General features: G+C 38.8%; 49 protein-coding genes. 37 read left to right on the top strand and 12 right to left on the bottom strand.

The genetic code is table 11. The features are described 5' to 3' along the window. Positions 1–159: 159 nt before the first annotated feature. The 4 genes from AC1M84_RS13185 to AC1M84_RS13170 form a co-directional block, all read right to left on the bottom strand. Positions 160–903 carry an amino acid ABC transporter ATP-binding protein gene (locus tag AC1M84_RS13185; RefSeq protein WP_035270823.1) on the bottom strand — a complete coding sequence of 248 codons (744 nt, stop codon included), beginning with the start codon at positions 901–903 and terminating at the stop codon, positions 160–162. 11 nt (positions 904–914) lie between these two features. After that, positions 915–1,592 (bottom strand): amino acid ABC transporter permease, encoded by a 678-nt coding sequence (locus tag AC1M84_RS13180; RefSeq protein ID WP_180028741.1) that lies wholly within the window; start codon positions 1,590–1,592, stop codon positions 915–917. 1 nt (position 1,593) lies between these two features. Beyond that, positions 1,594–2,436, bottom strand: coding sequence for an amino acid ABC transporter permease (locus AC1M84_RS13175; RefSeq protein ID WP_035270829.1), 843 nt, complete (start codon positions 2,434–2,436; stop codon positions 1,594–1,596). A 69-nt stretch (positions 2,437–2,505) separates the two neighbouring features. Further along, positions 2,506–3,405, bottom strand: a complete 900-nt coding sequence (locus AC1M84_RS13170) for an amino acid ABC transporter substrate-binding protein (RefSeq protein WP_180028739.1) — start codon at positions 3,403–3,405, stop codon at positions 2,506–2,508. A 459-nt stretch (positions 3,406–3,864) separates the two neighbouring features. On the opposite strand from AC1M84_RS13170, the gene AC1M84_RS13165 reads away from it, so the two are divergent. From AC1M84_RS13165 to hisG, 5 genes are all read left to right on the top strand, one after another. After that, positions 3,865–5,316, top strand: coding sequence for an RNA polymerase factor sigma-54 (locus tag AC1M84_RS13165; protein ID WP_481594030.1), 1,452 nt, complete (start codon positions 3,865–3,867; stop codon positions 5,314–5,316). 188 nt (positions 5,317–5,504) lie between these two features. Further along, positions 5,505–5,837, top strand: coding sequence for a ribosome hibernation-promoting factor, HPF/YfiA family (gene hpf / locus AC1M84_RS13160; RefSeq protein ID WP_035268921.1), 333 nt, complete (start codon positions 5,505–5,507; stop codon positions 5,835–5,837). 142 nt (positions 5,838–5,979) lie between these two features. Further along, positions 5,980–6,231 carry a BolA family iron metabolism protein IbaG gene (gene ibaG / locus AC1M84_RS13155; RefSeq protein ID WP_180000146.1) on the top strand — a complete coding sequence of 84 codons (252 nt, stop codon included), beginning with the start codon at positions 5,980–5,982 and terminating at the stop codon, positions 6,229–6,231. Positions 6,232–6,238: 7 nt separating this feature from the next. Then, a complete protein-coding gene (gene murA / locus AC1M84_RS13150; RefSeq protein ID WP_180000148.1) occupies positions 6,239–7,498 on the top strand; it encodes a UDP-N-acetylglucosamine 1-carboxyvinyltransferase in 1,260 nt (419 codons plus the stop codon). A 4-nt stretch (positions 7,499–7,502) separates the two neighbouring features. Beyond that, positions 7,503–8,204, top strand: a complete 702-nt coding sequence (hisG, locus tag AC1M84_RS13145) for an ATP phosphoribosyltransferase (protein ID WP_035268927.1) — start codon at positions 7,503–7,505, stop codon at positions 8,202–8,204. Between the two features lie 41 nt (positions 8,205–8,245). On the opposite strand, the gene AC1M84_RS13140 is transcribed toward hisG, so the two are convergent. Next, positions 8,246–8,875 (bottom strand): hypothetical protein, encoded by a 630-nt coding sequence (locus AC1M84_RS13140; protein ID WP_481595148.1) that lies wholly within the window; start codon positions 8,873–8,875, stop codon positions 8,246–8,248. A 165-nt stretch (positions 8,876–9,040) separates the two neighbouring features. On the opposite strand from AC1M84_RS13140, the gene hisD reads away from it, so the two are divergent. Continuing rightward, entirely contained in the window at positions 9,041–10,342 is a 1,302-nt protein-coding gene (hisD, locus tag AC1M84_RS13135) for a histidinol dehydrogenase (protein ID WP_481595150.1), read from the top strand. A 150-nt stretch (positions 10,343–10,492) separates the two neighbouring features. Beyond that, positions 10,493–11,584: a histidinol-phosphate transaminase gene (hisC, locus tag AC1M84_RS13130; protein WP_481595147.1), complete on the top strand. Its 1,092-nt coding sequence runs from the start codon at positions 10,493–10,495 to the stop codon at positions 11,582–11,584. Positions 11,585–11,633: 49 nt separating this feature from the next. On the opposite strand, the gene pabB is transcribed toward hisC, so the two are convergent. Then, complete coding sequence (gene pabB / locus AC1M84_RS13125) at positions 11,634–12,980, bottom strand: aminodeoxychorismate synthase component I (protein WP_481595146.1); 1,347 nt, start codon at positions 12,978–12,980, stop codon at positions 11,634–11,636. Positions 12,981–13,226: 246 nt separating this feature from the next. On the opposite strand from pabB, the gene filA reads away from it, so the two are divergent. The 6 genes from filA to filF all read left to right on the top strand — a co-directional run bounded on the left by filA (position 13,227) and on the right by filF (position 21,243). After that, a complete protein-coding gene (filA, locus tag AC1M84_RS13120) occupies positions 13,227–14,096 on the top strand; it encodes a putative pilus system protein FilA (protein ID WP_092768589.1) in 870 nt (289 codons plus the stop codon). A 183-nt stretch (positions 14,097–14,279) separates the two neighbouring features. Next, the gene (gene filB / locus AC1M84_RS13115) at positions 14,280–15,113 is read left to right on the top strand and encodes a putative pilus system C39 family peptidase FilB (RefSeq protein WP_481588027.1); all 834 of its coding nucleotides are present in this window, start codon (positions 14,280–14,282) and stop codon (positions 15,111–15,113) included. A gap of 65 nt (positions 15,114–15,178) precedes the next feature. Continuing rightward, the gene (gene filC / locus AC1M84_RS13110) at positions 15,179–16,387 is read left to right on the top strand and encodes a putative pilus system protein FilC (protein WP_481594033.1); all 1,209 of its coding nucleotides are present in this window, start codon (positions 15,179–15,181) and stop codon (positions 16,385–16,387) included. Positions 16,388–16,399: 12 nt separating this feature from the next. Next, entirely contained in the window at positions 16,400–18,067 is a 1,668-nt protein-coding gene (gene filD / locus AC1M84_RS13105) for a putative pilus system OmpP1/FadL family transporter FilD (protein WP_180028732.1), read from the top strand. Next, positions 18,067–19,323 carry a putative pilus assembly protein FilE gene (filE, locus tag AC1M84_RS13100; RefSeq protein WP_481595145.1) on the top strand — a complete coding sequence of 419 codons (1,257 nt, stop codon included), beginning with the start codon at positions 18,067–18,069 and terminating at the stop codon, positions 19,321–19,323. The genes filD and filE overlap by 1 nt, the downstream gene beginning before the upstream one ends. Before the next feature lie 12 nt (positions 19,324–19,335). Beyond that, positions 19,336–21,243: a putative pilus system protein FilF gene (gene filF / locus AC1M84_RS13095; RefSeq protein ID WP_481595144.1), complete on the top strand. Its 1,908-nt coding sequence runs from the start codon at positions 19,336–19,338 to the stop codon at positions 21,241–21,243. A gap of 35 nt (positions 21,244–21,278) precedes the next feature. Here the strand turns inward: filF and AC1M84_RS13090 are convergent, their stop codons facing one another. Next, positions 21,279–21,827 (bottom strand): NUDIX hydrolase, encoded by a 549-nt coding sequence (locus tag AC1M84_RS13090; protein ID WP_035268253.1) that lies wholly within the window; start codon positions 21,825–21,827, stop codon positions 21,279–21,281. A gap of 130 nt (positions 21,828–21,957) precedes the next feature. Between AC1M84_RS13090 and AC1M84_RS13085 the strand changes: the two genes are divergently transcribed. From AC1M84_RS13085 to AC1M84_RS13045, 9 genes are all read left to right on the top strand, one after another. Next, positions 21,958–22,572 carry a CoA pyrophosphatase gene (locus AC1M84_RS13085; protein WP_035268255.1) on the top strand — a complete coding sequence of 205 codons (615 nt, stop codon included), beginning with the start codon at positions 21,958–21,960 and terminating at the stop codon, positions 22,570–22,572. A gap of 27 nt (positions 22,573–22,599) precedes the next feature. After that, positions 22,600–23,130, top strand: coding sequence for a gamma carbonic anhydrase family protein (locus AC1M84_RS13080; protein WP_035268256.1), 531 nt, complete (start codon positions 22,600–22,602; stop codon positions 23,128–23,130). A 122-nt stretch (positions 23,131–23,252) separates the two neighbouring features. Continuing rightward, positions 23,253–23,918, top strand: coding sequence for a tRNA (adenosine(37)-N6)-threonylcarbamoyltransferase complex dimerization subunit type 1 TsaB (gene tsaB / locus AC1M84_RS13075; protein ID WP_092768604.1), 666 nt, complete (start codon positions 23,253–23,255; stop codon positions 23,916–23,918). A gap of 12 nt (positions 23,919–23,930) precedes the next feature. Further along, positions 23,931–24,755 (top strand): undecaprenyl-diphosphate phosphatase, encoded by an 825-nt coding sequence (locus AC1M84_RS13070; protein WP_035268259.1) that lies wholly within the window; start codon positions 23,931–23,933, stop codon positions 24,753–24,755. Next, on the top strand, positions 24,749–25,567 hold the full coding sequence (locus AC1M84_RS13065; protein ID WP_481595143.1) for a class I SAM-dependent methyltransferase: 819 nt from the start codon (positions 24,749–24,751) through the stop codon (positions 25,565–25,567). The genes AC1M84_RS13070 and AC1M84_RS13065 overlap by 7 nt, the downstream gene beginning before the upstream one ends. Positions 25,568–25,685: 118 nt before the next feature. Beyond that, positions 25,686–27,110: a C13 family peptidase gene (locus AC1M84_RS13060; protein WP_035268271.1), complete on the top strand. Its 1,425-nt coding sequence runs from the start codon at positions 25,686–25,688 to the stop codon at positions 27,108–27,110. A 32-nt stretch (positions 27,111–27,142) separates the two neighbouring features. After that, positions 27,143–27,979, top strand: a complete 837-nt coding sequence (gene fghA, locus AC1M84_RS13055) for an S-formylglutathione hydrolase (protein ID WP_481595142.1) — start codon at positions 27,143–27,145, stop codon at positions 27,977–27,979. Between the two features lie 219 nt (positions 27,980–28,198). Then, positions 28,199–29,209 (top strand): YjgN family protein, encoded by a 1,011-nt coding sequence (locus tag AC1M84_RS13050; RefSeq protein ID WP_481595149.1) that lies wholly within the window; start codon positions 28,199–28,201, stop codon positions 29,207–29,209. Between the two features lie 11 nt (positions 29,210–29,220). Further along, on the top strand, positions 29,221–30,246 hold the full coding sequence (locus tag AC1M84_RS13045; protein WP_481588035.1) for a M48 family metallopeptidase: 1,026 nt from the start codon (positions 29,221–29,223) through the stop codon (positions 30,244–30,246). Positions 30,247–30,275: 29 nt separating this feature from the next. On the opposite strand, the gene AC1M84_RS13040 is transcribed toward AC1M84_RS13045, so the two are convergent. Beyond that, positions 30,276–30,566, bottom strand: coding sequence for a DUF2218 domain-containing protein (locus tag AC1M84_RS13040; RefSeq protein ID WP_481594038.1), 291 nt, complete (start codon positions 30,564–30,566; stop codon positions 30,276–30,278). Between the two features lie 229 nt (positions 30,567–30,795). Here AC1M84_RS13040 and rpe point away from each other — a divergent pair, with 229 nt between their 5' ends. The 5 genes from rpe to AC1M84_RS13015 all read left to right on the top strand — a co-directional run bounded on the left by rpe (position 30,796) and on the right by AC1M84_RS13015 (position 34,011). Continuing rightward, a complete protein-coding gene (gene rpe / locus AC1M84_RS13035) occupies positions 30,796–31,482 on the top strand; it encodes a ribulose-phosphate 3-epimerase (protein WP_481594039.1) in 687 nt (228 codons plus the stop codon). Positions 31,483–32,096: 614 nt separating this feature from the next. Beyond that, positions 32,097–32,414 carry a DMT family transporter gene (locus AC1M84_RS13030; RefSeq protein WP_092768625.1) on the top strand — a complete coding sequence of 106 codons (318 nt, stop codon included), beginning with the start codon at positions 32,097–32,099 and terminating at the stop codon, positions 32,412–32,414. A 53-nt stretch (positions 32,415–32,467) separates the two neighbouring features. Continuing rightward, positions 32,468–32,785: a quaternary ammonium compound efflux SMR transporter SugE gene (sugE, locus tag AC1M84_RS13025; RefSeq protein ID WP_180000188.1), complete on the top strand. Its 318-nt coding sequence runs from the start codon at positions 32,468–32,470 to the stop codon at positions 32,783–32,785. A gap of 32 nt (positions 32,786–32,817) precedes the next feature. Next, positions 32,818–33,306, top strand: a complete 489-nt coding sequence (locus tag AC1M84_RS13020; RefSeq protein WP_481594040.1) for a methylated-DNA--[protein]-cysteine S-methyltransferase — start codon at positions 32,818–32,820, stop codon at positions 33,304–33,306. Between the two features lie 36 nt (positions 33,307–33,342). Further along, complete coding sequence (locus AC1M84_RS13015; protein WP_481594041.1) at positions 33,343–34,011, top strand: nuclease-related domain-containing protein; 669 nt, start codon at positions 33,343–33,345, stop codon at positions 34,009–34,011. A 33-nt stretch (positions 34,012–34,044) separates the two neighbouring features. On the opposite strand, the gene AC1M84_RS13010 is transcribed toward AC1M84_RS13015, so the two are convergent. Then, entirely contained in the window at positions 34,045–34,812 is a 768-nt protein-coding gene (locus AC1M84_RS13010; protein WP_035268321.1) for a hydroxymethylpyrimidine/phosphomethylpyrimidine kinase, read from the bottom strand. Between the two features lie 83 nt (positions 34,813–34,895). On the opposite strand from AC1M84_RS13010, the gene AC1M84_RS13005 reads away from it, so the two are divergent. Next, entirely contained in the window at positions 34,896–35,543 is a 648-nt protein-coding gene (locus tag AC1M84_RS13005) for an HAD-IA family hydrolase (RefSeq protein ID WP_092768637.1), read from the top strand. A gap of 54 nt (positions 35,544–35,597) precedes the next feature. On the opposite strand, the gene AC1M84_RS13000 is transcribed toward AC1M84_RS13005, so the two are convergent. Continuing rightward, complete coding sequence (locus AC1M84_RS13000) at positions 35,598–36,062, bottom strand: winged helix-turn-helix transcriptional regulator (RefSeq protein ID WP_092768640.1); 465 nt, start codon at positions 36,060–36,062, stop codon at positions 35,598–35,600. A gap of 138 nt (positions 36,063–36,200) precedes the next feature. Between AC1M84_RS13000 and AC1M84_RS12995 the strand changes: the two genes are divergently transcribed. The 4 genes from AC1M84_RS12995 (at position 36,201) to AC1M84_RS12980 (ending at position 40,583) form a co-directional block, all read left to right on the top strand. Further along, a complete protein-coding gene (locus AC1M84_RS12995; protein WP_481595141.1) occupies positions 36,201–37,460 on the top strand; it encodes a D-amino acid dehydrogenase in 1,260 nt (419 codons plus the stop codon). 44 nt (positions 37,461–37,504) lie between these two features. Further along, entirely contained in the window at positions 37,505–38,611 is a 1,107-nt protein-coding gene (alr, locus tag AC1M84_RS12990; RefSeq protein ID WP_481595140.1) for an alanine racemase, read from the top strand. 56 nt (positions 38,612–38,667) lie between these two features. After that, positions 38,668–39,027 (top strand): RidA family protein, encoded by a 360-nt coding sequence (locus tag AC1M84_RS12985; protein WP_481595139.1) that lies wholly within the window; start codon positions 38,668–38,670, stop codon positions 39,025–39,027. Positions 39,028–39,161: 134 nt separating this feature from the next. Then, on the top strand, positions 39,162–40,583 hold the full coding sequence (locus AC1M84_RS12980; RefSeq protein ID WP_481595138.1) for an amino acid permease: 1,422 nt from the start codon (positions 39,162–39,164) through the stop codon (positions 40,581–40,583). A gap of 51 nt (positions 40,584–40,634) precedes the next feature. Here AC1M84_RS12980 and AC1M84_RS12975 read toward each other — a convergent pair whose 3' ends face one another. Together AC1M84_RS12975 and AC1M84_RS12970 are read right to left on the bottom strand one after the other, a co-directional pair. Beyond that, the gene (locus tag AC1M84_RS12975) at positions 40,635–41,087 is read right to left on the bottom strand and encodes a CopD family protein (RefSeq protein ID WP_481588043.1); all 453 of its coding nucleotides are present in this window, start codon (positions 41,085–41,087) and stop codon (positions 40,635–40,637) included. 28 nt (positions 41,088–41,115) lie between these two features. After that, entirely contained in the window at positions 41,116–42,345 is a 1,230-nt protein-coding gene (locus AC1M84_RS12970; protein ID WP_035268310.1) for a beta-ketoacyl synthase N-terminal-like domain-containing protein, read from the bottom strand. A gap of 272 nt (positions 42,346–42,617) precedes the next feature. On the opposite strand from AC1M84_RS12970, the gene AC1M84_RS12965 reads away from it, so the two are divergent. The 5 genes from AC1M84_RS12965 to AC1M84_RS12945 form a co-directional block, all read left to right on the top strand. Continuing rightward, on the top strand, positions 42,618–44,045 hold the full coding sequence (locus AC1M84_RS12965) for an EcsC family protein (RefSeq protein WP_481595137.1): 1,428 nt from the start codon (positions 42,618–42,620) through the stop codon (positions 44,043–44,045). Positions 44,046–44,216: 171 nt separating this feature from the next. Continuing rightward, the gene (rpsL, locus tag AC1M84_RS12960; protein WP_004648013.1) at positions 44,217–44,591 is read left to right on the top strand and encodes a 30S ribosomal protein S12; all 375 of its coding nucleotides are present in this window, start codon (positions 44,217–44,219) and stop codon (positions 44,589–44,591) included. A 180-nt stretch (positions 44,592–44,771) separates the two neighbouring features. Further along, the gene (rpsG, locus tag AC1M84_RS12955; protein WP_004648014.1) at positions 44,772–45,242 is read left to right on the top strand and encodes a 30S ribosomal protein S7; all 471 of its coding nucleotides are present in this window, start codon (positions 44,772–44,774) and stop codon (positions 45,240–45,242) included. A 131-nt stretch (positions 45,243–45,373) separates the two neighbouring features. Next, entirely contained in the window at positions 45,374–47,509 is a 2,136-nt protein-coding gene (gene fusA / locus AC1M84_RS12950) for an elongation factor G (RefSeq protein WP_092768658.1), read from the top strand. Between the two features lie 92 nt (positions 47,510–47,601). Next, on the top strand, positions 47,602–47,687 hold an 86-nt coding region (locus AC1M84_RS12945; protein ID WP_001029592.1), incomplete at its 3' end, for a GTP-binding protein.

The following is a 47,687-nucleotide window of genomic DNA, read 5'->3' as shown; positions in this document are numbered from 1 at the left end:
GATGGTAGTGTGGGGTTACCCATGTGAGAGTAAGTCATCGCCAGCTCATTATTCTAAACACCCCCTTCAATAGAAGGGGGTGTTTTTTTATATATATAAAAATCGAATTTGAAAATAATTTGAGTAGATATCGCGAAATTTTTGGATTCATTCTGATGTTTAGTGTACTGCTGAAATTTTCTCTAAAAAATATTTTGTCCTTTCATGTCGCTCTAGTGGCTTATTAAAGAAGTCATCAGTCGGGCAATCCTCTAGAATTTTGCCTTGATCCATAAATATCACTCGATCTGAAACTTTTTTTGCAAATCCCATTTCATGGGTAACACACATCATCGTCATGCCTTCTTTTGCAAGTTGGCTCATGACTTCAAGCACTTCACCCACCATTTCAGGATCTAATGCAGAAGTGGGTTCATCAAAAAGCATACAGACTGGGTCCATACAAAGACCACGTGCAATCGCGACACGTTGTTGTTGACCACCTGATAATTGTCCTGGAAATTTATCTTTGTGTGCTGTCAAACCTACTCGATCCAAATATTGTAAGGCCTTTATTTTAGCGTCTTCAGTTGAGCGATTAAGTACTTTGATTTGTCCTATTGTTAGGTTATCTAACACAGTCATATGAGGAAAAAGTTCAAAATGTTGAAATACCATACCTACTCTAGATCTGAATTTTGCTAGATTCGTTTTAGAGTCTTTTAAAGCGGTACCATCAACGATAATATTTCCTTGTTGAAAAGGTTCTAAAGCATTTACTGTCTTAATAAGTGTAGATTTACCTGAGCCAGATGGACCGCATACAACGACAACTTCACCTTTGTTGATAGTGGTTGAGCATTCGCTAAGTACCTGAAAATCTCCATACCATTTGGATACATCTTGAATTTCAATCATTGGCATTTTGATTCTCCTTATCGAATAATGGCTATTTTTTGATGTAAGCGTTTAACTAGTCGTGAAAGTGCAAATGAAATGACAAAATAGACGACAGCAACAACTAGATAGAAAACGGCTTTGGTTTCCGAACCATAGGTATTAGCTAAAGTATTTGCATTGCCTAAGAAATCTGGTGCACTGATGACATAAACCAAAGACACATCTTGAAAAAGAACAATGGATTGCGTCAATATCACGGGTAACATATTTCTAAAAGCTTGGGGTAAAACTACGTATGACATCGTCTGGCGATAATTAAACCCCAAGGCGTAACCTGCATTCACTTGTCCTTTAGAAACTGATTGAATGCCAGAACGGACAATTTCTGAAAAAAAGGCAGCCTCAAAAATGGCGAAGGTTACTACACTTGAAAATAAAGGTCCCCAATAGGTGTGATATTGGAAATCGAAAAACTTAGGAAGTAAAAAGTAAAAGATAAAAATAACTTGAATGAGGGGAACACCTCGAAAAAAGTCGACATAAAATTTTGCAAATCCACTGGCAATTTTATTATTTGATAGACGCATCATCGCGATTGGTGTACCAAGAAGAATCCCACCAATAATCGAAAGAATGGTTACTGTAACTGTAAATTTAAAACCAGCGATCAAACTTGCAACGACATCGGGATGAGTTAGAACACTAAAGTCCATTTTATTTACCTCCCGAACCTAGACCTGGTACAGCCATCCGTTTCTCAATCCATGCCATCAGGTATTTAATTGAATAAGTGATGATGAGATAAACAGGTGTTGAAAGAATTAAAATGACCACGTCTTGAGAGGTTTCTTCTCGCATTGTTTTGGTATATGCAAAAAAATTCAAAACACTTAAGGCAAAAAGTACGGCTGAATTTTTAAATACATTCATTGCTTCTGATGTCAGTGTTGGCCAAACGATTCGATAAGCCACTGGCAGAATGACATAACGATAACTTTGGTTTAAATTTAAACCAATCGCATAAGCTGCATTTTTTTGACCTTGTGAAACGGTATTAATACCTGCTCGAACCTGCTCAGCAATCCTTGCAGCGGTATATAGACCCAGTGCAAATACACCAATAATTGCTGGATTATTATTTAAAATATTTTGCCACCATCCGCCAGGAACCATTTCACCACTTCCAGTACTCATACTTAATGGCAGGAGTTGAGGAAAAACGAATGCCCAGAAAAATAATTGAACGATTAAGGGTATATTTCTGAATAACTCTACATAACAAGTCCCAATGAATGAAAGTAACTTATTGGGTAATGTACGCATAATGCCAATAAGTGAACCAAGTAAAAATGCGATGAAAAAGGCAATGACAGCAGTCCAGATCATGGTCCAAATACCTGATCCAAGTATTTGTAACCAGGTCGGTGCATCAGCAACAGCTGAATAACTTGAACCTCCAATCGCACTACAGATAGATTCAGCCCAATCTTTTTTATCAACGCCATATTCGTTGGATGCCAAGCAAAATGACGTCCAATTTAAAGAACCAACAGCCATTGAAATTTCCTGCAATGGTTACGAGAAAAAAGGGCTTAAGTGTTTTTATTTAAGCCCTCATAATTTTTGTTATTTAATCCCTGCATCATTCGGAGATGCTTTTAATTTTTTAAATGAGCTACTCATAGGCATGTTTAGATTGATATTGCGTGGTGGAATAGGTGATAAGAACCATTTTTTATAAAGGGTATCCATTTGACCATTTTTCCACATTCCAGTTACCACACGATCTGCAATCGCTTTAAACTTGGCATCCCCTTTAGGCAGCATAATTCCGTAAGGTTCTGACGAAAGGACTGGACCTACAATTTTAAAATCTTGAGGTTTTGATGATTTGGCAATGAGCCCTGCAAGAATATTGTCATCCATAACAAATGCAGCTGCACGTCCCGAAGCGACCATTGCAAAAGAATCAGCATGATCTTTACCATAGACATTGGTAACTTTTATTTTTTCTCCTCGTGCACCCATTTTAATATATTTATCCGAGGTTGTACCTTGCGTTGTGGCAACGGCTTTACCATTTAAATCACCTAAATCTTTGAAAGGCGCTGAAGCTTTGACTGCCATACGTACTTCAGTGGCAAAGTAATTTGTAGAGAAGTTGACTTGCTGTTGTCGCTGGACAGAGTTGGTTGTCGTCCCGCATTCCATATCAATGTTTCCAGCGAGCATTTCAGGAATTCGCGTGGAAGAAGTAACCGCTTTATATTCAACTTTTAAGTTGGGGAGTTTTAAGTCTTTTTTTAATTCGTTAGCTACGTTATTACAGATATCGATGGCATAACCCATAGGTTTACCACCCACGATATATGAGATTGGATCAGAAGATTCACGATACCCGATGATCACTTTTCCATTTTTTTTGATTTTCGCAATGGTGTCAGTGGCATTGGCTTGACTCATTGTTCCGCCAGCGATGATGAAGCCTAATGCGCTGAGAAGGACTTTACCAGATAGACTTTTCATCAAGAAATCTCCATGTCTTGTAGTGCATCGTTCTTATAATTTTGACAGTTCTCAAATTTGGTTGAAATCTATTCAAAATAAACTATTAATTATTTTTATACTTTCTATGAGAATAAGTAAAGAATAAAAAATACTCGAAATTCAAATGAATTTAGATTTTTTGATCAACGCGAAATAAATCATGAGCTTATAAAACCTTGATCATGAGTAAGTGGTTTATTTTTAATCAACCATAACTGCAGATAACGCTAAAAAATTATTTTTTTTAATTTAAACTTGAGTGTTCATATTTTTTTTGAATATTAATTAAAAAAAAGTGATTGAATTATAATATATTTTATACTTGTTTTTTATTAACAATTAAGACTAATTGATTAACCTAGCACTTGAAACTTATGTTATAAGAATTGTAGGCATGATTATTGCTTGAATAATAACGATGTTAGGGGGTAATGATTTATGAAATTAGCGTTAGGACTAAAAGTATCCAATTCTTTGTCTTTGACACCCCAGCTCCAACAAGCGATCCGACTTTTACAATTATCCAGCTTAGAGTTGGAGCAAGAAGTTCAATTGCAGTTGGATAGTAACCCCTTACTTGAAAAGGTGGATGATGATTCTCCAATGCAAAGTTTGGAGGACTTGAATCAGGAAAACTCTGCTAGTGATCTTACTCGAGAATTAAATGCAGATCATTTGCCAAATGATTTACCTGTAGATACGGAATGGGATGATGTATATACCCATCAATCATCATCAATGGAATTACCAGAATATGAAGAACGTGAGGATAATCGATCAATTCAAAATACACTGAAAGATCATATTTTAGAGCAAGTTAATCTTCTAAATTTCTCCCAAACTGATCTTTTGATCGCTTATTGCATCGTAGATGGTTTGGATGAAAAAGGCTTTTTAGATGAGAGCGTTGAAGAAATTCACCACGCAGTGCTGACTTTACTCGCACAGATGGATATTGAAGAAGATGTTGAGATTGATGAAATTTTAGTGGTGTTGAAACATATTCAAAGACTAGAGCCGATTGGCGTTGGTTCACGCAATCTTGTGGAATGCTTATATGTTCAGCTTCAAGTTTTGCCTAATACCTTACCATGCCGTAATGACGCGTTATTGTTATTGCAGCATTATGAATTATTGATTGCCAATGACCTAAATAAATTACTGAAGCAAACAGGTTTTAAACTTGAACAGTTAAAAGCAGCGATACAACTTTTAAAATCATTACAACCCTATCCAGGGTTAATGTTTGAAAATAAAGAATCTGAATATCAAGTGCCTGATGTTGTGGTGGCAAAGAAAAATGACAGTTGGCATGTGCATTTAAATCCGGATATTTTGCCAAAATTACGCATCAATCCTTATTATGCAAATATGATTCGTCGAGCTGATCAAAGTGCAGATAATCAATATTTACGTAATCAAATGCTTGATGCTAAAAATTTTATTAAAAGTGTAGATGAGCGCCACAAAACGCTTTTAAAAGTAGCGACATGTATTGTTCAGCATCAACGAGATTTTTTGGAGTTGGGTGCTGAAGGAATGAAACCTTTGGTGTTGAGAGATGTGGCGGAGGAGGTTGAGTTACATGAATCAACAGTATCTCGTGTAACGACCAATAAATATTTGCTTACTCCGAGAGGGTTGTTTGAACTTAAATATTTTTTCTCAAGCCATGTTGGAACAACGTCAGGTGGTGAAGCTTCTTCAACTGCGATCCGAGCAAAAATTAAAAAGTTGATTGCTGAAGAGAACCCAAGAAAACCATTATCTGATAACAGTTTAGCTAAGTTGTTAAATGAGGATGGTATCGATGTTGCACGTCGTACAGTCGCAAAATATCGCGAATCGTTACATATTCCTGCATCATCCGATCGAAAAGTCTTGATCTGAAATTTGAAGTGTGATTATTCTAGAGGTTCATTATGACGAAATAATGAATCTCTTTTTTTTAGTTACACGAGGTTTAGCCAGCATGATTTCATGACTTAAATTTGCAGAATAATTCTATGTTGAATGTTCTGTCATGCAATCACATGGCTTAACTCAATCAAATCCTTTAGAAGGAGAGGGATAGGATTATGCAAATAACAATTCGTGGACATCATTTAAGTATTACTCCTGCAATAGAAGAGAATATTCGTTGTAAATTCGCCGAAATGACCAAGCACCTTGATCAGGTCAATAGTATGCAGGTGAAACTCACAAAGGATCACCAAGTCGATAAGCGTTCGAAAAAAGGAAGTTCGAATCATATCGCTGAAGCAATCGTGCGTTTACCAGGCGTCGAACTATTTGCTCAGGCATCTGGCGATGATATGTATGCATCAATTAAAAAATTGACTGAGAAAATAAAAAGACAGTTAATGCGATATCGTAAAATGCAAATGGCTTTTCAGCCGCTGCCTATATGACGGTATATAGCTGAAAATAAAAAAAGAGGTATATTGCCTCTTTTTTTTATAGATAAATTGTATAGCTGATGAATTCATTGAATGAGTTATAGTAAAATAATCCGTTTTTACACAATCGATCGTCCCATGAGAGGTCTTTGCAATGAATAGTGAACAGCTCACTGAAATCTTAAAAGCTGCTTTCCCTTCTGCTGATGTTGCTGTAAGTGGACAAGGTGGGAAATTTGACCTCCGTATTGTAGATGATCTGTTTGAAGGTAAAAGAACAGTTGCTCGTCAACAAGCAGTTTATGCTCCTCTTAACGAATATATTAAAAGTGGTGCAGTTCACGCTGTAACCATACGCGCAATGACAAAAGAAGAATGGCGCAAAGCTAGTCTTTTCGGAGCTTAAGGAATAAATGGATAAATTTCTAATCACTGGTGGTAAAAGACTAGAAGGCGAAGTTCGCATCTCTGGTGCAAAAAATGCTGCATTGCCACTTTTAGCAGCAATGATTCTTGCTGAAACACCAATTACGCTCAGAAATGTACCCAAGCTTAAAGATGTTCATACGCTTGTAAAATTAATTGCAGGTCTTGGGATTACCATGAAGTATGAAGGTGATACTGTTGTCGCTGATACTTCAACCCTTGATAATCAATTTGCACCATATGAACTCGTCAAGACTATGCGAGCGTCTATTTTGGTGCTTGGCCCATTGCTGGCGCGCTACGGTAGTGCAAAAGTATCTTTACCTGGTGGTTGTGCTATTGGCTCACGTCCTGTTGATCAGCATTTAAAAGCATTAGAAGCTTTAGGTGCGGAAATTGAAGTCGAAGCCGGCTATGTCAATGCAAAAGTTGATGGTCGCTTAAAAGGCGGTGAAGTTGTTTTCGATATGGTCACTGTAGGTGGGACAGAAAACATCCTCATGGCTGCTGTTTTAGCAGAAGGTGTTACTACCATCCGTAATGCGGCTCGTGAACCTGAAATTACTGATCTTGCACAAATGCTCATTAAGATGGGTGCGAAGATTGAAGGTTTAGATACGGATACATTAATCGTCACTGGTGTAGAAAGTTTGCATGGTTGTGAATATTCAGTTGTTGCTGACCGTATTGAAACAGGATCTTATTTAGCTGCTGCTGCTATTACGGGTGGACGAGTTAAAACGACACATACAGATCCATTGCTGATGGAATCAGTGTTGGATAAATTTGAAGAAATGGGTGCAGAAGTTACGCGCGGTGATGACTGGATCGAACTCGACATGATGGGTAAGCGTCCTAAAGCCGTTAGTTTCCGTACATTGCCTCATCCAGATTTTCCAACAGATATGCAAGCACAATTGATGGCGGTCAATGCAATTGGTCGTGGGTTTGCAACAATTTCAGAAACGATTTTTGAAAACCGTTTTATGCATGTACCTGAATTGTCACGTATGGGCGCTAATATTCAGGTTGAAGGTAATGATGCAGTTGTAACAGGAGTTGAAAAACTTTCAGCTGCACCTGTTATGGCAACAGATTTGCGTGCTTCATTTTCTTTAGTTTTGGCTGCTTTAGCTGCTGAAGGAGAGACTTTAATTGACCGTATTTATCACATTGATCGCGGTTATGAAGATGTTGAAGCAAAATTACAAGGTTTAGGTGCCCAAATTAAGCGAGTGAGCGAGTAAGTTAATGAGCGATATGAGAAACGATGATCCTAATTTTGACGTAATGGGCAATTTTGATCATGGTTTAACCTTAGCATTAAGTAAAGGTCGTATTTTAAAAGAGACATTGCCATTGCTAGAAACAGCAGGGATTAATCTTTTAGAAGACCCAGATAAATCGCGTAAATTAATTTTTCCTACGACGCATAAACATGTTCGAATTTTAATTTTACGTGCATCTGATGTACCAACGTATGTAGAAAATGGTGCGGCTGATATTGGTGTTGCAGGTAAAGATGTACTGATGGAACATGGTGCACAAAATGTCTATGAACCATTAGATCTTAAAATTGCAAACTGTAAGTTAATGACAGCGGGCAAAGTGGGTATGGAGCGTCCGAAAGGTCGTTTGAAGATCGCGACCAAGTACGTGAATTTGACGCGTCAATACTATGCGAGCTTAGGTGAGCAAGTTGATGTGATTAAACTTTACGGTTCGATGGAGCTTGCACCATTGGTTGGTTTGGGTGATTACATCGTCGACGTCGTGGACACAGGTAATACACTTCGCGCGAATGGCTTAGAGCCTCTTGAAGAAATTTGCAAAGTGTCTTCTCGTTTAATCGTGAACAAAGCGAGCTTTAAGCGTAAGCAAGCCTTACTTAATCCGATTCTTGCACAGCTTGAAAAAGCGGTGGATGAACGTGAAGCAGCTAAAAAAGCATAATTTAATTTATGTTTGATAGACCGTCCGAAAGGGCGGTTTTTTTATTCTGCTAGAATATATTTTCTAACTTGCCGTTTATAGATCTTATTATTTTTCATAAATAAATTTCTATAAGAATCAAGGATATCTAATATTTCACCTGCTGATAAATTGTGATTTAAGCAGTTAAATATTGTTCTTTCAAGTTGGTTTAAGAAAAAGGAATAATCATTTCTTATTTTAAAGAAATTAGGATCATCATTTAATTCATAGAGTATCATTGATTTGGAAAGTATTTTCGATGAGTTAGTGGATAAGTCTCTTAAAAAATGTGAAATATCTTCGTTATATATTTCCTGAATTTTTAAATCAGGATTAATAGTTCTAAAAAAGGATGAGATATCTGTAAATATTCTAATATCATCATTAATTGCAATGAGTAATTCTTTAGCTTCATCTGCAAGAATTAGTGAGTTATGCTGCATTTTCCAATTTAAGAATCCGATAATTGCAACTATTGGCGTCAGTACATAAGCGGTTACAGTTACTATATCCACGATTCCAGTTTTAGTAACGGCACACATCAATGATTGACCTTGACAGTAATAAAAGTATTGAAAGAATCCACAAATAGCTAAAACAACGACATAAACACCTAAATAGTATCCAACATATTTTTCTATTTCTTTCATCTAAAATTCCCTCGAATAAAAACGAATAATTTTAAGAATATAGCTGAAAAGAAAATTCAATTTAATCAAAAGTTATTTTCAATGATCTCTATACGAGTTGGTTGAATGAAGATGCCCACAAATCAACAGAAAACAGGTAAACTAAAGCTTCCCTTTTATTTCATTGTGGATAAATTGATGCGACGTTTATCGACTCAAGATCAAAATTTTAAGCAAGACTTTGCTGACTTGCTCGCTTTTGAAACCGTGAGTGACCCAGAACTTTTAAAAACAGTAGACCAAATCATTGCCGATGTTCGTCAACATGGTGATGCTCATGTTCTCAAACTCACACAACAGTTCGATCGACATCCAGCGCATCAATTTTCAGATTTAGAACTGACACAAGAGCAACTTAAAGCTGCATTTGATCACTTAACGACTGAAGTTCGAGAAGCTTTAGAGTTGGCTGCAAATCGTGTCCGTGAATTCCATCAGGCACAAAAACAAGATGGTTGGACCTATGTTGATGCTTTGGGTAACACCTTAGGCCAAAAAGTGACGCCGCTTGACCGTGTTGGAATTTATGTGCCAGGTGGTTTAGCTTCATACCCATCATCAGTACTCATGAATGCAGTTCCTGCACACGTCGCAGGAGTGCCTGAAATTATTATGGTTGTGCCTGCACCAAATGGTGATTTAAATCCATTGGTGTTGGCAGCTGCGTATTTGGCAGGTGTCACTCGTGTATTTACGATTGGTGGTGCGCAAGCGGTTGCAGCATTGGCCTATGGTACTGAAACTATTCCAGCAGTAGACAAAATCACTGGACCTGGCAATCGTTTTGTTGCAGCAGCAAAACGCGCCGTATTTGGTCAGGTAGGTATTGATATGATTGCAGGTCCTTCAGAAATTTTAGTGTATGCTGAAGGGGACAATAATGCAGAATGGCTTGCAATGGATCTTCTGTCTCAAGCGGAGCATGATACTGTTGCTCAAGCTGTATTTATTACGCCAGACGAGCAACTGCTTCATGATGTCGCGATTGCAATTGAAGAGCACTTAAAAGCACTTCCTAAAGCAGAAATCGCACGAACTTCTATTGCTAATCGTGGTGCACTCGTTTTAGTTAAAGACCGTGCCGAAGGTGTGGAATTGATCAACCAAGTTGCCCCTGAACACTTGATGCTATGTTTAGATGAAGCACAAGAAATGGCTGAAGGTATTCGCCATGCAGGTGCTATCTTCATGGGGCGTTATACGCCTGAAGCAATTGGTGATTACTGTGCAGGTCCGAACCATGTATTGCCAACCTCGGGTACGGCACGTTTTTCATCACCACTCGGGGTGTATGATTTCCAAAAGCGTTCAAGCTTAATCATGTGTTCAGAAGATGGCGTGAAAACTTTAGCGAAAACAGCAGATATTCTTGCACAGCAAGAAAACTTAGATGCTCACGCTCGTTCAGCGCGATATCGTTATCAGTAATTTAAACCATAAATTTGGTATGAATATTCCTCTCTAAATCTGTTTTTAAGCATTGCTTGAAATAGAAATGCAAGTGAGGTTAGGTGAGGGTAATTAAAAAATCTCTCCCTAACCTCCTTAGTCAGTGAGGGGAATTTAGAGAATTTAAAAATGAATATTACAGTAGAACAAATGCGTTTTTGGAGTCCAGAAGTACGTGAACTAGAGCCATATGTGCCTGGTGAACAACCCAAAATCCAAAATCTTTTAAAATTAAATACCAACGAGAACCCGTATCCACCATCTCCAAAAGTTGTAGAAGCGGTACAACAAGTTTTAGCAAATGGCGCGGATGTTTTACGTTTGTATCCTGACCCTGATGCATCTGAATTAAAGCAAGCAATTGCGAAACAGCAACATGTTCCAGTGGGACATGTATTTGTTGGTAATGGTTCTGATGAAGTTTTAGCACATATTTTTAAGGCATTTTTTGTTCAAGATTTGCCAATTCTTTATCCAGATATTACCTACAGTTTCTATCCTGTTTATAGCCAATTTTTTGGAGTGAAAACTCAAATTTTGCCTTTAAACGAAAAGTTTGAAATTGTTGTGGATGACTATAAGCAACCAAATGGCGGCATCATTATCACCAATCCAAATGCTCCTACCAGCATTGCACTTGGTTTGTCTGCAATTGAGGAAGTACTTCAATCGAATCCAAATTCAGTGGTTGTGATTGATGAAGCGTATGTGGACTTTGGTGCTGAGTCTGCGGTGGCTCTCGTAGAAAAATATGACAACTTGGTGGTCTGTCAAACGACCTCGAAATCACGTTCGCTTGCAGGATTACGGGTCGGGTTTGCGATTGCACAGCCGCATTTAATTGCAGCGTTAGAAGCAGTAAAAAATAGCTTCAATTCATATCCAATGGATCGTTTTGCGATTGCCGCTGCAGTGGCGTCTTTCGAGGATCAAGCCTATTTCGAAGCGCAAAATGCCAAAGTGATTGCCAGTCGTATAAAGTTAGTTGAGCAACTGCAATCTTTAGGATTTGATGTGTTGCCTTCTGCCGCAAATTTTATATTTGCAACTTTACCATGCAAAGATGCAGGTCAGCTTGCAAATGAATTGCGAGAGCGTGGCATTATCGTAAGATATTTTAATAAACCACGCATTAATCAGTATTTGCGTATCACCATTGGTACCGATGAGCAAAATCAACGTTTAGTAGACACCTTGAAGAATGACATTTTAAAAGTGTGAGTGCTGCAAATTTTTGTTGTGGAAAAAGCGACCAGATAGGTCGCTTTTTTTATGATTCGTACCATTGATTCATCAGTTTTAGCATGGCATCAACCTTATCAAAACATTCTTGATATTCTGCATCGCAATCTGAACTGATTGTGACACCACCACCAGCCCAAATAGACACATCTTGCTGATATTTTTGAATTGTTCGAATCAAAATATTCCAAGAACCAGTACCGTCAAAATTGAAATAACCAATAGAGCCACAGTATGCACCGCGTGGGGACTCTTCAAGTTCTTCAATAATTTCCATCGCTCGAATTTTGGGTGCCCCCGTTATTGAACCGCCGGGGAGCGCTGCGTGTAAAACATCTAATTGATGAACATCGGATTTTAACATGGCTTCAATTTCACTGACCATGTGGTGGACTTGATTAAAGCTTTCAATGTTAAATAATTTTGGTGTCTTGACAGTGCCAGTTTCTGCATAAATGCTTAAATCATTCCTGAGAAGGTCAACAATCATCAGATTTTCGGCCTTATCTTTCTCAGAGTTGATGAGTGTTTGTTTGGATTCTTGATCTTTTTGAGGATCTTTAAAGCGTGGCGTGGTGCCTTTGATCGGTTTAGTGATCATTTTTTTATTGGGTCTAAATTCGATAAACAACTCAGGTGAACAGCTCAAAAGTTCAAGGTTATCAATTTTAAGATAAGCAGCATAAGGAGCATTTGTGAGTGCCCAAAAAGGTTTAGCTACACTCAGTAGCTCACCTTCAGCTTGTGCTACAAACTCTTGAGTTAGGTTAATTTGGTAACAATCCCCAGCAACAATGTAATCTTGTACTCGTTGAAATGCAGTTCGATATTGTTGTTTAGTCCAACGTGCTTGCATGGGTGAACTGAGTTGAAATGATGATGGACTAGATTGCTGAATGCAGTTTAATAATTGCGTATAAAGGCAATCGGCATTATGTTCAGTGCTATAGAAAATCCAATCATTATTTTCATAAATCAAATAGCTTTCATACAAGCCAAAAAACAATTGTGGTTGTTTTTTTACCTTGGTGTTGATTTGAAAATTTGCTGCAAAATTATAATCATAGTATCCAATGTAACCACCTCTGAAATAATGGCGTGCAGAGTCAGAAAGTGGATTTTCACTACATTGAACAAAATCTTTGAGTGAAGAAAATTGACTTTCATACTGATAATTAAAATCAGAGCAACGCACAAATTGACTGAATCCGCCGTTTATATAAACGCAATATTTTTTTGGCAAAAATCCGATAATCGGTAAATCCTGATTTTCAAGATATACCAATCCTGTCAATGAACCAATTTTTTGCAAAAAATCAGCTTTACATAGTCCTGAAATTTTTAAGTTTTGTTTAAAAAATGAAGCACTTACCATTTGTGACTTGTTACACTCTTTTCAGAAAATTTGCATCACCCATTTAATACTAGTTCGCACTTATGCCATTTATCGGGAATAGGTCGAATTTTCTTAACAGATATTGATCATAAGATAACATAAGGTTAACTTAATACTGCAAAGCGAACTGCTCAAGGATGAAGTTTCAGTCGTTAAATTATAAAAACTTCAGAAACACGGAGAGCAGTCAAAAAAATGAAAAAAATGCTCTTGGGAGAGTACATAATGAAATTATTCACAAAATTGGCTTTAGTTTCTTCAATGGCGGTGAGCGTGAATGCTATGGCGATGCAGGCAATGGATGATGCATCACTCAGCGCAACGACTGGTCAAGATGGTATTACTATTGCCATTGATACAACTGCTGGTATCGAAATCGATAAGTTATATATTCATGATAATGATGGTTTTACAAATAGCGCTTTGACATTCGGTGATACGACCATTAATACAGCTGGCACTGCTGATCCAACAATTGGTGCTGGTGCAATCACGGTTAACGGTTTAACGATTTCAAAGGGTACTGGAAATACTCAAAACTTAGCAACGTTGAAAGTTGATGCCGCAGATGTTGGTGGTCAAGCGGTACTTAATGTTCTTGCTGAAACTGGTGCTTTAGACATCAATGTTGGTTCTATTGGGGTTGCAAGCTCTGGCACTTACAGTTCTGATGACAATGTTCGTGGTGTTGTTGAAGGTTCTGAAAAACAAATTATTACAGGTTTAACATTATCATTGGGTGCAACCAAAGCAAACGTTCAATTAGGTAATGCACCTCAAGGCGCTATGATTGTTGTTGATTCTGAAATCACTGGTGGTTTATCTACAAGCTTAACTATTAATGATACATCTACATCGGGCGGTGGTAGCATTGGAATCGAGGGCTTGAAAGTTACAAGTTCAGGCAGTAAAAACCTGAATGCTGACGCCAAAATTGGTGTAACAAAAGATGGATTATATATCAGCCCAGCTCAATCACCATTGAATGCTTACATCCAAAAAGTTTCTTTAGGTGAAGCTAATAAGAGTATCGGTTCAATCGAAGTTCAAGGTTTGAATTTGGGTAGCACTTCAATCAAAATTTCTGGTCACTAAGTTTTTATACAAAAAACGCGTGTTGATCACGCGTTTTTTAAATTTTGCGAATTTGAAATTAAAAAGTAAAAGTACTGTATTTTTAGGATGAAAAAGGTATTCTGAATATAAGAATAAATGTGAGTGCAAACTCCAACTACAGAATCATAAAGGCAAGTACGCCGAACTAGAACAGTTAACATTATGATAGAAATTACTTTAGGCTCTGCAATTATGTATTTTTTTGCGAGTCATGCTCTCGAAATTAAAGAAAAACCACGCGAAGCAGTTTATTACAGTGAGATTGCAGACTCACGACATCTATCTTATACAAAAAATCACCGTGAACCTGTAGCTATCAAGCCGGCTATCGAAAATCAGTTTAGAGGAATAGTTCGTCAAGCGTATGACTATAGTTGTGGTTCTGCGGCGTTGACGACAGTTCTTAATGGTCACGCTGGTCTAAATTTGACAGAACAACAAACCATGGAGGGATTGTTGCGATTTGGCGAGTATGATCGAATCATTGAGCGTAGAAGCTTTTCATTATTGGATATGAAGCGCTTCGTCACTGCTTTAGGTTATGAAAGTGGGGGGTACCGTGGTGAATTCAAAGACCTGATTAAACAGACACAACCTGCTATTGTTCCAATTCACTATGCAGGTTTTAAGCACTTTGTTGTATACAAAGCATATAAAGATGGAAGGGTTTATGTTGCTGACCCTGCATTAGGAAATATCAGTTTTGATGAAGCACGATTTAAAGAAATTTGGGAAAACAATACCTTATTTTTAGTGAACGTTCCTGAATCTCAACAGAAAGATCTATTGGCATTACAAGAAACAGATTTAAGACATGTCGATGATGCAACAATTAACCGTTACGCCTTAGTTGATGCACAATTTTCGTCAGATTATATGAATAAAATCGCAGATAAAGCCTCAACTATGCGTAAAGTATTAGATCTTGATCCCAAATCTCCAACGTATAATCAACCCATTACAACATATATGCGGCTTTACTATAAACGTAAGTAATTTAAATGCAATTAAATTGAATTGAAACAAAATCCAAATAATGAAGAATTGTGGTAGGAAGTAAAATGAATAATCAATGGACGAAAAGAACGCTACTCGCAATCAGTATTCAAATGATTGTCACAGGCGTCTATGCAGCACCCGAAACAGTTGAAGCTCCATCAGAAGAGAATATTTCTCAAGATACTCAAAATAATACTGAAAATAGTTCGGCGACCGAGCTTGAACAAGCACAATCAAGTTATACGGCAGAATCTACTGAAAATGTTGATGCAACACCTTCTCTTAAGCCAGGTGTTGAAGGGCAGGCTGCAAATGCGCTCCAACAAAAAGAAGGTGATGCGACGCAAGAGACTAACTTGCAGGAAGTTTTTTCCTCTAATGAGCGACAATATTCACTGATTAAGCGTGGTGAGTTTTCAACGTTCTATGATCTTGATTATTCGTACTATCGGGATTCACAAATAAATGCTTCGATCGATGAAGGACAATTGTATCAACTTCGTATTGATGAAGATGCAAATCATACGATTACCAATACCATCACAGCGCAATATGGTTTAAGAGATAACATCACGCTAAACGCTTCAATTCCATTGGTTGCAAAGTCTGATAGTGTCAAAGATACGACCACTGCTGGTTTGGGTGATATTAGTTTAGGGGCGCGTTGGGAGCCATTTCCACTGAAAGAAGGTCGTTTGCCACTTATTTTGTTTGGTAATCTATCGACAAAAACAGGTGATAGCCCCTATGAAATTAATCCTTTGACGGATCTCTCAACAGGTAAGGGGTATTATTCAGTTGGTGTTGGTGCAAGTACAACAAAATATATTGATCCAGTTGTATTATTTGCGTCAGTATCAACAAATTATGGTTTTAAAGAATCTGGCTTAAATCAAATCCGAGGGGGAGGAAATACTCAAGGTGAAGGTTTAACCGGGCGTAACCGTGTTTTAGATACTTTTGAACCCGGTGTTACGGCTGGATTCTCGTTCGGGTTTGCATATTCATTTAACTATGATGTCTCCTTGACCATGTCTTATCAGCAATCGATGAACATGGGTACCAAATTTACATATGATACAGGTGAATATTACGAGCCTGCGACTCAGACCAGCTCTATGTTTGCGGTGGCACTCGGTGTACGTGTTAGTCCGAAGACGATTGTCAATGGAACGATAGGTATCGGTTTAACTGAAGACTCTCCAGATGTGTCTCTCGGCCTATCGTTCCCATTAGATATACTTGGCTTCGGTAAGAAAAAAGCAAGCTAAAGGAGTTCGGAAATGAGTCAATTCCGTTTGCATCCTTTAGTTACAGCAATTGTTCTGAGTGGATGTAGTACGCAAGTCTTTGCACACCTTGGGCAGAATTTATCTGTAGATGTACGCTCATTATCAATGGGTAATGCTGTCACTGCAGATCCACCCGGGATTAGTGCAATTCACTTTAACCCTGCGGGTTTAACCAAACTCAAAGGGTTACAAACCGACGTTCAAGGCTTAGTTGCTAATTTTGATATTCAGCGTGAATTTTCCGCGCCATCAGGTTATGACGTCTTTGGATATTCTGATGATCCATTAATCTGTAATGATGCGCTTGATAATCCATCAAACCTCTGTACTGATTTTAAGGATTCTGTGAGAGGTGATGTCGAGTACGCATCCTTATATATTCCTGTATTGAAAAAAATGGTGGATTTAGGAGAAGGATGGCCAGTAGCAGCTCCAACTGGAGGGATCTCCTACAATCCACCAGGATCTAAGTTTACTTTCGCTACTGCAGTTTATGCACCTCTGGTTGCAGGTTTCGGTGCAGAAGATGGTAATCCGGGTAACTTCATGGGGCAGCAAGTTGCCATGGAGCGTATTACATATTTATCGCCATCGATTGCTTATCAAGTAAATGATGAACTTTCGATTGGTGCTTCAGTGGGAATGTCTTATCAAGCCATTGCCATGAAAACAGATTTGCGATTTCCAAATGAAATGATAGGTCTTCTTAGGATGGTGGATGAGTCTGTCTGTGCCCCTTTCCGTGGAGGAAATGACAATATTGTCACGAATATTTTGCTATTCGGCTTATGTAATACCAATGAGGGCATGAATCCATTTTCAACCTTTGGAAAGATCAATGTTGAACTGGAGCAGAGTTTATCTCCAAGCTACAACCTAGGTGTCTTGTGGGAACCTACTGAAGAGTTTGGTTTGGGGCTGGTTTACCAAAGCGGTGCTAAAATGCGCTTAAAGGGTAAATATATTGTAGAAAATGGAAACGCATCCCGAGAATTAATCAAAGGACTAAACTCCTCACCTACGGGGCAAGTTTTGGCAACAATACTTGGTTTTCCGAACTATGTACCTGCGATTGAAACTGGTCTAATGTCTATGGATTTAGAATATCCAGCACATTTCCAAGCAGGGATTAAGTACAAAGTATTCCCGGACTTACAGGTAAATTTCGATGTGGGATGGACTGACTATGCGGCTTGGGATAAGTTTAAATTTGAGTTCGATCGTCAAATTTCTGCTCTGAAAATTGCAAAACTGTTATCTAATGATGTAACAGACTCATCTTTATCTCTGCCTCTAGGTTTTCAATCTCCATGGAGTTGGGGCGTTGGCGTTGAATATTCTGCCAATGACCGTTTGAAATTCCGTGCTGGTTATGAACCTAGAACAAGTGCGATCCCAGATGGAAAGCGGAATACAATGGTACCGATCAATAATGCACAATTGTTTGGATTGGGTATTGGTTACCGTTTTGATGAAGATACAGATATTGATTTATCAGTCGGGTTCCTTCGTAGCCGCGATAGAATTCCAGCGGGATCAAGTAGCCTAGCCAATCTAGACGCCGTGGATAATTTATTACTTAATCCATATGCTGGCTTAAATGTATCGACGAATACCAAAGTTACGATTTTAGGTATAAATTATAGAACGAGATGGTAATGGACTTAAATCTTGAGCAATTTAAACAAATAAAGACAAGAGTAAGCCAGTCTCTCGGTTGTGTCTTATGCGCAGGTTCTTTTTTAATATGTCCTACATTGAATGCCCAAGACTTTTACACAATTATAGGTCCAGATGGTAGACCGATTGTCATCGAAAGATTTGCATCTAGTGCTCAAAAAAACGAATCTATTAAAAATCGAAAATCAATTCAAAGAGAAAATGTTCAGCCAAAAATCATTCAAAAAAAACCAGCAGATGAGCCTAAAAAAATACAGGTTGAAATCGCTCAGCCAAGTATTAAAGCTCCTACAGCGAGCAAATCAGTTGGGCGCAGTCAAAATGACAATGTTGAACAATCAACAGTGAGTGTTGAAAAAAAGACTCAAGATCAAATGACGAAAATTGATCTTGCACAGACTAAAGTCAATACGAAACATGAGCAGTCATTAACAAAAAATAAATCTACACACGATCAAAATTCTAAAGAAAGCGTTCAACGTGTTGAGCAGATTTCAGATAGCAAAAACGCAGGTGGTTCACTGAAAGCTGAAACAGGAAGTCCTGTAACTGTAATTGATGGTGTTGAATACATTGATCATGAATATCTTGAAGATCGTGAGTTTAATCTGGAAGGAAGAAAACGGTTTTATGTAGTTCCTGATACGCAGGGTGTAGGTGCAGCTCGTTTTGAAACAATTGAGCGACAAAAAGGGATTACCAAAGCCGTTTTATCTCAGTTCCTACAGCCGACAGAGCCTACAGCGAAAGAAGCAATGGCTTTATCGAGTACGTACATGCGTATTGAAGCAAAAGATCTTGCAGAATCTTTGGAACATACATGTTTTCAAGATAAAAAAATTCAGAAAGCTAAGCGTTTGAAGGGTGCTCAAGGTGAAATTGGTTTATGGCCAGTTGCGCCATTGAAAGAACGTTTTGCTTACGAGGTGGTGGAGTTAGATGAATCAATTGATCAGATTCAAATTCAATCATTTGCTTCATCTCAAAATAACCCAACTTTTTATTGGCCGATTGCAGTATTTTTGGATCAGCAAGGTTGCATTTTAGAGGGAGCGACTGGTTTTAAAAGTACAGATACTCAAGCCAACGTCACGACATACTCTGCACTCGAAGGTATATTAAAAAAACCACCTCAAACACGATATTTATTACTCACCCCTTTAGTCGAATCAATTGATATTCAAAATCAAAAACTCGTGAATACTGGTCAGCTAAAGCTTAAGGCCATCAAATAAAAGAGAACTAGAATGAAAAAGTCTAATATTATCCCATTCACGTTTTCCACGCTTTTTTTAGCACTGACTGGATGTGGTGGAGAGAGTGCTAAAATAAATGAAGATCCTAACCGTGGTTCCGTTACAACCTCTAATGGTTGTTTAACCTCAAATGATGCTAATTGTCTTGGATTTGTCTTGGACTATCCTGTAGAGGGACTAAAGTTCGATTGTAGTACTGACAAACTGAATCACTATCGAACTGAACTCGATCCTAATGTTGCAACTGGTTCATGCCAAGTGGGAGACAAAGTTACATTTTATATTCAGGGTGAAGCCAGTGCTCGAAAAATTGAGTTAGGGACGGTCGATCTAGGTTCAATTGTGCCTAAGAAAATGAGCGATGTTTATATTCAGATTGGTGTACAAGATATGGCTCAAGGGCTAACTGGTAAGCCAATTGAAAATTTTAATATGTCCGATCCTACCTATAACGCAATGGTCGGAATTATACGAATTTTGCAAACATTAGGTGTAGATCAAATCAGTAATGTACCTGGTGATATACAGCAAGTTGTGCTGTCAAAAGACAATTTGGATGGTCTTCAAGTGATCAGCCAAAATATAACGGCCAATGAGTTCAACAATGGCAGTTATGTTCAGATCCTGAAACCATGGTTAGATGTCGATAAGGTATCAATTGATGATGCGGAAAAAGTAGCACAACAGATCATCAGAATGAGAAGTGTGGGTATTTATCAGGCCAATCACTTACTCTTTATTGGACAAAATACTAATTTCGCAGGGTTTCACGGCTCAAGCCTAAACAATAATCAAGCAATTGCTGATATGAGCGTAATTACTACGCGCGAAGGTTATGCGAGTGGTTATCTCTCACAGTGGAGAGGGAAACCAATTGTTACGGGTAGTAATACTTCAGAAGAGTTAGCACGAGTATTATTAATCAATCAAGTACCACCTGAAAAATTAGATGTCGTTTCTAATTCAAAAGATTGGTTGAATAATATCTCACAAAAAATACAAAAACCTTTAGTTTTTAAAAGTATTGAATCTTCAAATGATAAATTAGAAATCTATAAAGGAACTCTGTTTGGTCAATCCATTATTCCTGGTAATCAGTATGCTTATCAAGGATTCTTAGGCAGCAAGGATACACCTACAAGCACTGAGGTATATGGGGAGTGGCATCAAGATGTCAATTCTGAGCGCTATACAGGTAAGCTTGATATTCTAAAATACAGTCCAGTGAGCTATTTAGATCGTAAAGTGTTCAAAACACGTAAAAATGTTGAAGCTGGGGATCAAATTATTTTCCCATTATACGCAGATTTAGTGTTTAACTTTAATGATAAAACGATTCCATCACAAACAGTGAGTATCGTCATTGATGAAAATGGAGATATACGAACCAATCGTACTGCATCGAGTTTAAAATCTACCACTTGTCCAAGCATTAAGAATACTTCAACCATGACCGATGAATTGGATGTTCAACAATTCATTATTGGTACGACAGGCACAACATATTCAACTGCAAATGATAAATCTCTGACAATACGTATGATTCTAGCGAATCCAATTTTTGGGAACCTAAATGGGGTCAGAGCTGGACTAAATAACAGACCAGACTTTGGAGTCGATTCTAATAGTGAACTTGTGTCATCTGGAGGTGTACGTTTAAATTTACAAAACTTAATCGTAAATAATGACATAAGAGCGGGTATTAATATCACGAGTTGGGATACTAAGGGCTCTACAGCCGCAGCTGAATGGGTGAATACGCATGCGACATACCAACACACGTACAATTCGATTCCAGAGAATAAACCAACGACTGAACAACTTAATCTAGCAAAGCTTAGAACAGGAACAATTGAAATTGCTTTAACACCTTGTTATCAAATAGGTCGAAAAGCTTAACCAAAAAAACTCCATCTTATGAGATGGAGTTTTTTTTAACCTGTTTGATCAAGTCGAGTACCTAAGGTCTCTAAGTGTGTAGGAAAATGATTCGATTTTCGGTCTTCAAAATAATGACGAAGCGTTCGTTCAACACTTGGGAAAGCTAAACTATCCCATGGAATCTCGTGTTCTTCAAATAAACGACTTTCGATGGTTTCTTCACCAGCTCCAAATTTACCTTCAACAAGGTGAGATTTAAATAATACGTAAATTTGACCAATACGAGGGATATTGTACATACAGTACAATTGCTCAATTTCCACTTCAGCTTCAGCTTCTTCACGAGTTTCACGAGCTGCACCTTGCTCCATTGTCTCGAAGAGTTCCATATATCCTGCTGGTAGCGTCCAAAGACCATAGCGCGGTTCAATCGCTCTACGACATAAGAGTACTTTATCTTCCCAAATCGCTAAGGCTCCACAAATGACCTTCGGATTCACATAGTGAATGGTCTTACAATGCGTACAGACTTGGCGTACTTTATGATCACCTAAAGGAATCTGTTCGGTCGTCGGTTGCCCACAGGCCGTGCAAAAAGGCATATGCTGTCAAGTAAAAATGAGATGATTCAGCATACCCCAAAAAAATAACTTTCGCATCATTTATAGCCTTATGCACAAAATTTCATATATGATGGGATGAGAATAAAAAAGAGAGATCGAGCTATTCAAGATGATGGATCATTCATTAACATTGCAACTGCAACAACACCTTAGGTTTTCTAAACGCATTCAAAAAGCTGATGCTGCAGTATTACTTGCAATCACCAATGAAGATGATCCTAAAATTCTGCTGACGCGTCGCTCTATTTATATGAATAATCATGCGGGTGAAGTGTCATTCCCAGGAGGAAAAAGAGATCCGAACGACACCAGTAATATTGTTGTTGCACTCCGAGAAGCATGGGAAGAAACGGCTTTGAATCCGTTCGATGTAAAGTTGCTAGGTGATCTGCCTTCAGAGCGCTCAAAAGCGGGTGTTTTAGTAAAACCTGTTGTTGGATTGATACCGCCTAATGTGAAGCTTGTCCCACAACCTACAGAAATAGATCGTATTTTTTTTGCTTCAATACGCGAAATGATGGATGCTCGCCCAACACCTTATGAAGTTCGATTGGCTAAGCAATCAATCTATTTTCCAAGTTTAAGAGTTGAGAATGAGGTGATATGGGGTCTTACAGCAAGGATCCTGATTTCGTTGTTTCAGTATGGCTTAAATTATAAAAAAAACTGGCCCTTTTTGCTCAATTCCCCAAGTTTTAAATCTTCAATTTTCAAACAACATTAAAATATTAAATGCATAGGATTGCTGCATATGATGTACAAATTTCAAGACAAAACCCCTTCAACGACGATTCAACCATGGAATGGATGGATTGCAGAAAATGCCACTGTGATTGGCGATGTTGAACTTGGACAAGAGGTGAGTGTTTGGTTTGGTGCGGTAATACGCGGGGATAACTGCAAAATTCGTATTGGTGATTTCAGTAATATTCAAGAAAATGCCGTCTTACACACTGATCCCGGCATTGAATTGAATGTTGGGCAATATGTCACCATTGGTCATCAAGCAATGTTACATGGTTGTACGATTGGAGATAATAGTTTGATTGGTATCAACGCCGTCATATTAAATAATGCTGTAATCGGTAAAAATTGCATTATTGGCGCGAATGCGTTGATTCCAGAAGGTAAAATCATCCCAGATAATTCATTGGTGATGGGCTCTCCTGGCAAAGTAATTAAAACATTAGATGAGTTTGCAGAAGCTAAACTCAAAATGAGTGCGATGCATTATGCGCATCATTTCAAAAATTTCACTCAGCTTGAAAAATTTGAATTTTAAATATAAGTGTTGATATTCATACCAGCGTTCAATAATCACTAAATCTGAACAGATCTGCTCTCGCAGGAATAATTCGAGTGGAGTATGATTAGCACCATTTTTAACGATTTATAGGGGCATGCATGAAATTGCTTGCATTAGAAACTGCCAATGAGCAGTGCTCAGTTTCGTTAATTGATGAGAATCAAGTACTTTTTTATAAACTAGATGATCGTGCAAAAGCGCAGACCCAATCTATCCTCCCAATGATTGAAGCAGCTTTTCAGCAAGCTGAAGTACACGTTTCAGATTTGGATGCGATCGCTTTTAGTCGTGGTCCTGGCTCATTCAGCGGTGTGCGTATTAATGCAGCAGTCACTCAGGCACTTGCATGGTCACATGACGTGCCTGTGATTCCTGTTTCATCCCTTCAAGCTCTGGCACAGGCTGCTTATCGAATGTATCAACTGACAGAAGTTACGGCTGTACTTGATGCAAGAATGAGTGAGGTCTACATCGCAAGTTTTCAGTTAAATGCTCAAGGTTTAATGCAGTTGGTGGATGAAGAGCAATTATTAAATTATGAAAATGCTGCAGCCTATCAAAAGTTTCAAATGATTGGTTCGGGAACAAAATGTATTCATCCCGAATTAAATGATTATTCAAATGTCCAAGCAACTGCTGAGGATATAGCGACGATTGCACGTGAACATGCTTTAAAAAAACACTGGCTCAGTGCCGATCTCGCACTACCCGTTTATTTACGTGACAATGCGTGGAAAAAAATTCCAGAACAAGGCAAAGCATAATTAGGAATTTCTATGGATCTTTTACTGCTGCTTAAAGCGGCAATTATGGGTATCGTTGAAGGTATTACTGAGTTTTTACCCATTTCTAGTACAGGCCATTTAATTTTAGCCGCTGAACTCATGAATTTCTGGACCAAGGAAAAAAGTGATGTCTTTGTGATTGCCATTCAAATGGGGGCAATCGCAGCGGTTATTTATGAATATTGGTCGCGCTTATGGGGTGCTGCAACGGGTATGGTCACTGGCGAAGCACAAGGTAGAAGACTCGGATTTGGTTTAATCTTGGCTTCAATCCCAATTGTTGCAATAGGTTTGACCTTTGGGCAAACAGTAAAAGAGCTATTATTTAATAACTACGCGATTGCAATTGGCCTGATTGTGGGTGGTTTAATTATCATTTGGGTAGAAAAAAATCCCCCAAGAATACGTGTCAAAGAAGTTGAAGAGCTCAGTTATAAAGATGCAATTTGGATTGGTTTAATTCAAGTGCTCTCTTTGATCCCAGGTACATCACGTTCTGGTGCTACGATCATCGGGGCAATGTTTTTAGGCGTTTCCCGCAAAGCAGCGACCGAATTTTCATTCTTTCTTGGAATTCCAGTCATTATTGGTGCTGGATTATTAGATTTATATCAAAGCTATGATGTGTTCCAGACTGCTGAAGATTGGGCAGTGTTGACAACTGGGTTGATTGTTTCATTTGTCTCAGCTTTATTACTCATTCGAGCTTTGGTTGCCTATGTCGCAAAACGTGATTTTATGATTTTTGCTTGGTATCGAATTGCTTCAGGTTTAGTGATCCTTCTCTTTGCATTTACAGGTTGGAAATTATGGTAAGCGAAATACGCTTATTTGCTGAACGAGATTTTCTTGAGAAAGCACAGCATTTTAATGCTGTGCTTTCTTCTCGTGGGGTGCAGTCAACAATCGAAGAGGTTGAAAAATTGAATGCTCGATTTTTCAGACATCATCCTGAACTTGCGCTTTGTGTTGATCAAGATGGGTTGTGGCTGTGCGCACAGGGCATGCGTATGCAACCTGATTGGAAAGCCGAAGTCGGTCGCTTAAAACGTGCTAGCTTGAAATCTGAAATGATTGCAAGGGCATGCCAGTTATCTGAAAAACCCCAGCTCATTGATGCCACCGCAGGGCTTGGACATGACAGTTTATTGATGGCACATTTAGGGGCAAATGTTACATTAGTTGAACGACATCCAATTTTATATACTTTGTTAGAATCTACTCATCAACAAGCGAGTCTTGACCCATTTTTAAAGAGTGTTGTTGCGCGTATTCAGCTGGTTTTTTCAGATTCCGCTGATTATCTTAAGCAATGTGCGAACCAATTCGTCAATGCCGATGTGGTGTATTTAGATCCAATGTTTCCACAGCGCGACCAAAATCAAAATGCCATTAAAAAACAAGCGCAAGTTAAAAAACAAATGCAGCTGTTACATCTTCTGTTACCAGAAGATGGAGAGATGGATTTAGGTGATGAATTATTGGCATTGGCTCAAAGCGTTGCTAAGCGAGTTATTGTAAAGCGACCAAGGCATGCTGTTTATCTCAATGCACAAAAACCTGATCATCAATGGTTAGGTGATGCATGTCGATTTGATGCCTATTTTCAAACGATTGTTTCTGAGTAGTTTGGTAAATGACTCAAAAATAATCGAAAAATTGTTATATAGTTAAAAGTAGCATTGATAATTATTTAACCGAGCATAAACTTAAAAAAGCTGATCCAAGCACCTACACAGTAATCTTATGATAGACCTTAAACCTTCAATTAACTTTTGGCATGATTTAAAAAGTAACCAGCTTGCAGGGATTTGGTTATTTTTAGGTTCAAGGAAATCACTACAGATTGTAAGGCCATCAATTCTTCAACTTATTTTTTGGGGAATTCTTGGAGGTTCAGCGAGCTCTTTATTTAGCTGGTTGTTATCGAGTGGTGCTGGAGAATTTAACTCTCAAGGATTAGTGAGTTATGCGCTCTGGCCATTTATTGCTTTAATTGTTGGGATTTTCCTTTCACAGCGCACTAATAATCCACGTTTGATGTTGGTGCCAGCATTACTTTGGTTAGTACTAGACACACATATTGTGTTGATTCAGTGTCTTATCCAATATTATTTTAATAACTTTGACTATCAACCCAATTTCCTTGTTGATCATTTGCAGCACATATTTTCTTTATTGTTTGTTTGGCAAAGCTTAGCTGTTGTTTGGGTTTTTTCGCGTGAATTAAAATGGCCTTGGTGGGAGCGACTGCTCATCATGATCGCCACGTTTTTTACACTTTTTGTGTGGCAGATTTCGTCACAAAGTCAACCAATTTGGAAGGTAGATGAGGCGCCTCCAAGTATTTCAGAACAATCATTTTACGCGCAAAGCAGATTATTAAATCAGGCGCTTGAACAGATCCAATTTGGAGAGTTCGCGAACTCGCATTGGTATTTTATGGGCGTAGCTGGTGCAAGTTATCAAGATGTATTCAAATTGGAAATTCAAAGATTTAAAGATCAATTTGACACGCGTTTCGGAACCTTTGGTCGTTCAATTGCGTTAATTAATAATCCTGCAACTCGCGAAGAATATCCAATTGCGTCAAAGACCAGTATTGATTTGGCATTGCAACGTATTGGCGCTCAGATGAATCGTGAAAGTGATGTCCTGTTTCTTTATATGACTTCCCATGGATTGAGTAACCAATTTCAAATGGAAAATACGCCAATTGATTTGGAAGACATAGATCCAAAATGGTTGCGCCAAACGCTTGATAAATCAGGGATCAGATGGAGAGTCATTGTGATTTCATCATGTTTCTCTGGTAGTTTTATTCCAGCGTTGCAATCACCAGATACATTAGTCATTACTGCAGCTGCAGCAGATCGAGAGTCTTTTGGTTGTTCAAATGATGCAGACTCGACTTATTTTGGACGTGCTTTCTTTGATTTAGCGATGCGTGAAAAAAATAGCTTACGTGAAGCCTTTGAAGATGCATCAGTCAATATTGCGCATTGGGAAAATGCACAAGGGTTTATGCCATCAGAGCCACAATGGGTCATTGGTAAGAATATGGAAATTATGTTGCCGCAACTTGAAAAGAGATTATTTCCTCAGGTTGGATTATCAACCGTAAGTAGTGAACACCAGAGTGATAGTGCTCAGTTTACGAATATGCGATGATGTTTTAAAAATTAAATGTGTGAGGCAGTGCAATGGAATTGGTTCAAAAGAATAAATGTTTTGATGGTGAACAACGTGTTTATCAGATCAATTCAAAGTTTTTGAAAAATCCGACTAAATTTTCTGTATTTTTACCTTCACAGGCACTCGAAGGTCAAAAATGTATTGCGTTGTACTATCTTGCAGGTTTGACTTGTACTGAAGAAACTTTTGTCATCAAAGCACACGCACAACGTTTAGCTGCACAATTGGGAATTATATTGATTGCTCCAGATACATCACCTCGTGGTGACGACGTGGCGGTCGGGGATTCTTGGGATATAGGGCAAGGGGCTGGATTTTATTTAAACGCAACTCAAGCACCTTGGGCTGAGCATTATCAGATGGAGTCGTATCTTATACAGGAGCTGTATTCTCTAGTTCTTACATCGTTTCCTGTACAGGATGAGGGGATTGGTATTTTTGGTCACAGCATGGGAGGACACGGTGCACTCACGCTTGCTTGGAAGTATCCAGACTTATTTAAGTCAGTCTCAGCATTTGCACCGATTTGTGCACCATCAATTTGTCCATGGGGTGAAAAGGCATTTTCAGCTTACCTCGGAGAAGATCGTGAGTTATGGAAAGCACATGATGCGAATGAGCTCGTGAAAGCAAAGGGTGCTCTATATCACGAAATTTTAATTGATCAGGGGGTTGCAGATCAGTTTTATGCTCAACTTAATCCAGCACTATTTGCTGAATCATGTAAAACCGTAGGTCAAAAGCTCACATTGCGTGAGCACGAGGCTTATGATCACGGATACTTCTTTATCCAAAGTTTTATTGATGATCATCTGCAATTCCATGCTTTACAATTGCAAAATTAATCTGATTTGAATTTTAAGATATTCATACTTAAGTTCGTTATAATGTGTGCGATATCACATTTAAACCATGTTGAATGATGACATCTCTCGGGATGTCATTTTTTATAATCAGAGAAAATAATAATGAATTCATCAGAACACTCCGCTGAACAAGCACCCTTACCATTGATCAACGATCCATTTCCATTATCTGATGCAGATGAAAATCGACCGATTTATATGGGGAAAGTATTTAAATTTAAATTTCATGGCAATGCGATGGAGTACTTTGGCATATGGATCGTCAATATTTTATTGACGATTGCGACATTGAGCCTATATGCGCCATGGGCGAAAGTACGTCGTTTAAGATATTTTTATAACAATACCGAATTTTTTCATCGCTTTTTTGATTTTACTGGTTTACCGACTAAAATTTTGATTGGTCGACTGATAGCCATTGGCATTTGGGCAATATTTGCGATTGCCTCATATATGGATATGACGATAGCAGCATTTGGTGGACTGATTATTTATATTGCTCTTCCATGGTTGGTTCGTGCCACAATTCGATTTAATGCGCGCAACAGTAAATTTGGGAACAGCCGTTTTTATTTTTCTGGCACGAATAAAGAAGCCTATAAACAATTTTTACTTGCGCTTGCTATCACCATTTTTACATTAGGTATATTTAGCCCTGTCGCAATTTGGATTTATAAAAAATATACGCTTAATCATTTGTACGTTGGACAACTCAAATTTCAATTAAACAATGACTGGCCTAGTTATATGCGAGCAGTATATGTTCCCATGATTCTCTTTGTATTGATTCTTATGCTCATCGGATTTGGTGGTTCGACATTATCAATACTCAGTGGTCATGGAATGGATATGATGCTGATGATGATCTTTGCCGTTTATGTGATTGGAATGTTGTTTATTGGTCCGTTAATACAGGCACGAATTTTTATTACTACGTGGAATAGCACAACACTCAACAGCAGTCAGTTTAAGACCAGTTGTAATCAATGGCGCTATGCATGGATTGTTGCGAGTAATTGGATCGCTAGAATCTTAAGTTTAGGATTATTGTCAGCATGGGCTGCTATTCGCATTTATCGATACCAAGTTGAATCGATGAGCTTAGAATTAAATGATGATCCAAACCTGATGATGAATATTGCGCAAAGTGATCATAGTGCCATCGCGGAAGAAATTAGTGATATTTTTGATATTGATATTTCACTTTAGGAGTTAATTCAATGAATCAACCTCTCACAGTGACATATTATGATGGTGTTCTTTCTAAGCCTTTTACAGCACAGATTCGCCCTGCTAATCAAGACAGTATCGCTGTCAGTTATACAGATAAAGGCGAAGTGAAAACAGTCTACTATCATGCAGATGAAATGGTATTGCTTGGTAAAATTGGTCGACGTAATCCAGCTTTAGAGTTAACACATGACGCTAGGATTGAATTTCATGAGCGTCAGCTTCCTGAATGGTTGCCTGTTGAGCATAAAAATTTTCATCAAAAAGTATGGAAACTTGAACGTACACCATCGTTGATTATTTTTAGTGTTATTTTCGTGGTCGCACTTGGTTTCTCCGTCATTAAATGGGGAATACCGACGGCATCGCACATTGTTGCTTTCCAGCTGCCAGAAAATACGCTGAATCGTTTGGGTGGACAGGCAGAAGTTTATTTAGCCGAATACACTAAACCTTCTCAGTTATCACAGCAAAGACAGGATCGGATTCTCGCGGATTATCTGAAATATGTTGCTGAGGGTCGTCCCGCTCAGTTGAAATTTAGGGAAGGTACCTCGCTTGGAGCCAATGCACTCGCATTGCCAAACAATACAATTTATCTCACCGATGAATTAGTGAAGCTTGCCAAGAATGATCAGGAAATTATCGGCGTTTTGGCACATGAACAAGCACATTTATTAAAACGTCACAGCTTACAACAAGGTCTTTCGAGCCTAGGATTCAGCGTACTTTATATTGCTATCACTGGTGATGGATCGGATTTAATTGCGACTTTGCCAGTTGCCATGATTGGTGCAGGATATTCACGGAAGTTTGAGTTAGAATCAGATCAGTATGCGCTAGAACTCATGCATAAACATGAAATGGATACAGTGCATTTTGCAAACTTTTTAAAACGTATGAGTGATGATATGGGAGAAGACGAAGATCAATCAAAAATTCTTGATCTCTTTGCAAGTCATCCTGCCACTGAAGAACGAATTCGCCGTGTTACTGAATTTAAACAGCAACAATAATGAAAAGCCGACTTTATGTCGGTTTTTCTTTAACTTTCTCTAGACCATATAACTTGATAGTCAGCTTGAACCATGCGATTGATATGATCAAGCACGACATTTTCTAGTCGTATTAATTCTTCTAAAGATATTTCTTCTTTATTCACAATACTGACATGAAGTTGATCAGGTTGTATTGATAATTCAACTGTCACTTTTGGCATAAAAATTTGATATTGGTCATCGGTATTGGTGACATCAAATTTATGTTTCCAATGATTGCTTAATCGTTTAGCGATACGTAATGCTTCGGAGCTGTCTATCGTTGTGGTTGTTTTCATTATTTACCGTAATGCTTGAAATTTATTGTATCTTAACATTCATCTCACCATAAGGTTGTTCCGAATATGCAACATAGCTTTGCATAAGTCATATTCCGTCCTTGAATATTTTTTAATCAACGATTTGCATTTTGAGTTGAAATTTAAATAGCAGTAATTTCGAAGGAATGAATAAACGAAGTTTTGCTATAATCATCTTTTGAATTCTAATTTCCCGCCAGGTCCTGACATGTCCAAGCCATTCTTAATTGCTCCATCGATTTTATCTGCTGATTTCGCTCGCTTAGGTGAAGAAGTCGAAAATGTACTTGAAGCAGGTGCAGATGTGGTCCATTTCGATGTAATGGACAATCATTATGTACCAAATTTAACTTTTGGTGCTGGTGTATGTAAGGCACTTAAAAAATATGGTATTCAGGCTCCAATTGACGTTCATCTTATGGTGAAACCAGTCGATCGTATGATCGGAGATTTCTTAGAAGCGGGTGCAGATATCATCACTTTTCATCCAGAAGCATCAGACCATATCGACCGTTCATTGCAGCTGATTAAAGCTGGTGGTGCTAAAGCAGGTTTAGTTTTTAACCCTGCAACGCCTTTACATTACCTTGATTATGTACTGGATAAAGTGGATCAAGTCTTATTAATGAGCGTCAACCCTGGCTTTGGTGGACAAAAATTTATCCCAATAACGCTAGATAAACTTCGTGAAGCACGCAAAATTATTGATGCATCTGGTAAAGATATTCGCTTAGAAGTTGATGGTGGTGTTGGTCCAGCAAATATTCGTGAAATCGCTGAAGCTGGTGCTGATATGTTTGTGGCTGGTTCTGCCATTTTTGGAAAGCCAGATTATAAAGCTGTAATTGATGAAATGCGTGCAGAGTTGGCGAAAGTAGGTTCAATTAACGTTTGATCCGAAACATGTATAATACTACACACATCTGTGGATAAGTTTATGGATAACTTGGTGGATATCTGTGTTGATAACAGTCTGGATAATTTGATTAGATTATAATCATATTTAGTTCAATGGTTTGTTTATTAGACAATAAATGTATAAAAAGGACTCATTTGAGTCCTTTTTTACAAAAAATGGATCTTCTTATCCTTTCTGTTGAATTGTTTGGGGGAGAAATTTTCGTTGCTCATTATTTGGCTTATCTTCGTGAATAAGTCTTAAAAGAGCGAGATAAAAAATCAATTTAAATTTAAACATCCTAGACCAGTGATTTTCTATAGTGCAGTGAAGTGTTCTAATTTGGTGCGGATTTAGTCTTCCATCTGACAATAGCGATCGCGTTCGCAATGCAATAGCCTAAAAATGCAGAAATAATCTAGAAAAGCTAGTCCTATAATGACCTATTTTTTGTAGGTGTATTTTGGGTCAAAAATTGTAAAATTGCGCCTATTTTGTGCGTGTGTTGATATAATTCAACCATCATTTGGAGGAACGACCTCCCTCATTTCTCTGAGAAAAATCGTCAGGACGGCCTGACTCTTAAATTATTTTAATTGGGAGCAGGCATCATGGCTTGGTTTATTCTTATTCTCGCGGGTTTATTTGAGATCGTTTGGGCATATAGTATGAAAATGTCTGAAGGATTTACTAAATTCACACCGACTGCAATTACTCTATTTTTTATGGTTCTCAGTTTTGGGTTGTTGGCACATGCCATGAAAACATTACCTCTGGGAACTGCCTATACGATTTGGACGGGGATTGGTGCAGTAGGGTCTTTTTTAGTCGGCATTTTTATTCTGGGTGAGCCTGCGACAGCAATGCGGATGATTGCGGCTATTCTGATTATTTCAGGTTTAGTCATGATGAAATTAGCTTCAGCGTAAGATTTAAGGCAGCGTATCCATGCGCTGCTTTTTAAATTGAGAGAGGGTTTATTTTGGCTTGGTTAGTCTTGATTGTTGCAGGGTTGTTGGAGGTGGTCTGGGCCTATTTTATGAAAGTTTCAGATGGATTCACCAAATTGACACCCAGTATTTTGACGATCGTTTTCATGATCGCAAGTTTTGCTTTACTTTCCCATGCGATGAAAACTTTACCACTCGGGACAGCTTATACCGTATGGACAGGCATAGGCGCTGTAGGTTCGTTTGTGGTTGGGATTTTTATTCTTGGAGAACCTGCAAATGCAATGAGAATGATCGCTGCAGTATTGATTATTTCGGGTCTAGTCTTGATGAAGTTATCATCAACATAGTTAGATGATTCAACTTACAAGCGATTAAAAAAATGACTCAGCTTTATTTAAAAAAAATAATGACACCTGTCGGTGAACTTCAATTGGTTGCTCATGATCAAGCATTGATTGTTGTCGCTTGGGAAAATGCACTTCCTCAGTTTATCCGAAATCAAATCGTCATTCAGCGGGATGATCACGAGATTTTATGCATTGCCGAAACACAGCTTCGCGAATATTTTTTAAAACAACGTCAGGTATTTGATTTGCCCATAGAACTTTATGGGACAGAATTCCAACGCTCGGTATGGAATGCGCTGTTAAAAATTCCTTTTGGAGAGTCTAGAACGTATAAGCAAATTGCTGAGGATGTTGGGAATGTAAAAGCGGTAAGAGCTGTAGGCTTGGCCAATGGAAAAAATCCTATCGCGATCATTGTACCTTGTCATCGTGTAATAGGTGTCAATGGCAAGCTGGTCGGATTTTCAGGAGGTGTGGAAAATAAGCTTAAGCTGCTGCAGCTTGAAGATGATGAGTGGTGATGTTATAACAGCATAAACATATGAAATACAAAAATTATGTCTAATGAAAATCCTATAATTACAATTGTTTTTAATCTCATATCGCAGTTATGGTGGTTGATCTTAATTCTAGCAATCATCCCTGTATTCAAAATGTTTGTACCTTATATCAAAGGAAAATTGGGTGAATACATTGTCCAATATCATGCAAAAAAATTTTTGAATGAGGACTATATTTTACTGAATGATCTAACATTTTTGGATCAGGACAATCAGACCACACAGATTGACCATATTTTATTGAGTCCTTATGGAATATTTGTGATTGAGACCAAAAACTATAAAGGTTGGATTTTTGGCTCATCACATCAAAAAATGTGGACTCAAAAAATTTATAAATCTAGCCATAAATTTCAAAATCCATTGCACCAAAACTACAAGCATATAAAGGTTTTAGACGGATTGTTAAAAGATTTAATCGATTCAAATCTGTCGATACATGGGTTAATAGTTTTCGTGCCTAATTGTGAGTTTAAAACACCAATTCCTGTACATGTTCATTGGGGTAAAAGTTGGATTGAAGAAGTTAAAAGCTACCAAATGAAAGTGATTGATGATCGTAGACTACAGAGAATTAAATATCGTATTGAAAAAGCAGCGCTTCAAAAATCGTGGAAAACCAATAGAGAACATATCCGATCAGTCAAAGAAAGACTAAAAGATTAATAAAAAAAAGCCCACAGTCAGTGGGCTTTTTATTTAGAAGCGTTTTGGAATTCTTTGGCCACCTTCAACTGGGATTTCAGCACGTTTTAATACACCAAATAGCCATGTTTCCGCATGGTGAACTGCATTTTTAATTTGATCACCTTGTGCCAATCTCCCTGCAATAAAACTAGCAAGAGAACAGCCTGAACCATGATACTCACCTTCAAGACGAGGACATTTTGTTTCAGAGACCATATCACCGTTAATGTAGAGTGCATTTCTAATATAAGTCGGTGTGTCTTCGTGACCACCTTTGACTAATACAGCTTTAGCACCCATTTCAAATAACTTCTGTGTAGCTTGATCTAAATCTTCACAGCCGGTTAATGCGCGAAGTTCAACGGTATTCGGTGTAAGAATCGTAGCAAGAGGAATCAATTCAACAAAAGCCTTGACCAATGTTGCTTGATTTCCTAATGAGCCACCACTATTGGCAACCAAAACTGGATCGAGTACGTATTGGAAATCAGGATGTGCTCTTAGGAATTCTGCCAAAGCGGCGATATTGTCGGTAGTGCCGAGCATGCCAGATTTCACTACTTTGATAGGAAGATCGTTCACTACAGCATTCGCTTGAGCCAGCAGTAAATCTTTTGAGGTTGCTTCAAATCCAAAAACTTGTTGAGAGTTTTGAATGGTTAACGCTGTACATGCGATTGCTGCATGAGCACCACTTTGGCCGATCGCTTCAATATCTGCTTGTAAGCCAGCACCACCAGATGGATCTAAACCAGAAAAGCACAATACAGTAGGGCGCACAACAATGTCCTTCATTGATCAATTTGGAGTAGTATAGGCAAGTTTCTGAGAAGTCTCGATAGCATTTCTAAAAAAGGTACAGCATGATTAAAAATATTCTCATTGATTTAGATGGAACGCTAACTGATCCTAAAGTGGGTATTACGACTTCTGCACGCTATGGTTTAGAAAAAGTAGGTCATTTTATCGCGGAAGATGAGAATATTGATTGGATTATTGGACCACCTTTAAAAGCCTCTTTGGCCAAAATTTTGAAGGTTGATGTGAATGATGATTTGGCGGAACAGGCTTTACTTGGTTATCGTGAGCGCTTTGCTGTAAAAGGTTTATTTGAAAATTTATTATTTGAAGATGTAGCAGAAACATTGGCAACACTTAAGAACAAAGGTTACAGATTGTTTTTAGCTACTGCAAAGCCTGAAGTGTATGCTCAGCAAATTCTTGAACATTTCAATCTTACACCGTATTTTGATTATGCCTATGGCAGTGAGTTAAATGGTGACCGCACCAATAAAGCTGAACTTATTGCATATATTTTAGAGCAAGAAAAAATCAAGCCAGAAACCTGTTTGATGGTAGGGGACCGAGAGCATGATATTATCGGTGCTCGAAAAAATGGAATTGAAACGATTGCGGTGGAATACGGTTATGGCAGTGATGCAGAGTTAGCCGCTGCTGCACCCAAAGCCAGAATTCAAGCTTTCCATCAAATTTTAAATTATGTTGATTAATCTAAGCCGAAATTTGGGCTCAAGAGCAACTCTCAAGAGATTGCTCTTCGTAGCTTAGCTTAGATCCAAATACAAGGATTCTTTGACCTCTTCCATCACGATGTAACTATGGGAGGATGCTGAGGACGGAAGCATTTTAAGCAGGTCACCCAGTAGTTGGCGATAAGCACTCATTTCTTTTAGTCTCGCTTTCACCAAGTAATCGAATTCACCTGAAATTAAATGACATTCTAAGACCTCAGGTATCTCAACTAAATTCTTGGCGACTTGATCAAAAACATCTCCAGATTTCGCCGATAATTTAATTTCTAGAAAAACGAGTAAATTACGCTCCAATAACTCCGGATTTAATCGGGCGTAATAGCCCATAATAATGCCATCTCGTTCTAGTCTTTTCACTCTTTCCGAGCATGGGGTTGTAGAAAGATTTACTTTTGCAGCCAGTTCACTAATGGCAATACGACCGTCCTTTTGCAGAATATCTAAAATCATACGATCAGTGCGATCTAATTTCCGCATGAATAATTTCCTTATTTTTTAATTTTTTCAGGATAAAACCCTTAAATTACCTAAATTATAACGATTAAAAGAGTGAAAAAAACTATTAAAGCAAAAATATACTAGTGAAATAAACTACACAGTGCTGAGGGATAGTTCATGCGCGTTATTGTATTAGGTAGTGGTGTCATTGGTGTTGCAAGTGCGTATTACCTAGCGCAACAAGGAGCAAGCGTCACTGTATTAGATCGTCAATCAGGTCCTGCCGAAGAAACGAGTTTTGGCAATGCAGGACAGATTTCTCCTGGGTATTCTACACCATGGGCCGCACCAGGAATTCCATTTAAAGCGGTTAAATGGATGTTTCAACATCATGCACCATTAGCAATTAATGTAGATGGAAGCTTGTGGCAGCTGAAATGGATGGCTCAAATGTTGAAGAACTGCAATGCGGCACATTACGCCATCAATAAAGAGCGTATGGTACGTGTTGCTGAATACAGTCGAGATTGTTTAAGAGAATTACGCGAAAATATTGGCATATCTTATGAGAATCGTTCAAAAGGAACATTACAAATTTTTCGTAAGGATGCGCAATTAGAAGCAGTTCAACGAGACATTGAAGTTTTAAAAGAAACAGGTGTCGAATTTGAGTTATTAGATCGTGAAGGTCTAGGTCGAGTTGAACCTGCATTAGCGGAAGTTAAAGACAAATTAGTCGGTGGCTTACATCTTCCAAATGATGAGACTGGTGATTGCTATATCTTTACCAACGCGCTTGCTGAATATGCAAAAGGTATTGGTGTTGAGTTTAAATTTAATCAAAATGTTGAAAAACTCGTAGTTGAGGGCGACGAAATTAAAGGCGTTATTGTAGACGGTCAGGTACTCACGGCAGATCGTTATGTACTTGCCTTCGGTAGCTATTCACGAGATTTTATTAAACCATTAGGTCTAGATTTGCCCATTTATCCTGTAAAGGGATATTCATTAACTATACCTATCGTGGATGCGCAATATGCCCCTCAATCAACTGTCTTAGATGAAACTTACAAGATTGCAATAACTCGTTTTGATCAACGAATTCGTGTTGGTGGGATGGCTGAGTTAAGTGGTTTTAATAAAGAGTTAAATGAGGATCGCCGTGGCACCTTAGAGATGGTAACACGTGATTTGTTCCCAGGTGGAGATATGGCACAAGCCAGTTTCTGGACGGGACTACGACCGATGACACCAGATAGTACGCCTATTATCGGTGCGACGAAATATAAGAATCTATTTTTAAATACTGGACATGGCACGCTCGGCTGGACCATGGCATGTGGTTCTGGAAAGCTGATTAGTGATTTAGTGCTGAATCGGACTCCAGAGATTAGTACCGATGGACTTTCAATTCAACGTTATAACCACGCAGCTTAAAGGCTGCGTGGTTTGCTATTAAAAAATATAATAGGACAAGGAATATGTCTCGCCCGATACAGGCTGTCATTCATTTAAACGCAATCAAACATAATTTGAAAGTTGCTAAGCAACATGTGCCAAATGCCCAAATTTTTGCTGTTGTAAAAGCTAATGCTTATGGCCATGGGATCGAGCGCATTTATTCAGCCTTAAAGGATGCTGATGGGATTGCACTTCTAGAGCTGAGTGAAGCACAACGAGTTCGAGATTTAGGTTGGAAAGGCCCAATTTTGCTTTTGGAAGGTATCTTTCAAGAAGCGGATTTACAGTTGTGTCATGATTTGGAACTTCAATTTACCGTTCATAATGAGATTCAATTCGAATGGATTAATCGGTGCGGTTTAGATGCTCATTTTAATATTTTTCTGAAAATGAACAGTGGCATGAATCGTTTAGGATTCCAACCTCAACGTTACTCTGAAATTTGGGGTCTGTTAACTGAATTGCCGCAAGTGTCATCAATCACTCACATGACACATTTTTCTGATGCTGATGGCGAGCGCTTGAATCAGGTTGGCGTTGACTATCAAATTTCAGTATTCAATCAAATCGTCAGTGCTTTAGGTGGTGGTCCTTGCTCAGTAAGTAATAGCGCAGCGATTCTTAGACATGCCAATCATGTCCACTCTAACATTGTACGTAGTGGCATTATGTTGTATGGGAGTTCACCGGATTATCCAACCCATACTATTCAAGATTGGGACTTAAAACCAACAATGTCTTTAAGAAGTGAATTGATTGCAATTCAAGAAATTAATCCTCAGCAAAGTATTGGCTATGGATCGACATTTTTTGCAGAACAAGCTATGAAAATTGGCATTGTCGCTTGTGGATATGCAGATGGATATCAACGGATTACTCAATCTGGCACAGCAGTGCTTGTGAATGGGCAAAAAACTTCTTTAATTGGTCGTGTAAGTATGGACATGCTAGCTGTTGATATCACGCATATTGAAGATGCAAAAATTGGCAGTGAAGTCGTACTGTGGGGCGTCTCAAAGTATGGAAGTTTGTTACCGATTGATGAGGTCGCTGCAGGAGCGAGTACTGTGGGATATGAGTTAATGTGTGGCGTAACGACGCGGGTTCCATTTGTTCTAGAAATTTAATGTTAAAAATTCAACGATCAACACTAGGATCGATACTGAGTAATCAAGGAATTAATATGCAAAATCAGGATATTCAAAAATTCAATAGTAATGGCGTGATGAGTGCAGTTACAGTCTTTAATCAAGTGGCTTATCTTTCTGGTCAAGTACCTAAGATTACGACGCCTGATATCGCCTTACAAACGAAAGATGTGCTGAATACGATCGACGCTCTTTTGGCTCAAGTAGGCACAGATAAATCTCGTTTATTGTCAGCACAAGTTTTCGTGAAGAATTTGGAAGATTTTCAAATCTTCAATCAAATTTGGATTGAATGGATGGAGGATTCAGTACCACCATCACGAGCAACCATTCAGGCTGACCTCGTTAATCCAGAATGGTTAATTGAAATCGCAGTGATTGCTGCATTGAAATAACTGAATATAAGTAAGACTTCACGAGGAAGAGTCATTTATGGCTCCTCTCATAATAACAAAATCTCTCGAATCTCAGTTTGAAGCGGAATTTAGGCTGATCGATTAGATTAGATGGTGTAAAAGGATGTTGAATAATGACAACCACAAATATTGATGAACAATCATCTCCCAATGAATTACAGCGTAAGCTTTCAAATCGACATTTACAACTCATCGCCATCGGTGGAGCGATTGGTACAGGGTTGTTTATGGGCTCAGGAAAAACGATTTCACTTGCAGGACCTTCAATCATCATCATTTATATGATTATTGGTGCTATGTTTTTTTTCTTGATGCGTGCCCTTGGTGAAATTCTTTTATCTAATCTGCACTACAAATCATTTATTGATATGGCACATGATCTCATTGGACCAGGTGCAGGGTATTATATTGGTTGGTCCTATTGGCTGGGATGGATTTTGGTCGGTATTGCTGATTTAGCAGCAATTATCAATTATCTCAGTTTTTGGTTACCTCCAGATCAAATGTTTACCCCAATGGGGCAAGCAGCGATTAGTGCAGGATGTGTCTTATTCATACTCGCAATTAACTTAGTCACTGTAAAACTTTTTGGTGAAATTGAGTTTTGGTTTGCATTAATCAAAATTTTAGCCATTATTGGATTAATCTTGGTGGGTGCCTTCATGGTGTTTACGAGTTTTCAGTCACCAAGTGGTGCTGTTGCAAGCTTCAGTAACATTTGGTCTCATGGTGGAATGTTCCCGAAAGGAACAATGGGCTTTTTGGCAGGCTTTCAAATCGCAATGTTTGCCTTTGTTGGTGTAGAGTTACTCGGGACGATGGCTGCGGAAACCAAAGATCCTGAAAAAAATTTACCAAAAGCGGTTAATGCTATTCCGACACGTATTATCATTTTCTATGTGCTTTCGTTGATCATGATTATGTCTGTGACACCTTGGATCAATATCCCAGCAGATCAAAGTCCATTTGTGACATTATTTTTATTTGCGGGTATTGGTTCAGCTGCTGTGATTATGAACCTAGTGGTTTTGTCTTCTGTGATGTCTTCCATGAACAGTGGCGTCTTTTCTACCAGTCGAATGTTATTTGGATTGGCACGTGACGGCCAAGCCCCTCAAAAGCTAGCAGAACTTTCAAGTCGTGCCGTACCTGCTAAGGGATTAATCTTTTCATGTACATTTATTATGGCCGGTGCAGCATTTCAGTATTTTGTGCCAAATACGATGGAAGCTTTTACATTAGCAAGTTCGCTGTGTGTGATTCTTTTCATTAGTATTTGGGCGATTATCGTGGTGTGCTATATACGCTACCGTAAATTGCGACCTGAGCTACATGAAAAGTCGAATTTTAAAATGCCGGGTGGAGTGGCAATGTCATACGTTGTATTGGCATTTTTGCTATTTGCATTAATCATTTTAAGTTTAGAGCCAGACACGCTGAAAGCTTTGATGATTAGCCCAATCTGGTTGATTTTGTTAGCTGTAACATACCGTGTTCTTTATAAACCACGTATGCGTAAGCGTAACCATAATTAATTTTTAGAGAAAAAAACCTCCACGAATGGAGGTTTTTTTTATATTCTTTAGTTAGAATGTAGGTTTGACCACAACTAAAATTACCACTGCGAATAAGATCAATGTGGGCATTTCGTTGAAATAGCGCCAGAACTTATGACTTTTATAGTGTGCATTATCAATGAGTTTTTTACGGTAATATCCACAAACTAGGTGGTATATGACCAGTAATCCGACTAAACCAACTTTTAAATAAAACCATAAAGCTTCATGATAATGTCGAGTTGCATCACCCCAGTCCACTAAAAAATGTGCAGTGATCAATGTTGCGATCATCGCAGGCCACATAATGCCACGATAAAGCTTACGTTCCATGACTTCAAAGCGTTGATGGCTTATGGCATCGTCACTCATCGCATGATAAACATAAAGCCGTGGTAGATAGAACAAAGCAGCGAACCAACATACCACAGCAATAATATGTAATGCTTTTACCCATAGGAAAGCATCTGAAGGAGCATCCATCTAATCACCCATTATGGGCGGAATTAAATTAGCCTTCCCATTTCTTGAAAATGAGGCAGGCATTTACGCCGCCGAAACCAAAACTGTTACTCATTACAGTATTCAGTTTTGTATCGCGTTTTTCAAGTACGATATCAAATGGTTTTGCACCTTCATCAAGCTCAGTAACGTTGATATTTGGTGCAATAAAGTCATTCTGCATCATGAGAATAGAGTAAATCGCTTCTTGTACACCTGCAGCGCCTAAGCTATGACCTGTCATAGATTTTGTTGAACTTAAAGGTGGTACTTGACCTTCACCGAATGCGCGTTCCATTGCTTTCAATTCAGTCACATCACCAGCTGGTGTAGATGTGCCGTGTGTATTTACATAATCAATTTTTTCAACACCATGCTGTTTTGCTTCATCAAGTGCCATCAAGATACAACGTGTTGCACCTTCACCTGATGGTGCGACCATATCAGCACCATCAGAGTTGGCTGCATATGCAACGACTTCAGCAAGAATATTTGCACCGCGCGCTTGAGCATGCTCAAGAGATTCAAGTACCACGAAACCACCGCCGCCAGCAATGACAAAACCATCACGATCAGCAGAGTAAGGGCGAGAAGCGGTTTCTGGTGAGTCATTATATTTTGAGCATAAAGCACCCATTGCATCAAATAATAGACTTTGTGACCAATGATCTTCTTCACCACCACCAGCGAGCATTAGATCCTGTTTGCCAAGTTGAATCAGGTTGTATGCGTAACCAATGGCATCAGCTGAGGTTGCACAAGCACTTGTAATAGAGTGAGCGATACCTTGTAATTTGAATGCCACACCAACGTTAGCAGTAATAGTATTTGACATATTGCGTGGAACAAAGAAAGGGCCAATTTTACGTGCGCCTTTCTCTTCAAGAAGTTCAATCATTTCAGCGACAGAAGCTGTAGAGTTGCCGCCTGAACCACCCGCAATACCATAACGAGGATTGCCCGCAAGATCTTCAGCTGTTAGACCCGCATTTTCAACTGCAGCGACTGCAGCGTTATAGGCATACATCGCACATACACCCATGAAGCGTTTCAGTTTACGGTCAATACCGTCAAAATTTTGTTCTGCTGCAGCACTAACATGACTTTTAAAATTAAGTTCAGCATAAGTTGGGTTAAAACGTGTGCCTGAAATACCATTTTGTAAGGCATGATTTACATCTTCTAATGTATTACCAATGCATGAGTTAATGCCCATACCAGTGATTACAACACGTTTCATTTACAATTCCCTATCATGGTGAAGTCATTTTATGGAAAAATTCACATCGATTTGATTGGATGTAAAAGTCCATAAGATCTTGTCAAAAATTCGTATCATGATATCAGAATCTATTTTAAATTCTTATGGCAAATCAATATCGCAGCGTTAAAACGCTTATTGGCAGATATGTTCACTATATTGCAACCGAATAAAACACGATAAAGTTGAGATAACTCTTGACTGCACATAGAATTTTAAACATAAGTGATAAATGCGAAGGAGGGTTGTAAATGGCAAATTCTAATAATAAGCAATCTAGCGGACTGGTATCAAAAGCATTTGGAGTGGCTAAAAAGCTCAGTGCTACTGGCTTTGAACTGGCACAACATGTTGCACCAGGATCAATTGCGAAATTGACGCAACAACCTGATCCACAAAAAATTATTGACATAACTTTAGATGAGAGAAAAATGACTGAACAAAAAAAGTACGAAACCCCTCAACAATTATTTCGTGATCATGTCCCTCAAGTTTCTCAAAAAATTTTTGGTCGTCATTACAGTAAATTAAATAATGTTGCTTCTTTTATCTTTCCGGACTTAAACAACAAAGTTGCAGATTATTTTTTTGATAAATTGAATGATTTTGTTTCTGAGTTAAGTTCAGTTGAGCATGTATTAAAGGAAGTTGGTGCAAAAAGCTTGGATGAACTTAAATCAAGCCCTGATCGTGCGAATCGTATCGGTGAAGCATTAGCCAATCAAAATAAATTCATTGCAGCGGTTCAGGGGGCAGTGTCTGGTGCGACAGGCGTAGTTGGTACGGCCATCGATATTCCTTTCTCGTTGGCATTTACGTTGCGTAGTATTTACCAAGAAGGGCGCGCGCACGGTTTTGAACTTAATCATCGTCAAGAGCAAGAGATCGTTGAGTATGTATTCAAACAAGTCGATTTAGGTGTTATTGCGGAAAAGCAAACACTTTTAGTGGCATTAAGAACAGTCGCAAATTTATTGGAAACACAAGATACTCATCAGCTACAAACCCTATTGGGCTCTAGTAACGACTTCACGGCTTTAAAAAATTGGCTGAGTAATCCTGAGGGTGGTTATAAATGGAATTGGTTGAATCAGATTCCTCAAATTTCAATTTTATCTAAATTAGCACCTGTGGCTGGTGCTGGTATTGGTGCAGTATATAGCTGGCGTTTGGTGGAAGAGGCTCATTCTAAAGCTAGAGCTGTTTTTTCTGGAGCACAGCAGTACATTCTCCAACATCCAGATGAGCAGGTATCTGTTCAGGAGGCCTTTGAGCGCGGCACAGAATTATTAAAGCAGTCCTCACTCGCATTGAATTCCGCAGCGTCAATCAATAATGAGTTAGTGGTTGAGGTTGAAGAGTTTGCAAAAAAACTTGAAGGAGAAGAGTCTATTCAAGTTGATGAGTCTGCAGTTCATAATGATTCAATTTCAGCAATTAAAATTGAAGCAAAAACTGCGGAGTCTGAAAAAGAAGAAGCGGTCAGTGTTGAGGATGGTCTTAAGGCCTTAGCTGAAAAACATGTGGAATCGGCTTCTAATGAAAGTGTTCAAGACGCTGATAAAGACCAGCCTCAAGGCGAACCTATTGTGCAGGTAAAAGCACCCCCTAAGCGTCGTAATTCAAAAAAGAAAGACGAAGCAGCAAACTCACTACCTACGTCACAGAAAAAGCAATAAATTTAGTTATGAATGGTTGATCAAATCATTCTGAAAATTTCATTGTAAGCACACAATGGTCAATATTTGATGTCATGTTGAATGTTGACCATTTTTACTTCTTGGCTTACAATTGCATGCCCTCAAAAAGTAGTATTTTTTGGGGCTTTTTATTAACGGGAGAATTGCCACATGGCAACAACAAATCAGTTGATCCGTAAGGGTCGTACGACTTTGATTGAAAAATCAAAAGTTCCTGCGTTGAAGGCTTGTCCACAACGTCGTGGTGTTTGTACACGTGTTTACACAACTACACCTAAAAAACCTAACTCAGCAATGCGTAAAGTTTGCCGTGTTCGCTTAACTTCAGGTTTCGAAGTATCTAGCTATATCGGTGGTGAAGGCCATAACCTACAAGAGCACAGTGTTGTTCTTATCCGTGGTGGTCGTGTTAAAGACTTACCAGGTGTACGTTACCATACCGTTCGTGGTTCTTTAGACTGTGCTGGTGTTAAAGATCGTAACCAGTCTCGTTCTAAATACGGTACTAAGCGTCCTAAGAAATAATCTAATTAGATCATTTTCTTAAACGTATAGAACTGCAATCCTTTATCGTCTCGCTTGTCTGATTTCTGCATTTAATTTTGTGAAATTCAAGCGACGTGTAGTAAGGCCAGCGAATAGTACATGACACTTTGTACTGCTGCTGGATAAACCTGAAGTGTCATATTTATAGGTAGTATTAAAATGCCAAGACGTCGCGTAGTCGCTGCTCGTGAAATCCTTCCGGATCCTAAGTTCGGCAGCCAAACAATCGCTAAGTTCATGAACCACGTAATGCAAGATGGTAAAAAATCTATTGCTGAAAGTATCGTTTACGGTGCTTTAGACCGCGTTCAAGAAAAATCTAAAGTAGACCCAGTTGAATTTTTCGAGACTACTCTTGAAAAAGTTCGTCCTATGGTCGAAGTAAAAGCACGCCGTGTTGGTGGTGCTACATACCAAGTTCCTATGGAAGTACGCCCATCCCGTCGTACTGCTCTAGCGATGCGTTGGTTAGTAGATGCTGCTGCTAAGCGTTCTGAAAAAACTATGGCGTTACGCCTTGCTGGTGAGTTGCTTGACGCAGCTGAAGGTAAAGGTTCAGCGATCAAGAAACGTGAAGATGTGCATCGTATGGCTGAAGCCAACAAAGCCTTCTCTCACTACCGTTTCTAAGCGGATAAAACAGCCCCTATTCAGGAGGGTGGTAAGTCGGGTTTCACTGATTTGTCATCGAATCGCTTTAAGCTGCTCAGCAGCTTAAAGCGTCCTGTTTTAAACAACAAAATTTAGGAATGCAAGAAATCATGGCTCGTCAAACCCCAATTTCTCGTTACCGTAACATTGGTATCTCAGCACACATTGATGCTGGTAAAACAACGACTTCTGAACGTATTTTGTTCTACACAGGTGAGAGCCACAAACTAGGTGAAACTCACGAAGGTTCAGCAACAACTGACTGGATGGAACAAGAGCAAGAACGTGGTATTACCATTACTTCAGCAGCAGTAACTTGCTTCTGGAAAGGTATGGGTAACCAGTTCGAACAACACCGTATTAACGTAATTGACACACCGGGACACGTTGACTTCACGATCGAAGTTGAGCGTTCTATGCGTGTTCTTGACGGCGCGTGCATGGTTTACTGTGCTGTAGGTGGTGTACAACCTCAGTCAGAAACTGTATGGCGTCAAGCAAATAAATATAAAGTACCTCGTATTGCGTTCGTTAACAAAATGGACCGTACTGGTGCAAACTTCTTCCGTGCTGTTGAACAAGTAAAAACACGTCTTGGTGGTAATCCAGTGCCAATCGTGATTCCTGTTGGCGCAGAAGAAAACTTCCAAGGTGTAGTAGATCTTATCGAAATGAAAGCGATTATCTGGGATGAAGCATCTCAAGGTATGAAGTTTGAATACGGTGAAATTCCTGCTGACCTTGTTGAGCTTGCTCAAGAATGGCGTACGAACATGGTTGAAGCTGCTGCAGAAGCATCAGAAGAACTCATGGATAAGTACCTAGAAGAAGGTGATTTGACTAAAGAAGAAATCGTTAATGGTCTTCGTGCGCGTACATTGTTGAATGAAATTCAGCCAATGCTTTGTGGTTCAGCGTTCAAAAACAAAGGTGTTCAACGTATGTTGGATGCTGTTATTGAATTCTTACCAGCACCTACTGACGTTGAAGCAATTAAAGGTATCTTAGACGACAAAGATGAGACAGAAGGTTCTCGCGAAGCGTCTGATGAAGCACCGTTTGCTGCGCTTGCGTTCAAAATCATGAACGACAAATTCGTAGGTAACTTAACATTCGTTCGTGTTTACTCAGGTGTTTTAAAAGCTGGTAGTGCAGTTTATAACCCTGTTAAATCTAAACGTGAACGTGTTGGTCGTATTGTACAGATGCACGCTAATGACCGTCATGACATCGAAGAAATTCGTGCGGGCGATATCGCGGCATGTGTAGGTCTTAAAGACACGACTACAGGTGATACACTTTGTGACGAAAACAACGTGATCACATTAGAGCGTATGGAATTCCCAGAGCCAGTAATTGCACTTGCAGTTGAACCTAAAACTAAAGCTGACCAAGAAAAAATGTCAGTTGCTTTGGGCCGCTTGGCGAAAGAAGATCCATCATTCCGCGTTCGTACTGACGAAGAATCTGGTCAAACAATTATTGCAGGTATGGGTGAGCTTCACCTTGACATCATCGTTGACCGTATGAAGCGTGAATTCGGTGTTGAAGCGAACATTGGTAAACCAATGGTTGCTTACCGCGAAACGATTAAAAAATCTGTTGAGCAAGAAGGTAAGTTCGTTCGTCAAACTGGTGGTAAAGGTAAGTTCGGTCACGTATATGTACGTTTAGAGCCAATGGATCCTGAAGCTGGTAAAGACTACGAGTTCGCTGAAGAAGTTGTCGGCGGTGTTGTACCTAAAGAATTCTTTGGTGCGGTTGACAAAGGTATTCAAGAACGTATGAAGAATGGTGTCCTTGCTGGTTACCCAGTTGTAGGCATCAAAGCGACATTGTTCGATGGTTCTTACCATGATGTCGACTCTGACGAATTATCGTTCAAAATGGCGGGTTCTTACGCATTCCGTGATGGTTTCATGAAAGCAGATCCTGTTCTTCTTGAGCCTATCATGAAAGTTGAAGTAGAAACTCCAGAAGATTACATGGGCGATATCATGGGTGACTTAAACCGTCGTCGTGGTATGGTTCAAGGTATGGACGATTTACCTGGCGGTACTAAAGCAATCCGTGCTGAAGTTCCACTTTCTGAGATGTTCGGTTACGCAACACACATGCGTTCTATGTCTCAAGGTCGTGCGACTTACTCTATGGAATTTGCTAAATATGCCGAAACTCCACGTAACGTGGCTGAAGGCATCATTGCTAAGTTCCAAGCTGGTGGTAAAAAAGGTGACGACGAGTAATCTTTCGATTACTATAAGCCCAACTAATTCATAGTTTAAAACCAAGTGCTCATGGAGTGATCCTCCATGAGTAGTTTAAAAAGGAAAATCTCATGGCTAAGGCTAAGTTTGAACGTAATAAGCCACACGTTAACGTGGGCACAATCGGTCACGTTGACCATGGTAAAACAACTTTAAC

The organism is Acinetobacter sp. 24-47-66 (assembly GCF_056779755.1).
Note: the sequence above shows the minus strand (reverse complement) of the source record. Positions and strands in the feature narration are given on the sequence as shown.

Bases quoted from the DNA above. Each gene is read 5' to 3' on its own strand.
- AC1M84_RS13165 (WP_481594030.1), top strand. From the start codon at position 3,865: ATGAAATTAGCGTTAGGACTAAAAGTATCCAATTCTTTGTCTTTGACA.
- AC1M84_RS12965 (WP_481595137.1), top strand. From the start codon at position 42,618: ATGGCAAATTCTAATAATAAGCAATCTAGCGGACTGGTATCAAAAGCA.
- murA (WP_180000148.1), top strand. From the start codon at position 6,239: ATGGATAAATTTCTAATCACTGGTGGTAAAAGACTAGAAGGCGAAGTT.
- AC1M84_RS12995 (WP_481595141.1), top strand. From the start codon at position 36,201: ATGCGCGTTATTGTATTAGGTAGTGGTGTCATTGGTGTTGCAAGTGCG.
- AC1M84_RS13030 (WP_092768625.1), top strand. From the start codon at position 32,097: ATGGCTTGGTTTATTCTTATTCTCGCGGGTTTATTTGAGATCGTTTGG.
- AC1M84_RS12980 (WP_481595138.1), top strand. From the start codon at position 39,162: ATGACAACCACAAATATTGATGAACAATCATCTCCCAATGAATTACAG.
- ibaG (WP_180000146.1), top strand. From the start codon at position 5,980: ATGAATAGTGAACAGCTCACTGAAATCTTAAAAGCTGCTTTCCCTTCT.
- AC1M84_RS13045 (WP_481588035.1), top strand. From the start codon at position 29,221: ATGAATCAACCTCTCACAGTGACATATTATGATGGTGTTCTTTCTAAG.
- tsaB (WP_092768604.1), top strand. From the start codon at position 23,253: ATGAAATTGCTTGCATTAGAAACTGCCAATGAGCAGTGCTCAGTTTCG.
- AC1M84_RS13065 (WP_481595143.1), top strand. From the start codon at position 24,749: ATGGTAAGCGAAATACGCTTATTTGCTGAACGAGATTTTCTTGAGAAA.
- filA (WP_092768589.1), top strand. From the start codon at position 13,227: ATGAAATTATTCACAAAATTGGCTTTAGTTTCTTCAATGGCGGTGAGC.
- AC1M84_RS13080 (WP_035268256.1), top strand. From the start codon at position 22,600: ATGATGTACAAATTTCAAGACAAAACCCCTTCAACGACGATTCAACCA.
- AC1M84_RS13180 (WP_180028741.1), bottom strand. From the start codon at position 1,592: ATGGACTTTAGTGTTCTAACTCATCCCGATGTCGTTGCAAGTTTGATC.
- AC1M84_RS13070 (WP_035268259.1), top strand. From the start codon at position 23,931: ATGGATCTTTTACTGCTGCTTAAAGCGGCAATTATGGGTATCGTTGAA.
- hpf (WP_035268921.1), top strand. From the start codon at position 5,505: ATGCAAATAACAATTCGTGGACATCATTTAAGTATTACTCCTGCAATA.
- rpe (WP_481594039.1), top strand. From the start codon at position 30,796: ATGTCCAAGCCATTCTTAATTGCTCCATCGATTTTATCTGCTGATTTC.
- filB (WP_481588027.1), top strand. From the start codon at position 14,280: ATGATAGAAATTACTTTAGGCTCTGCAATTATGTATTTTTTTGCGAGT.
- AC1M84_RS13140 (WP_481595148.1), bottom strand. From the start codon at position 8,875: ATGAAAGAAATAGAAAAATATGTTGGATACTATTTAGGTGTTTATGTC.
- hisC (WP_481595147.1), top strand. From the start codon at position 10,493: ATGAATATTACAGTAGAACAAATGCGTTTTTGGAGTCCAGAAGTACGT.
- AC1M84_RS13040 (WP_481594038.1), bottom strand. From the start codon at position 30,566: ATGAAAACAACCACAACGATAGACAGCTCCGAAGCATTACGTATCGCT.
- AC1M84_RS13015 (WP_481594041.1), top strand. From the start codon at position 33,343: ATGTCTAATGAAAATCCTATAATTACAATTGTTTTTAATCTCATATCG.
- AC1M84_RS12970 (WP_035268310.1), bottom strand. From the start codon at position 42,345: ATGAAACGTGTTGTAATCACTGGTATGGGCATTAACTCATGCATTGGT.
- AC1M84_RS12975 (WP_481588043.1), bottom strand. From the start codon at position 41,087: ATGGATGCTCCTTCAGATGCTTTCCTATGGGTAAAAGCATTACATATT.
- hisG (WP_035268927.1), top strand. From the start codon at position 7,503: ATGAGCGATATGAGAAACGATGATCCTAATTTTGACGTAATGGGCAAT.
- AC1M84_RS13050 (WP_481595149.1), top strand. From the start codon at position 28,199: ATGGGGAAAGTATTTAAATTTAAATTTCATGGCAATGCGATGGAGTAC.
- rpsG (WP_004648014.1), top strand. From the start codon at position 44,772: ATGCCAAGACGTCGCGTAGTCGCTGCTCGTGAAATCCTTCCGGATCCT.
- AC1M84_RS13060 (WP_035268271.1), top strand. From the start codon at position 25,686: ATGATAGACCTTAAACCTTCAATTAACTTTTGGCATGATTTAAAAAGT.
- pabB (WP_481595146.1), bottom strand. From the start codon at position 12,980: ATGGTAAGTGCTTCATTTTTTAAACAAAACTTAAAAATTTCAGGACTA.
- filC (WP_481594033.1), top strand. From the start codon at position 15,179: ATGAATAATCAATGGACGAAAAGAACGCTACTCGCAATCAGTATTCAA.
- AC1M84_RS12985 (WP_481595139.1), top strand. From the start codon at position 38,668: ATGCAAAATCAGGATATTCAAAAATTCAATAGTAATGGCGTGATGAGT.
- filE (WP_481595145.1), top strand. From the start codon at position 18,067: ATGGACTTAAATCTTGAGCAATTTAAACAAATAAAGACAAGAGTAAGC.
- AC1M84_RS13170 (WP_180028739.1), bottom strand. From the start codon at position 3,405: ATGAAAAGTCTATCTGGTAAAGTCCTTCTCAGCGCATTAGGCTTCATC.
- AC1M84_RS13090 (WP_035268253.1), bottom strand. From the start codon at position 21,827: ATGCCTTTTTGCACGGCCTGTGGGCAACCGACGACCGAACAGATTCCT.
- fghA (WP_481595142.1), top strand. From the start codon at position 27,143: ATGGAATTGGTTCAAAAGAATAAATGTTTTGATGGTGAACAACGTGTT.
- AC1M84_RS13020 (WP_481594040.1), top strand. From the start codon at position 32,818: ATGACTCAGCTTTATTTAAAAAAAATAATGACACCTGTCGGTGAACTT.
- fusA (WP_092768658.1), top strand. From the start codon at position 45,374: ATGGCTCGTCAAACCCCAATTTCTCGTTACCGTAACATTGGTATCTCA.
- AC1M84_RS13000 (WP_092768640.1), bottom strand. From the start codon at position 36,062: ATGCGGAAATTAGATCGCACTGATCGTATGATTTTAGATATTCTGCAA.
- filF (WP_481595144.1), top strand. From the start codon at position 19,336: ATGAAAAAGTCTAATATTATCCCATTCACGTTTTCCACGCTTTTTTTA.
- AC1M84_RS13085 (WP_035268255.1), top strand. From the start codon at position 21,958: ATGATGGATCATTCATTAACATTGCAACTGCAACAACACCTTAGGTTT.
- filD (WP_180028732.1), top strand. From the start codon at position 16,400: ATGAGTCAATTCCGTTTGCATCCTTTAGTTACAGCAATTGTTCTGAGT.
- AC1M84_RS13185 (WP_035270823.1), bottom strand. From the start codon at position 903: ATGCCAATGATTGAAATTCAAGATGTATCCAAATGGTATGGAGATTTT.
- AC1M84_RS13005 (WP_092768637.1), top strand. From the start codon at position 34,896: ATGATTAAAAATATTCTCATTGATTTAGATGGAACGCTAACTGATCCT.
- AC1M84_RS13175 (WP_035270829.1), bottom strand. From the start codon at position 2,436: ATGGCTGTTGGTTCTTTAAATTGGACGTCATTTTGCTTGGCATCCAAC.
- alr (WP_481595140.1), top strand. From the start codon at position 37,505: ATGTCTCGCCCGATACAGGCTGTCATTCATTTAAACGCAATCAAACAT.
- rpsL (WP_004648013.1), top strand. From the start codon at position 44,217: ATGGCAACAACAAATCAGTTGATCCGTAAGGGTCGTACGACTTTGATT.